The organism is Mycobacterium pinniadriaticum (genome assembly GCF_026242045.1).
Taxonomy (GTDB): domain Bacteria; phylum Actinomycetota; class Actinomycetes; order Mycobacteriales; family Mycobacteriaceae; genus Mycobacterium; species Mycobacterium pinniadriaticum.
The window spans coordinates 343,423-399,244 of record NZ_JAPJDO010000002.1 but is presented as its reverse complement, the minus strand read 5'-3'; the positions used below and the strand labels follow the sequence as shown (position 1 = coordinate 399,244).

The 55,822-nt window shown below is 67.5% G+C and carries 58 protein-coding genes and 2 pseudogenes (2 of these 60 running past the window's edge); 22 read left to right on the top strand and 38 right to left on the bottom strand.

Going from position 1 to position 55,822, the window contains the following annotated elements:
* The 3 genes from ORI27_RS04100 to ORI27_RS04090 form a co-directional block, all read right to left on the bottom strand.
* A protein-coding gene (locus ORI27_RS04100) for a PEP/pyruvate-binding domain-containing protein (RefSeq protein WP_265995225.1) crosses the window boundary here: on the bottom strand, window positions 1–2,139 show its 5' portion. 420 nt of this gene lie to the left of the window's left edge; 2,139 of the gene's 2,559 nt are visible here — the first part of the coding sequence; it begins with the start codon at window positions 2,137–2,139; its stop codon lies off the left edge, out of view.
* A gap of 123 nt (window positions 2,140–2,262) precedes the next feature.
* Window positions 2,263–3,420 carry a hypothetical protein gene (locus tag ORI27_RS04095; RefSeq protein ID WP_265995224.1) on the bottom strand — a complete coding sequence of 386 codons (1,158 nt, stop codon included), beginning with the start codon at window positions 3,418–3,420 and terminating at the stop codon, window positions 2,263–2,265.
* Window positions 3,417–4,631, bottom strand: coding sequence for a sulfotransferase family protein (locus ORI27_RS04090; protein ID WP_265995223.1), 1,215 nt, complete (start codon window positions 4,629–4,631; stop codon window positions 3,417–3,419). Before ORI27_RS04090 ends, ORI27_RS04095 begins: the two co-directional genes overlap by 4 nt.
* Before the next feature lie 110 nt (window positions 4,632–4,741).
* On the opposite strand from ORI27_RS04090, the gene ORI27_RS04085 reads away from it, so the two are divergent.
* Both ORI27_RS04085 and ORI27_RS04080 read left to right on the top strand, forming a co-directional pair.
* A complete protein-coding gene (locus ORI27_RS04085) occupies window positions 4,742–5,341 on the top strand; it encodes a TetR/AcrR family transcriptional regulator (protein WP_265995222.1) in 600 nt (199 codons plus the stop codon).
* Window positions 5,342–5,349: 8 nt separating this feature from the next.
* Window positions 5,350–6,396 (top strand): TIGR03617 family F420-dependent LLM class oxidoreductase, encoded by a 1,047-nt coding sequence (locus tag ORI27_RS04080; RefSeq protein ID WP_265995262.1) that lies wholly within the window; start codon window positions 5,350–5,352, stop codon window positions 6,394–6,396.
* On the opposite strand, the gene ORI27_RS04075 is transcribed toward ORI27_RS04080, so the two are convergent.
* The 3 genes from ORI27_RS04075 to ORI27_RS04065 all read right to left on the bottom strand — a co-directional run bounded on the left by ORI27_RS04075 (window position 6,363) and on the right by ORI27_RS04065 (window position 8,984).
* Window positions 6,363–7,649: a wax ester/triacylglycerol synthase domain-containing protein gene (locus ORI27_RS04075; RefSeq protein WP_265995221.1), complete on the bottom strand. Its 1,287-nt coding sequence runs from the start codon at window positions 7,647–7,649 to the stop codon at window positions 6,363–6,365. The two genes, ORI27_RS04080 and ORI27_RS04075, sit on opposite strands and share 34 nt — an antisense overlap.
* A gap of 19 nt (window positions 7,650–7,668) precedes the next feature.
* Window positions 7,669–8,676: a patatin-like phospholipase family protein gene (locus ORI27_RS04070; RefSeq protein ID WP_265995220.1), complete on the bottom strand. Its 1,008-nt coding sequence runs from the start codon at window positions 8,674–8,676 to the stop codon at window positions 7,669–7,671.
* 95 nt (window positions 8,677–8,771) lie between these two features.
* Complete coding sequence (locus ORI27_RS04065) at window positions 8,772–8,984, bottom strand: hypothetical protein (RefSeq protein WP_265995219.1); 213 nt, start codon at window positions 8,982–8,984, stop codon at window positions 8,772–8,774.
* A 291-nt stretch (window positions 8,985–9,275) separates the two neighbouring features.
* Between ORI27_RS04065 and ORI27_RS04060 the strand changes: the two genes are divergently transcribed.
* The 4 genes from ORI27_RS04060 (at window position 9,276) to ORI27_RS04045 (ending at window position 13,914) form a co-directional block, all read left to right on the top strand.
* Window positions 9,276–9,443: a hypothetical protein gene (locus ORI27_RS04060; RefSeq protein ID WP_265995218.1), complete on the top strand. Its 168-nt coding sequence runs from the start codon at window positions 9,276–9,278 to the stop codon at window positions 9,441–9,443.
* A gap of 78 nt (window positions 9,444–9,521) precedes the next feature.
* On the top strand, window positions 9,522–12,275 hold the full coding sequence (locus ORI27_RS04055; protein ID WP_265995217.1) for a helix-turn-helix transcriptional regulator: 2,754 nt from the start codon (window positions 9,522–9,524) through the stop codon (window positions 12,273–12,275).
* 53 nt (window positions 12,276–12,328) lie between these two features.
* Window positions 12,329–13,246: an SDR family NAD(P)-dependent oxidoreductase gene (locus ORI27_RS04050; RefSeq protein ID WP_265995216.1), complete on the top strand. Its 918-nt coding sequence runs from the start codon at window positions 12,329–12,331 to the stop codon at window positions 13,244–13,246.
* The gene (locus ORI27_RS04045) at window positions 13,243–13,914 is read left to right on the top strand and encodes a carboxymuconolactone decarboxylase family protein (protein WP_265995215.1); all 672 of its coding nucleotides are present in this window, start codon (window positions 13,243–13,245) and stop codon (window positions 13,912–13,914) included. Before ORI27_RS04050 ends, ORI27_RS04045 begins: the two co-directional genes overlap by 4 nt.
* Here the strand turns inward: ORI27_RS04045 and hrpA are convergent.
* Window positions 13,904–17,860 (bottom strand): ATP-dependent RNA helicase HrpA, encoded by a 3,957-nt coding sequence (gene hrpA / locus ORI27_RS04040; protein WP_265995261.1) that lies wholly within the window; start codon window positions 17,858–17,860, stop codon window positions 13,904–13,906. The genes ORI27_RS04045 and hrpA overlap by 11 nt on opposite strands.
* A 77-nt stretch (window positions 17,861–17,937) precedes the next feature.
* Here hrpA and ORI27_RS04035 point away from each other — a divergent pair, with 77 nt between their 5' ends.
* Both ORI27_RS04035 and ORI27_RS04030 read left to right on the top strand, forming a co-directional pair.
* Complete coding sequence (locus ORI27_RS04035; RefSeq protein ID WP_265995214.1) at window positions 17,938–18,066, top strand: hypothetical protein; 129 nt, start codon at window positions 17,938–17,940, stop codon at window positions 18,064–18,066.
* The gene (locus ORI27_RS04030; protein ID WP_265995213.1) at window positions 18,063–18,956 is read left to right on the top strand and encodes an aminoglycoside phosphotransferase family protein; all 894 of its coding nucleotides are present in this window, start codon (window positions 18,063–18,065) and stop codon (window positions 18,954–18,956) included. The genes ORI27_RS04035 and ORI27_RS04030 overlap by 4 nt, the downstream gene beginning before the upstream one ends.
* A 9-nt stretch (window positions 18,957–18,965) precedes the next feature.
* On the opposite strand, the gene ORI27_RS04025 is transcribed toward ORI27_RS04030, so the two are convergent.
* The 4 genes from ORI27_RS04025 to ORI27_RS04010 all read right to left on the bottom strand — a co-directional run bounded on the left by ORI27_RS04025 (window position 18,966) and on the right by ORI27_RS04010 (window position 23,674).
* A complete protein-coding gene (locus ORI27_RS04025; protein ID WP_265995212.1) occupies window positions 18,966–19,712 on the bottom strand; it encodes a hypothetical protein in 747 nt (248 codons plus the stop codon).
* Window positions 19,709–21,322, bottom strand: a complete 1,614-nt coding sequence (locus tag ORI27_RS04020) for a S53 family peptidase (RefSeq protein WP_265995210.1) — start codon at window positions 21,320–21,322, stop codon at window positions 19,709–19,711. Before ORI27_RS04020 ends, ORI27_RS04025 begins: the two co-directional genes overlap by 4 nt.
* A 239-nt stretch (window positions 21,323–21,561) precedes the next feature.
* On the bottom strand, window positions 21,562–22,272 hold the full coding sequence (locus ORI27_RS04015) for an Rv0518 family GDSL lipase (protein WP_323055542.1): 711 nt from the start codon (window positions 22,270–22,272) through the stop codon (window positions 21,562–21,564).
* A gap of 124 nt (window positions 22,273–22,396) precedes the next feature.
* Window positions 22,397–23,674 carry an acyltransferase family protein gene (locus ORI27_RS04010; protein ID WP_265995208.1) on the bottom strand — a complete coding sequence of 426 codons (1,278 nt, stop codon included), beginning with the start codon at window positions 23,672–23,674 and terminating at the stop codon, window positions 22,397–22,399.
* Window positions 23,675–23,912: 238 nt separating this feature from the next.
* Between ORI27_RS04010 and ORI27_RS04005 the strand changes: the two genes are divergently transcribed.
* Window positions 23,913–25,298 (top strand): WS/DGAT/MGAT family O-acyltransferase, encoded by a 1,386-nt coding sequence (locus tag ORI27_RS04005; RefSeq protein WP_265995207.1) that lies wholly within the window; start codon window positions 23,913–23,915, stop codon window positions 25,296–25,298.
* 165 nt (window positions 25,299–25,463) lie between these two features.
* Here the strand turns inward: ORI27_RS04005 and ORI27_RS04000 are convergent, their stop codons facing one another.
* From ORI27_RS04000 to ORI27_RS03990, 3 genes are all read right to left on the bottom strand, one after another.
* Window positions 25,464–25,745 carry a hypothetical protein gene (locus ORI27_RS04000; protein WP_265995206.1) on the bottom strand — a complete coding sequence of 94 codons (282 nt, stop codon included), beginning with the start codon at window positions 25,743–25,745 and terminating at the stop codon, window positions 25,464–25,466.
* Window positions 25,746–25,845: 100 nt separating this feature from the next.
* Window positions 25,846–26,319 (bottom strand): hypothetical protein, encoded by a 474-nt coding sequence (locus tag ORI27_RS03995; protein ID WP_265995205.1) that lies wholly within the window; start codon window positions 26,317–26,319, stop codon window positions 25,846–25,848.
* Between the two features lie 193 nt (window positions 26,320–26,512).
* Entirely contained in the window at window positions 26,513–28,081 is a 1,569-nt protein-coding gene (locus ORI27_RS03990) for a PTS transporter subunit EIIC (protein WP_265995204.1), read from the bottom strand.
* A 133-nt stretch (window positions 28,082–28,214) separates the two neighbouring features.
* Here ORI27_RS03990 and ORI27_RS03985 point away from each other — a divergent pair, with 133 nt between their 5' ends.
* From ORI27_RS03985 to ORI27_RS03965, 5 genes are all read left to right on the top strand, one after another.
* Window positions 28,215–28,685 (top strand): PTS sugar transporter subunit IIA, encoded by a 471-nt coding sequence (locus tag ORI27_RS03985; protein WP_265995203.1) that lies wholly within the window; start codon window positions 28,215–28,217, stop codon window positions 28,683–28,685.
* Between the two features lie 14 nt (window positions 28,686–28,699).
* The gene (gene nagB, locus ORI27_RS03980; RefSeq protein WP_265995202.1) at window positions 28,700–29,485 is read left to right on the top strand and encodes a glucosamine-6-phosphate deaminase; all 786 of its coding nucleotides are present in this window, start codon (window positions 28,700–28,702) and stop codon (window positions 29,483–29,485) included.
* Entirely contained in the window at window positions 29,486–30,616 is a 1,131-nt protein-coding gene (gene nagA, locus ORI27_RS03975; RefSeq protein ID WP_265995201.1) for an N-acetylglucosamine-6-phosphate deacetylase, read from the top strand.
* A gap of 87 nt (window positions 30,617–30,703) precedes the next feature.
* Window positions 30,704–31,189, top strand: a complete 486-nt coding sequence (locus ORI27_RS03970; protein ID WP_265995200.1) for a DUF4262 domain-containing protein — start codon at window positions 30,704–30,706, stop codon at window positions 31,187–31,189.
* Between the two features lie 70 nt (window positions 31,190–31,259).
* The gene (locus tag ORI27_RS03965) at window positions 31,260–32,258 is read left to right on the top strand and encodes an esterase family protein (protein WP_265995260.1); all 999 of its coding nucleotides are present in this window, start codon (window positions 31,260–31,262) and stop codon (window positions 32,256–32,258) included.
* Window positions 32,259–32,288: 30 nt separating this feature from the next.
* Here ORI27_RS03965 and ORI27_RS03960 read toward each other — a convergent pair whose 3' ends face one another.
* Genes ORI27_RS03960 through ORI27_RS03950 form a run of 3 tightly spaced genes read right to left on the bottom strand, consistent with a single transcriptional unit; the run spans window position 32,289 to window position 35,166 of the window.
* The gene (locus ORI27_RS03960) at window positions 32,289–32,786 is read right to left on the bottom strand and encodes a DUF3830 family protein (protein ID WP_265995199.1); all 498 of its coding nucleotides are present in this window, start codon (window positions 32,784–32,786) and stop codon (window positions 32,289–32,291) included.
* Window positions 32,783–34,192: an amidase gene (locus ORI27_RS03955; protein ID WP_265995198.1), complete on the bottom strand. Its 1,410-nt coding sequence runs from the start codon at window positions 34,190–34,192 to the stop codon at window positions 32,783–32,785. Before ORI27_RS03955 ends, ORI27_RS03960 begins: the two co-directional genes overlap by 4 nt.
* Complete coding sequence (locus ORI27_RS03950) at window positions 34,189–35,166, bottom strand: D-2-hydroxyacid dehydrogenase (protein ID WP_265995197.1); 978 nt, start codon at window positions 35,164–35,166, stop codon at window positions 34,189–34,191. Before ORI27_RS03950 ends, ORI27_RS03955 begins: the two co-directional genes overlap by 4 nt.
* 74 nt (window positions 35,167–35,240) lie before the next feature.
* Here ORI27_RS03950 and ORI27_RS03945 point away from each other — a divergent pair, with 74 nt between their 5' ends.
* The 4 genes from ORI27_RS03945 (at window position 35,241) to ORI27_RS03930 (ending at window position 37,917) form a co-directional block, all read left to right on the top strand.
* Window positions 35,241–35,969: a maleate cis-trans isomerase family protein gene (locus tag ORI27_RS03945; protein WP_407666207.1), complete on the top strand. Its 729-nt coding sequence runs from the start codon at window positions 35,241–35,243 to the stop codon at window positions 35,967–35,969.
* Window positions 35,966–36,688 carry a maleate cis-trans isomerase family protein gene (locus ORI27_RS03940; RefSeq protein ID WP_265995195.1) on the top strand — a complete coding sequence of 241 codons (723 nt, stop codon included), beginning with the start codon at window positions 35,966–35,968 and terminating at the stop codon, window positions 36,686–36,688. The genes ORI27_RS03945 and ORI27_RS03940 overlap by 4 nt, the downstream gene beginning before the upstream one ends.
* A gap of 95 nt (window positions 36,689–36,783) precedes the next feature.
* Window positions 36,784–37,167, top strand: coding sequence for a hypothetical protein (locus tag ORI27_RS03935; RefSeq protein ID WP_265995194.1), 384 nt, complete (start codon window positions 36,784–36,786; stop codon window positions 37,165–37,167).
* A 105-nt stretch (window positions 37,168–37,272) separates the two neighbouring features.
* Entirely contained in the window at window positions 37,273–37,917 is a 645-nt protein-coding gene (locus ORI27_RS03930; protein WP_265995193.1) for a hypothetical protein, read from the top strand.
* A 70-nt stretch (window positions 37,918–37,987) separates the two neighbouring features.
* Here the strand turns inward: ORI27_RS03930 and ORI27_RS03925 are convergent, their stop codons facing one another.
* From ORI27_RS03925 to ORI27_RS03915, 3 genes are read right to left on the bottom strand one after another with little or no spacing between them, the layout of a single operon-like run.
* Window positions 37,988–38,680, bottom strand: a complete 693-nt coding sequence (locus ORI27_RS03925) for a mycothiol-dependent nitroreductase Rv2466c family protein (protein WP_265995192.1) — start codon at window positions 38,678–38,680, stop codon at window positions 37,988–37,990.
* Window positions 38,677–39,459: a maleylpyruvate isomerase family mycothiol-dependent enzyme gene (locus ORI27_RS03920; RefSeq protein ID WP_265995191.1), complete on the bottom strand. Its 783-nt coding sequence runs from the start codon at window positions 39,457–39,459 to the stop codon at window positions 38,677–38,679. The genes ORI27_RS03925 and ORI27_RS03920 overlap by 4 nt, the downstream gene beginning before the upstream one ends.
* A gap of 40 nt (window positions 39,460–39,499) precedes the next feature.
* The gene (locus tag ORI27_RS03915; protein WP_265995190.1) at window positions 39,500–40,084 is read right to left on the bottom strand and encodes a M15 family metallopeptidase; all 585 of its coding nucleotides are present in this window, start codon (window positions 40,082–40,084) and stop codon (window positions 39,500–39,502) included.
* An 88-nt stretch (window positions 40,085–40,172) separates the two neighbouring features.
* Between ORI27_RS03915 and ORI27_RS03910 the strand changes: the two genes are divergently transcribed.
* Window positions 40,173–41,084, top strand: a complete 912-nt coding sequence (locus ORI27_RS03910; RefSeq protein WP_265995259.1) for a lytic transglycosylase domain-containing protein — start codon at window positions 40,173–40,175, stop codon at window positions 41,082–41,084.
* A 46-nt stretch (window positions 41,085–41,130) separates the two neighbouring features.
* A pseudogene (locus tag ORI27_RS03905) lies at window positions 41,131–42,282 on the top strand (cysteine desulfurase-like protein); the annotation flags it as partial.
* 47 nt (window positions 42,283–42,329) lie between these two features.
* Here the strand turns inward: ORI27_RS03905 and ORI27_RS03900 are convergent.
* From ORI27_RS03900 to ORI27_RS03890, 3 genes are read right to left on the bottom strand one after another with little or no spacing between them, the layout of a single operon-like run.
* Window positions 42,330–43,088, bottom strand: a complete 759-nt coding sequence (locus ORI27_RS03900; protein ID WP_265995189.1) for a 5'-methylthioadenosine/adenosylhomocysteine nucleosidase — start codon at window positions 43,086–43,088, stop codon at window positions 42,330–42,332.
* Between the two features lie 39 nt (window positions 43,089–43,127).
* Window positions 43,128–43,301, bottom strand: coding sequence for a CsbD family protein (locus ORI27_RS03895; RefSeq protein ID WP_265995188.1), 174 nt, complete (start codon window positions 43,299–43,301; stop codon window positions 43,128–43,130).
* Window positions 43,302–43,341: 40 nt separating this feature from the next.
* Entirely contained in the window at window positions 43,342–43,617 is a 276-nt protein-coding gene (locus ORI27_RS03890) for a S26 family signal peptidase (protein ID WP_265995258.1), read from the bottom strand.
* A gap of 85 nt (window positions 43,618–43,702) precedes the next feature.
* Here ORI27_RS03890 and sodN point away from each other — a divergent pair, with 85 nt between their 5' ends.
* Entirely contained in the window at window positions 43,703–44,125 is a 423-nt protein-coding gene (sodN, locus tag ORI27_RS03885) for a superoxide dismutase, Ni (RefSeq protein ID WP_265995187.1), read from the top strand.
* 59 nt (window positions 44,126–44,184) lie between these two features.
* Here sodN and ORI27_RS03880 read toward each other — a convergent pair whose 3' ends face one another.
* The 6 genes and pseudogenes from ORI27_RS03880 to ORI27_RS03855 form a co-directional block, all read right to left on the bottom strand.
* Window positions 44,185–44,901 carry an NUDIX hydrolase gene (locus ORI27_RS03880; protein WP_265995186.1) on the bottom strand — a complete coding sequence of 239 codons (717 nt, stop codon included), beginning with the start codon at window positions 44,899–44,901 and terminating at the stop codon, window positions 44,185–44,187.
* 93 nt (window positions 44,902–44,994) lie between these two features.
* A pseudogene (locus ORI27_RS03875) lies at window positions 44,995–45,480 on the bottom strand (helix-turn-helix domain-containing protein); the annotation flags it as partial.
* Entirely contained in the window at window positions 45,480–46,064 is a 585-nt protein-coding gene (locus ORI27_RS03870) for an IS607 family transposase (protein WP_265995184.1), read from the bottom strand. The gene ORI27_RS03870 and the pseudogene ORI27_RS03875, both read right to left, overlap by 1 nt.
* 156 nt (window positions 46,065–46,220) lie before the next feature.
* Complete coding sequence (locus ORI27_RS03865; protein ID WP_265995183.1) at window positions 46,221–47,042, bottom strand: SDR family NAD(P)-dependent oxidoreductase; 822 nt, start codon at window positions 47,040–47,042, stop codon at window positions 46,221–46,223.
* On the bottom strand, window positions 47,042–47,443 hold the full coding sequence (locus ORI27_RS03860) for a nuclear transport factor 2 family protein (protein ID WP_265995182.1): 402 nt from the start codon (window positions 47,441–47,443) through the stop codon (window positions 47,042–47,044). Before ORI27_RS03860 ends, ORI27_RS03865 begins: the two co-directional genes overlap by 1 nt.
* On the bottom strand, window positions 47,440–47,640 hold the full coding sequence (locus tag ORI27_RS03855) for a hypothetical protein (protein WP_265995181.1): 201 nt from the start codon (window positions 47,638–47,640) through the stop codon (window positions 47,440–47,442). Before ORI27_RS03855 ends, ORI27_RS03860 begins: the two co-directional genes overlap by 4 nt.
* 109 nt (window positions 47,641–47,749) lie before the next feature.
* Here ORI27_RS03855 and ORI27_RS03850 point away from each other — a divergent pair, with 109 nt between their 5' ends.
* Complete coding sequence (locus tag ORI27_RS03850) at window positions 47,750–47,980, top strand: hypothetical protein (protein WP_265995180.1); 231 nt, start codon at window positions 47,750–47,752, stop codon at window positions 47,978–47,980.
* On the opposite strand, the gene ORI27_RS03845 is transcribed toward ORI27_RS03850, so the two are convergent.
* The 9 genes from ORI27_RS03845 to ORI27_RS03805 form a co-directional block, all read right to left on the bottom strand.
* Window positions 47,956–48,312 (bottom strand): VOC family protein, encoded by a 357-nt coding sequence (locus tag ORI27_RS03845; protein ID WP_265995179.1) that lies wholly within the window; start codon window positions 48,310–48,312, stop codon window positions 47,956–47,958. The two genes, ORI27_RS03850 and ORI27_RS03845, sit on opposite strands and share 25 nt — an antisense overlap.
* 37 nt (window positions 48,313–48,349) lie before the next feature.
* Window positions 48,350–49,240, bottom strand: coding sequence for a hypothetical protein (locus tag ORI27_RS03840; protein WP_265995178.1), 891 nt, complete (start codon window positions 49,238–49,240; stop codon window positions 48,350–48,352).
* Between the two features lie 6 nt (window positions 49,241–49,246).
* On the bottom strand, window positions 49,247–49,675 hold the full coding sequence (locus tag ORI27_RS03835) for a cupin domain-containing protein (RefSeq protein WP_265995177.1): 429 nt from the start codon (window positions 49,673–49,675) through the stop codon (window positions 49,247–49,249).
* A gap of 18 nt (window positions 49,676–49,693) precedes the next feature.
* Complete coding sequence (locus ORI27_RS03830; RefSeq protein WP_265995176.1) at window positions 49,694–50,425, bottom strand: SDR family NAD(P)-dependent oxidoreductase; 732 nt, start codon at window positions 50,423–50,425, stop codon at window positions 49,694–49,696.
* Window positions 50,422–51,012, bottom strand: coding sequence for a sigma-70 family RNA polymerase sigma factor (locus tag ORI27_RS03825; RefSeq protein ID WP_265995175.1), 591 nt, complete (start codon window positions 51,010–51,012; stop codon window positions 50,422–50,424). The genes ORI27_RS03830 and ORI27_RS03825 overlap by 4 nt, the downstream gene beginning before the upstream one ends.
* A gap of 112 nt (window positions 51,013–51,124) precedes the next feature.
* Window positions 51,125–53,926: a helix-turn-helix transcriptional regulator gene (locus tag ORI27_RS03820; RefSeq protein WP_265995174.1), complete on the bottom strand. Its 2,802-nt coding sequence runs from the start codon at window positions 53,924–53,926 to the stop codon at window positions 51,125–51,127.
* 78 nt (window positions 53,927–54,004) lie between these two features.
* A complete protein-coding gene (locus tag ORI27_RS03815; RefSeq protein WP_265995257.1) occupies window positions 54,005–54,670 on the bottom strand; it encodes a nitroreductase in 666 nt (221 codons plus the stop codon).
* A gap of 11 nt (window positions 54,671–54,681) precedes the next feature.
* Complete coding sequence (locus tag ORI27_RS03810; RefSeq protein WP_265995173.1) at window positions 54,682–55,437, bottom strand: SDR family oxidoreductase; 756 nt, start codon at window positions 55,435–55,437, stop codon at window positions 54,682–54,684.
* An 85-nt stretch (window positions 55,438–55,522) separates the two neighbouring features.
* Window positions 55,523–55,822: the 3' end of a cutinase family protein gene (locus ORI27_RS03805; RefSeq protein WP_265995172.1), read on the bottom strand. Its footprint extends 549 nt past the window's final position; 300 of the gene's 849 nt are visible here — the last part of the coding sequence; its start codon lies off the right edge, out of view — the gene reads right to left on this strand; the stop codon is at window positions 55,523–55,525.

The following is a 55,822-nucleotide window of genomic DNA, read 5'->3' as shown; positions in this document are numbered from 1 at the left end:
CTCGCGGCGAAAGTCCCTGCGATTCAACGCAGCAACGGCGCGCAGGTCGACCGGCGGTCCGTGCACCGCCGCGCGCAGCTGCGCCGGGGTGAGGAAGTACACATCGTCGGCCGCGGTGAGCGATCCCTGGGTCACCAGCGTCGCACCGACCCGCGCCAGCACGCCGCGTCCCAGCGCAACCGCCCGCACCATGTCGAACTTGGGTCGTTCCCGCAGACCGCCGAGTTCCCGATGTCGGTTGAGAACGCTGCGCAACACCCGTGCCCGCCACGCTCCGCGGCGGCGTCGTACCTGCGCCACCAGGTCGTCGGCCGCACGCGCGGACTGGGCAGCACCCGTCTCGAGCCGGCTGGTCAGCTCGCCGCCGGCACGCTGATACTGCCGGATCAGGTCGAGGACGAACGACGGGTCGTCCGCAAACCGGGCCAGCCCCATGTCGATCTCCCGATCGGGCGCACGGTGACCATAGGTCTTCAGGAAGCTGGTGATCCGGACGTCGGTAGGCCCGCAGCCCGAGCCGGCGGTTTCGCGGGCGATACGCGCCAGTTCAGCCCCCATCGCCACCGTCGGGTCGTGCGGCAACCAGCGCCGCACCGGGTCGAAATCGGCGTCGGGGCCCAGCCAACGCCGCACCAGACCCTCGGCCAGGACTCTGGCGAACTGCTCGCCGTAAGCGACCGGCAACTGCTTGACGACCAACTCACACGTCCGGGCGGGCAGCACGTTCTCGACGAAATCCAGCTGTGCCGCTGGTGAATTCAGCCCGGCGGCCTCCCGCTGCAACCCCATCAAGTCGAGGTCGGCCGCGGCCAGGACCCGGCGCCGGGCGCGGCCCGGGGCCGCCAACACGGCGGCCATCCGGGCCAGGTTCGACAATCCCGACAGGGTCATCCCCTTCAGCGGGAGCCCCCCGGATGGACGGAGCAGCCGTGCACCGTTCTCGGCAAGCCATTGGTCGACAACAGCGCTGGCGGTCGGCTCCTTCTGCGTGAGCCGAGAGGTCAGGCGGGCCGCCAACCGCCGCCGTTGCAGGACGGGTGTGGCATCGATGAACAGCCGCCCGGCCACGGTGGGAAGCCACGCAGGCGGGGTATCGCCGACGACCACCCGCCCGGTGACCAGATATCGGATCCATCCAGCGGTCAATGCACCGAAGAATGCATTGCCAGCCGGGGTGAAAGGCTCGGCGATGCCCTGCGCGAGGAGCATCGCCGGCAGGTAGACCCGCAGCCCGGGTTCCGGAGAAGCCGGCGGCAGCGGGAACAGCGAGGTGATCGGGCGAGACTGCAGCAGCCAGCAGTTTCCCGAATCGAAGGCCCACTCGAGGTCTTGCGGACCATCCAGCAGGTCCGCGGCCCGGCGGCCGAGACCGGCCAGCGTCCGCAGTTGGTCCTCGACGAGCACCGGAGTCCCTTCCGGTTCGGACACGACCGACCCGTCGTTGTGGTCCAGAACCCACCGCTGTGGAGTGACGTGTCCGCTGACCACCACGTCGCCGAGTCCGCCTGCTGCCTCGATCATCAGTCGGTCGCGCCGCCCGGACACCGGGTCGGCGGTGAACATCACTCCCGCGGTGTCCGCCGGCACCATCCGCTGGACGACGACGGCCACCGCGACGCCCGTGTGCCCGATCTCGTTGCGCTGCCGGTAGGAGATCGCCCGCGCCGTCCACAACGACGACCAGCACCGGCGCAATGCGCAGCAGAGGTCCTCGATCCCGGTGACGTCGAGCACGGTGTCCTGCTGGCCGGCGAAACTTGCCTCCGGCAAGTCCTCGGCGGTGGCGGAGGAACGCACAGCCACCGGCGGTTCGTTGAGGTCGAGGTAGGCGGTCTCGAGCTGGCCTCGCACGCCTGCGGGTACATCGCATGCTTCGAACGCCCCGCGCAGCCGCTGCGACACCGCATCGATTGCGTCTGGCTGCTCGGCAAGACCACGCAATTCGCGTTCGATCACCGACTCCAGCCCGTGATCGTGGATGAATGTTCGGTAGGCGTCGGTGGTGACGACGAAACCGTCAGGCACTGGCAGGCCCGCCAACGTCATGGCAGCCAGGTTGGCGCCCTTACCGCCCGACCGGCTCGGTTCGCGGGTCTGCGGATCGTCCAATGCGGTGATGACCGCACCCACCCTGTCCATGTCGCCTCCGCCGGGAATGCTCGGCCTCCGACTCTAGGCAGTGCAGCGAAGGTGCCCACAGGGCCGAAGCTCACTGAGGATGGTGCCGGTGGTCCTGAACGCCGCCACAGCCCAACGTCCGGATCAGGGTGTGTTGCGCTCGGCGAAATGCGTGTGCCGTTTCGCCAGTGCCTCGGCCCGCTCGGCGGGAGTGATGCGTTCGGACGGGTCGAAGTACTCATCGATCTCGCCGGTGCCGATGACGGTGACGACGGGGGTGGCCGGCTGGCTCGACGCACTGGCCCGCCAGGTCACCACGCCGCTCCGGTAGCCGCGGGCGTCGAGCCAGTTCGGTACACCGAAGTCGCTGGTGGACAGCAGCATCCGCACCCGCCCGTCGACAATCTGGGACTGGCCTAGATTGAGGCTGGTCTGCCTGGTCTCGATGTCAATCATCGCGCTCCACCGGTCGGTGAGACAGATTCCGGCATAGGGGCTGCCGTCGGGAATCTCGTAGTCGATCACCAACGCCTGGTCGTCGCCGAGCTCCCAGGCGATCGGCACGAACCAGGCGCCGGCCATCGCCGACGGAGGTTGCATGGGCGGGATGGCGAAATTCTTGGGAAGCGCGCCAAACACCCGGGACGGGATGTCCTTGACCCACATGGTGAACAGCTCCCGCGATTCGGTCAGGTGCGCGTCGAATGCGGCGATCGCAGCACCCAGTGGCCGGGGCTGCGCGGCAGCGACATCGCCGAGGCATTCGATGCGGATGACGCCCTTTCGTTCGCGGTCCCAGTCGCCGTAGGTCTGGTAGCAGCAGAACGATTCGGCCCCACGGGGTAGTTCGAACCAGTTGCGGCCCTGTTGTTCTCGGCTGAAGACCAGTTCAAAGGTGCCATCGGAGTCGACGTCGAGATCCTCGGCGAGGACCTTGACCGCGGTGCCCTGATCGTCCTTGCCGGTGTAGACGCCGAACGTGGTTTGCGACACCGATCCCAGGGTGCCGGATATCCGGTAGTCGTGGTTGTCGTCGATGCGCGCCGAAAGGTAGAGGGTGTCCGGATTGGAGTGGCCCCAATTCCACGGCGAGTACTGGGCATTGATCAGCGTGGGCCGGGCCGGGTCGCTGCTCAACACCAGTCCCATGTACTGGATGTGGCCGATCAGGCGGGCCAGTAGGGATCCCGCCGATCCGGCGTCCAGCTCGTCGTCGGCCAGCGCGAGTTCCAGTAGTTCGGTGTTGAGGTTGTTGAAGGCCCGCCAGGCCCTCCGGAGCTGATCACGGTCGTCGGTCGTCACGATCGGGTGTCCTCGATTCCGTAGAAATCTCGATAGAACTGCAGTCGCGGCCACAGGTCGTCGATGTCGAGCCCGTAGTCCTCCGCGCGATAGACATGCGGCTTGCGGGTGGCCAGCCCCCGTTCGTCGACGAAACGGCGCATCTTGACGCGGTTGCGCTCGGTCAGTTCGATCCCGAAGCGGGCGTAGATCTCCGAGACACACGACAGTGGATCGGTCACCATGCGCCGCATCGGGAAGTCGACGAACCGGTCGGCGAGATCGGCATACTGGCGGCGCAGTTCGACGTTGCGTTCGAGCATCCTGGTGGTCCGCCAGCGCATGAATCGACCGTGGTCATGCCAATCGGGGTGATCTTCGGCCATGTGGAAGACGGTGCCGGCCAGGCTGCACCCGGAGGCGACGATCTCGGTGGGTTCGCGGTAGGTGGTGACGAAGCGGGCATCGGGGAACACGGCCAGGATGTTGTGGATGTTCTCCATGTGTGGGGGCGTCTTGAGCAGCCAGCTCGTACTCGGACGCAGACCGCCGCTCTGCATGTACTGCAGCAGCAGTTTCTGTTCCTCGTACACCCACCGCAGGTCCTGTTCGGTGAGCCAGCGGGCGTAGCCCTGGCAGTTGAACATCACGTGGAAGGTGTCGCTGTGGAAGGCGTAGGCGTGCAACAGTGCGCATTCCTGCGCCTCCCACGCGCCGACCGGGTGGGCGGCGTCGAGGTTGGGCGCAAGCGCCATGGCGCGCCGAATCTGCGTCTCGCTGCGCTTGATCCGCGGGTCGCGGTCCATGGTGGCCGGGTCCAGCGGTGGGTGCAGTTCGTCGCATTCCCAGGTCAGCGGATACCGAAATCCGTTGTCCTGGCTGAGCAGGTGGTGGGTGACGGTGGTACCGGTACGGGGTGCCCCGATGATGAAGATCGGGCGCTCGATCTTCTCGTCGCGGATCTCCGGATGGGTGCGGACGTGCTCGGTGAACAGCAGCCGCTGACGAAGGAGGTTCGACAGGTGCGCGCCGGCCAGCACCCGGCCGAACCCGTTGAGGCGGTCCTCGTCTTCCAGCGAGGCGATCAGCCGGTCCAGCCCCGCCTCGAAGCGCGAATCGCCGAAGTCGGTCAGTCCGCCCGCGCCGCGGCTGGCACGGTCCATCAGCGCCGACTTCCGCAGCGGAAGCGGATGCCCGCCGATGCGCCGCGCGGCGCGAAAGGCGAGATTCATGGCCCGGATCGGAACGGGCCGAGGCGGTGTTTCGATGGCGATGTCGGCCACCTCCCGGCGCAGTAGGGCAGGTAGCCCCGAACGACGGATTACATTACGATCTTAACGTAATGGAGTCAACGAAGAAGCCGCGTACGAACCCGCGGCCGCTGGGACGGCCCAGGGACAGCCGCATCGACGACGCGATCCTGCGCGCCACCGTCGAGCTGCTCGACGAGATCGGCTATGCGCGGCTGACCATTCCGCTGGTCGCCGCCCGCGCCGGCGCCACCCCACCCGCGGTGTACCGGCGGTTTCCCACCAAAGTGGAACTCGTCTACGAAGCGGTGTTCCCGACTCCCCCCGGTGCCGAGCTGCCGTTGACCGGTGACGTCGAGTCGGGGATCCGCGGCCTGCTGCTGGCCAGCATCGATCTGTTCAGCAGTCCGGCCGTCCACACGGCGATGTCCGGGCTGATGGCCGAACTACCCGCCGAGCCGGGACTGTCGGCACGCCTGCTCGGGCGGCTACAGGGCAGCACCTACGTTCGGCTGCAGCAGTTCCTCGACGAGGCCGCCGCCGCGGGTCGCGCGGCCGCCGGAATCGATGCCCGCATCCTTCTGGACACGATCGGTGGCACGGTCATGATGGCATTGGCCAACGAGCGCAAACTCGACCAGCAATGGGTCGAGCAGACCACCGCGCTGATCGCCAACGGGCTGGCGCGATGAGCACCGCGATGCAGCTGGTCACCTCGGCACCCGCCACGATGGGCCCCGGTGAGATCGGTGTGTGGGCCGCCCGCGCCGAGCGCCTCGGCTTCGACGTCATCCACGTCTCGGAAACCATCCACGATCCCTTCACCGTCGCCGCCATGGCCCTGCAGCACACCGAGCGGGTGGTGGTGCGCACCAGCATGGCACTGGCCTTTCCGCGTAGCCCGATGATCACCGCGTACGCGGCCTGGGATCTCGCGAAGTTCTCCGGCGGCAGGTTCCAGCTTGGCATCGCCTCCCAGGTACGCGGCAACATCGTCGGAAGGTTCTCGGCGCAGTGGTCTGAACCGGTCGCCCGCCTGGCCGACTACATCCGCGCGCTGCGTGCCATCTTCACGTCCTTCCAGACCGGAGTGAAGCTGGATTACGTTGGGCCACATTACCGATTCGAGCGTCTGCAGCCGTATTTCAACCCCGGCCCGCTCGATCATCTCCCTCCGCAGATCTGGACCGGCGCGGTCAATACCCGGATGTGCGTCATGGCCGGTGAGCTCGCGGACGGTTTCGTCTGCCATCCGACCAACTCGCACCCCGTCGTCCTGACGGCCCGCACCTTGCCGGCACTCGCCGAGGGCGCGGCGCGCGCCGGCCGCGCCACGGGCCAGCCGGCGGTGGTGGCCAACCCCCATGTCATGGCGGCTGCTACCCGCGATGCCGTCGAAGCAGTGCGCGACCAGCGCCGCTCGGAGTTGGCCTTCCTCTACAGCACGCCGGCCTATCGGCGGCAGCTGGAGCACTTTGACCTGGCCGATGTCGGGGCCGCGCTCAGCGCGATGGCGCAGCGTTCCGAATGGGATGATCTGCCAAGCGTTCTCACCGACGAAGTGATGGATCGGCTGGTTCCACAGGGCACCTATGACGAGATTCCCGCGGTACTGGCGCAGTGGTACGCGGGACTGTGCAGCGGGATCAACCTCCCGGTGCCCGCCGACGACGCCGACGACGATCGGTTCGGTGCGCTCGTCGAGGCCTGCCGTCAGATTCCCGCGGCGCCCCGCAGCTCGTCGTAGGCGGCCTCCACACAGCCGGCCAGTGCGGCGATGTCGGGCAACGCGGTCGGATCGGTGCACAGCCCGATCCCGATATCGCCGGCGCACGAGATGGCCGAGATCCGCAGGGCATGGTGAGCGGCCGGCTCGGACGACGAGAACAGGTTCTGCACCCGCCGACCGGTGACCTGAACCGGATCACGGGGTCCGGGAACGTTCGAGATCGACAGGCTGAATTCGTGCGCACTGCCGGCTAGCCGTTGGGCCACCGCGCCAACCCTTTTGATGCATCCCAGGGCATGAAACAGGTCGTACATCTCGTCGGCGTCATCGAGTCGTTTACGTTCGCGCGTCTCGGCACTGATCTTGTCCAGCCGCCGCAGAGGATCGGAATCGGCCAGTGGCAGATCGATATTGAGGAATGAGTCCCGGTTGGCCAGATCACCGGCCGCCTCATCACGGTGGTGCAGACTCACCGGGATCTGCGCACGCAGGTTCCGCGCACCGGCCGCCCCCAACCAGCGGCGCAGCCCGCCGGTGATCACCGCGAGCAGAACGTCGTTGACGGTGGCGGCGGCGGGCCGGGATCCGCCGATCGCCTTGAACTCGGCCAGCGGGGCGACGGCAAATGCGAGCTCCCTGGCGATGGTGACGGGTCGGTCGAACGGCGAATAGTCATCCGGATGACCAAGCTCGCGCATCAGGGCCGCCGGCATCCGCCGGGCCTCCTCCAGCGGCGTCAACACGGTCGAATCATGTTGTCCTGGGCTCTTTTCCGATGCACTTGCCGCCTCCTGACGAGGACCAAAGAGCACCGAGTTCAGAAACCGTACTCCCGCGATACCATCGGCCATCGCATGGTGAATTCGCGCCGCAATGGCTTCCCGCCCATCGGCCAGCGGTCCGATGACATCAAAGGTCCACAACGGCCTGCTGCGGTCCAGGTGCTCCGACATCAGGGCGCTGACGATGCGCCACAGGTCGGTGGTGGAGGTGCAGCGGGCATCCACCCGTCGCCGGACGTGCTCTCGGATGTCGAAGTCGCCCGCCGGCACCCACCGCGGTTCGGGCCCCGAGGTGTCGACCCGGTGGGTGGCCCGCGGCTGGCTGGGCAGTCGCCGGACCACGGCGGAGCGCAATGCCTCGAGGTCGAGAGCTCCGGCGCCGGGCTCGAGTACCACCAGTTTCAGGGTGTGGCCGGTGATCGACGCGGATTCCAGGCCGAGGATGCGCGCATCGTCAGCAGACAGTCGGTCGGACTCGTCGGGCGCCACCCTTATGAGCCTAGGACGGTCAGCGGAACCGCTCGACGTATGCGCGTTCGTCCCAGGTCGACAGGAACGTGGTGGCCGCGTCGTAGCCTGCGGCGTAGAGGGCGTCGATCTGGCGGTGGGTGATGTCGAAATCCAGCACGCCGACGCTCGTCGAGTCCACCCGGATGGTTCTGGCGCTCACCCACGGCAGGTTCAGGTAGGCCTGGTCGCGGCCGACCAGGATGGTGATGATGACGTCTTCGAGCAGGCTGGGACCACCGAACAGGCGCAGCGGCGCCAGCGCCGGGATCACCTTGTCGTCGTTCTCGGGCAGGTCGGGCAACAGCGTCACCCCGAAGGTGGGCCACCGCGGTTGCTTGCCGTCGGGGCGGTCCAGCGAGTCGATCGGATAGTTCGACAGCAGCCCACCGTCGACGAGGGTCGACTCGCGTCCCGTCGCGCTGGTGAGGGTGACCGGCCGGAAGAAGAACGGGATCGACATCGAGGCGCGCACCGCGTCGGCGACGGGCTGTTCGTCGGGGTCCAGGCCGTAGAGGCGGCGGTAATCCCACGGCAACCGGACCAACTGGCCCGTGGTGACGTCGGCGGCGGTCACCACCAGGCGGTACCGCTGTTCCTCGGGCAGCTGGTCGTCGTCGAGCCGCAGGTCGCCGAAGGTGCTGACACCGAGGTCGAGCAGCTGGTCGGCGATGAACCGGTGCGCATAGTCGCCCTGGTAGATACCGGTGCCCTGCAGAATCGCCCAGGATGGACCCAACAGCGGGACACGTTCGAGCGGGCCGGGGTCCAGAAACTTGCGGTAGTCGATGCCGAGGGTGAGATCCCGGACCTCCTGCGGGGTCAGCTGGTCGTTCTTGGCGGCCGCGGCGACAATCGAGCCGACGATCGAGCCGGCCGAGGAGCCGGCGACCCGGTAGGCGCGGTAGCCGGCCTCCATCAGCTTGACCACGGCGCCGGCCAGCCCGATTCCCTTCACCCCTCCGCCGGCCAGCACCAGGTCGATGGGTTTGGTCACCGGTGTCGGCATGGCCTCATGCTAGGAGCCGAAACTGACACACATGGCACTCCGGGGAGAAGCGATGCTTCTCCCCGGAGTGCTTCTTGGGGGGTCTCTGTGGGGGTCTATCCAGCGTGGTTCCACTGGTGATGGTGGTGCTCGATCGAGCCCGGTACGGGCTGGTTGTACTGGCCGGGGAAGGTCTGGTGGTGGGTGGGCTGGCTCAGGTTCGAACCGTTGTCGAACGAGCCGCTCTCGGCCCAGGCATCGGTGGCGGAACCAAAGGCGAACAGTGCGGAGCCGGCGGCCAGTGCGCTGCCTGCGGCCAGTCTCTTCATCCAGGTCATGGTGGTCATGAGAGATCGCGTCCTCTTCGTTGTGGCCGACTTGCTTTGGTGTCGGCCCTCGTGTTTCGCCAGTGCCTCAACGCTCTCGCGTTCCGGCGGCGTTGTCTGTCGGGCGGCCGGTGGATCGTCGGGTGGAACCCGATGTCCCCGATCGGTGGATATGACTCAATTCCTGCCAACCGGCGATCATCTGCTGCCAGCGGAATTACGGCGCCCCCTGGCGGCGTTGGGTCAGTCAGCGGCACGGAAATCCATTCCGGCCGTTGAGGAAGAGGGATAGACATGAAGAAGTACGCACTCAGCACCGCGATCGCGGGCGCCTTGACCGCCGCCGTTCTCGGCCTCGCCGCGCCCGCGCAGGCCGACCTCGGTCACAACGACTGGGTCAACAACATCGGCCCGTCGGCGACCGCGCCGCACGTGGACACGACTGTGCACGGAAGCCGTTGATCGTCAACGGACTACCCAAGCGGGGCACCCTCAAGGGGTGCCCCGCTTGCGTTTCAGCTTTGGCGCGCACCTGCCCCGATGAACTACGTTCGACACGTGCTGCACGGGCGAGCAGACGAAGTGGCCGTCATACACCGGCTGCTCACCGAGGCTCGCGCCGGTCACAGCGCGCTGCTGGTGGTGCAGGGCGAGGCCGGCAGCGGCAAGACCGCACTGCTGGATCACATTGCCGCCGACGCCGCGGACTTCACGGTGTTGCGGTGCGCCGGAGTCGAATCGGAGGCCAACCTTCCGTTCGCGGCCCTGCACTCACTCCTGCATGACTTCTCCGATCGCCTCGACATATTGCCGAGCCCGCAGAAAGCCGCCTTGCACGCTGCCTTCGGGTTGGCCGACGCACCCGGGGTGGACCGCTTTCTGGCCGGTCTGGCGACGCTGACGTTGCTGTCCGAAGTAGCGAGCCACCGCCCGCTGTTGTGCTTGATCGACGACGCCCAGTGGCTGGACCGCGAGTCGTTGGACGCCCTGCTGTTCGCCGGCCGGCGCCTCGGCGCCGAAGGCCTGGTGCTGCTGGTCGCGGCTCGCGACGACCTGGCGGTCGACCTCACCGGCGCACACCTGCTCCCGCTGGCGGGTCTGGATGCCTCGGCGGCCGGTGCACTGCTGGCCGAATCCGCCCCCGGGCTGGCACCCGCCGTTCGGGACCGTCTCATCGAGGAAACCGGCGGCAACCCGCTGGCGCTGATCGAACTCGCTGCGGTGGTCTCCGACACCGCAGCCCGGGACGCCGCGACACCGACGGTGGCCGCCGGCATGTCACCAGCCGGCCGGCGGGTACTCGACGCATTCGGCGCACAACTCGACCGGCTGACGTCCGCGAATCGCCAGGCGCTGCTGATCGCGGCTGCCGAGGACACCGGCGATCTCGGCGTGATCTCCGCCGCGATGCATCAGATGGGCCTGGAGTTGGCCGACTTCGAATCGGCGGAGCGGGCGGCGCTGGTCCGGGTGTCCACCGACACAGTTGTGTTCCGCCACCCGCTGATTCGCTCCGCGGTCTATCGGAGCGCGACGATCGCCGAACGCAACGCCGTCCACCGCGCACTCGCGGCCTCCTCGTCATCACCGGAAAACACCGACCGCAGGGCCTGGCATCTCGCCGCGGCAGCCGTCGGCCATGACGAAGTGGCGGCGGCCGAGTTGGAGGCCGCGGCGTTGCGGGCCGATCGCCGCGGCGGGTACGCCGCGAGCGCGGCCGCCCACGAGCGGGCCGCCTACCTCACCGCCGACCCGGTGGCCCGCGGTCAACGATTCGCCGCCGCCGCGCACAGTGCCCGCGAGTCCGGCCAGCTCGACCGGGCTGAGGAGTTGGCCCAGCGCGCCGCCGAGCTGGTGACCGATGCGGCGACCTTGGCCCGACTGGCCCGGGTCCGCGCCCGCGTTCAGTTCGAACGGGGCACCCCCCGGCACGCGTCGGAGATGCTCATCGACGGGGCGGCATCGATCTGGCAGAGCAGTCCGGAGGACGCCTGCGGGATGCTCATCGAGGCGGTGCGGATGGCTTACTTCGCCGACGAGGCGCCCGACCTGGCGCGGGCCGTGGCGATGATCGACGCGATGCCACTGCCGGCCGACCATTGGCTGCGCCCGATGCTGGCGGCGACCGTCACACTGGCCAAAATGCAGTCCCGATCGGCGGAACAGATCCCGCCGTTGGGACCGGTGGTGCGGGCGATTCGTCCCGGACTTCCGGGTGCCACGGTGGGCAACCTACCCGGCCACAGTGTCTTTCTCCGGATGGTGATCGGCGACGCCTACGAGGCGCTGGCACAGAGCGACCGGATGCTCGGCGAGGCGCGCGAGCGCGGCATGATCGGCGGTCTGCCCCACATTCTGCTCACCCAGGCTCAGGCCGCGCTGGCGACCGGACGCCTGAACGACGCGTTGCAGGCCGCCGAAGAGGGCATCCGCATCGCCCAGGACACCGAGCAGGAGCACTCAGCGGCCAACCTGTGCGGTGTGCTGGCACTCATCACCGCGACGACCGGAGATGAGCGGCGCTGTGCCGCACTAGCCGAGCAGGCGATGTCTATTGGTGCTCAACGACATTCCGCCAACGTCGGGACGGCGGCGCTGGCCCTGACCGTGCTGGATCTCGGCTATGGCCGGTATCAGGCCGCGTTGGCACGGTTGGAGGCGCTGCCCACCCGGCTGCGGCAACATCCGGCCTTCGCGGGGCAGGCCGCACCGGAATGGGTGGAGGCGGCCGCACGCAGCGGGCAACCGCAGCGGGCCGCGGTAGCCCTGGCGGTCGCCGAGGCCGCGGCAACCGACCCGGACAACCCGGTGGCGCGGGCCAACCTGCTGCGCTGCCGCGCGTTGCTGGCGTCCGACGACGATGCCGAATCCCACTTCCAGGCCGCACTGCGGCTGCACCGCGAGATCAATCAGCCGCTATCCAGGGCACGAACCGAACTCCTCTACGGCGAGTGGCTGCGCAGGATCCGGCGTCGCTCCGAGGCTCGCCCACCGCTGCGCTCCGCGCTTCGCGAGTTCGAACTGATCGGCGCGCGGTCATGGGCCGAGCGCGCACGCACCGAGTTACGGGCGGCCGGCGAACGTGTCGCCGCCGGGCTGCCCGACGGTGACGACGCCGGCCTGACACCCCAGGAGCTCCAGGTGGTTCGGCTGGCCGCCGCCGGCCTGAGCAATCGAGACATCGGTGCCCGGCTGTTCTTGAGTCCCCGGACCGTCGGATATCACCTGTACAAGGCCTTTCCCAAACTGGGCGTGGCCGGACGACACGAACTGACCGGCCTGAAACTGCCCTGAATCCAGTCATGTGACAGATGCGCCCGGTGCGGGGCGACCGCCATCGTGGAGCCATGAGCTGTGAATACAAACATGTCGTCGTGACCGGGGCGTCATCGGGTATCGGCCGCGCCACCGCCCTGCAGCTGGCCGCTGACGGATGGCACGTGTACGCCGGCGTCCGCCGGACCGAGGACGGCGAGTCGTTGCGCGCTGACGCCGGGCCGGCCTCGAGCACCGCGATCACGCCGCTGATGCTGGACATCACCAAGGGTGATCAGATCACCGCCGCGGTCGATACCGTCGCCGAGCATGTCGGAGCCGCCGGACTCGACGGGCTGGTCGACAACGCCGGGATCGGCGTGGCCTGGCCCATGGAACTCCTGCCGCTCGACGACCTTCGCCGGCAGTTCGAAGTCAATGTGATCGGGCAGGTCGCCGTCACGCAGGGCTTCCTCCCGCTGCTGCGCCGGGCCGTCGGTCGCATCGTGGTGATCAGCTCCATCGGCGACCTGGTCACCCCGCCGTTCGGCGGCCCGCTCGCCGCGTCGAAGTCCGCGGTCAGGTCGCTCGCCGATGGATTCCGGCAAGAGCTCGCGCCGTGGGGAATCCGGGTGGTGATCATCAAACCGGCGAGCATCCACACCGACGGTGTCGACAAACTGGAAAGCGATGCGGCCAAGGTGACCTCGCAGTTCTCCGCCGAGGGCGCCGCACTCTATCGGGACGCGTACACGTCGATGATCTCCGCGGCACTGGCCAACGAACGGCGGGGCAGCGCGCCGTCGGTGGTGGCAGCGGTGGTGGCCAAGGCGCTGACCAAGCGGCGACCGCGCGGCACCTACCTGGTCGGCAAGGACGCCCTCGTGCTGGCCGGTCTGGCCCGGCTGCTGCCGACCCCCGCCTTCGACGCGGTGCGGCGCAAGGTGTTTCAGCTGCCGCCGCCCCGCTCCCAGATGTCGGAAACCGCACACACGAAGGTGGGACGATGAAGCTGGTCAATCAAAGCCAAGTAGAAGCTCTGGACCCGGCCTTCGGCCGGATGGCCGCACAGATGGGCCAGCACGCATGGTCGTTACCGCAGTTGACCATGCGCGAGAAGACCTTCGTGTTCCTGGCCGCCGATCTGTGCACCGCCAACATCGGCTTCCCACTCCTCACCCATGCCCAAACCGCCGTTGCGAACGGTGTTTCGATCGCCGAGTGCATCGCCGCCGTTCGCCATCTCGCCGCCTACGCGGGATACCCGACGGCCGCGGTGGCGCTGCAACAACTGCAGCAGTTGCAGCCCGGCCCCCCGCCCGATCCGCAAAAAACCGAAGCCCAGCCGCTGCCCGACGATGTCCGTGCCGAACTGGCCGAACTGGATCCCGACTTCGCCGCCTTCTATGCCGAGCAGTTCGACCAACGGTGGAGCAACGGCGATCTTTCGCCGCGCGAACGGGCACTGGCCTGCATCGCCGTCGATGTGCTCAATCAGACACTCGATGAATCCTTGTCATTGCACGTCGATTTGGCGACCACATCCGGTGCGGGCACCGAACAGATCCACGCGGTGCTGCTGCTGGCGGCCGAATACGGAGCGGACAAGGTCTGGCGAGCCCTGCGGGTGTTGCGCGGCCGCGGCAGCCCGGCAGACCGCAATACCGTCAGTCCATGACGGCGTCGATCGCCCGGTAGATCCGCTGCTCGCTGACCGGCCGCGGGGTACCCAGCTGTTGAGCCCACAGGCTCACCCTCAATTCCTGGATCTGCCAGGCGATATCGCGAACATCGGCCGCTGCGGCACGCGTCGGCGACAGGGCTTGCAGAAGCTCGGAGTACGCCGCCTCGACGACATGCACCCGCTGCATCCGGTCACGGTCGGCCTGCGGGGCCTGCGGCAGCCGGTCGAGTCGACGGACGATCGCGGTCAGGTAGCGGGTCAGGTCGGCCAGGCGGGCCGCACCGGCAGCGGTGACGAACCGGTCGGCGACCAATCCTTCCAGCTGCGTACGGATATCGGCGACGGCGTCGGCCTGTGCCGGCGACGGCGTGTCCGGTAGGGCCAGCTGTACGCTCTGCCAGGCCGAGAGCACTTTCTGTACCCGTCCGACGATGTCGGTGGTGGTTGACGGCAGCGCCGCCGCCACCCGGTCACGCAGCGCAGTGAATTCGGCTCTGGTCCATACCGGCTGGGCGGCCAAGACGTCGACGGCAGCGTCGGCGCAGTCGTCGAGCAGCGCGGCCAGCGAGCCGTCGGGGTTGGACCCCAGGACCAGGCGGGTGCGCGGATCGAGGGCCTTCTCCAGCGATTTGACCGGCGAGGGCACCGCCAACCGCAACAGCCGCCGGATTCCGGCTTTCATCGCCGCGTCGCGTTCGGCAGCGGTGGCGAACACCCGGACGTCCACGCCCGGGCCGGCGTCCACCAGAGCCGGGTAGCCGCGCACGATGTGGCCCCCTACCGTGCGCTCGACGCTGACCGGCAGCCGGTCGAGATCATCGGGCCACCCGCGAAGTCCGGTTCGTTCCAGGTCACTGGCAACCGCGTCGGCCACCGCCTTGCGGGCCGACCCGGCGAGGCGACGCTGCAGCACCTCGAGATCCTTGCCCCGAGCGACCTCGCTGCCATCGGCGGCTTCGACGGCGAAGGTCACCCGCAGATGGGCCGGCAGCTTGTCCAAGTCGAACGCGGTGATCGGCACCAGAATGCCGGTTCGCCGGTGCAGTTCACGCTGTAGTGCCTCCAGGAGCGGCTCGCGGCCCGCCTCGCTGCCCATTCCCGGGTCGCTTCGCTCCTGCCCTCCGATACCGGCGAGCACCGCCCGTGCGGTGTCTGGTGCCGGAACGAAGTTGCGCCGCAGGTCTTTCGGCAGGGACCGGATCAGTGCCGTCACCAATTCCTCGCGCAACGCCGGTACCTGCCAGCCGAACTCGTCGCCGCCCAGCCTGGCCAGCACTTCCACCGGGATGTGCACCGTCACCCCGTCGTCGGATGCACCGGGTTCGAACCGGTAGGTCAGCGGCAGAGACAGGTCCCCGGCCTGCCAGCTGTCGGGCCGTTCGGCGGAGGCGTCATCAACGCGCAGCAGATCGTCGCGGGTGAACGTCAGCAGTTCCGGGGTTCGATGGCGCTGCTTTTTCCACCACCCGTCGAAGTGCCGACCGGAGACGACCTGCGGTGGAATCCGGCCGTCGTACCACGCATAGATCTCGTCGTCACCCACCAGCAGGTCGCGGCGGCGGGCCCGCTCCTCCAGTTCGGCCAGCTCCGTTCGCAATCTCGCGTTGTCGGCGAAGAAGTGATGGCGGGTGTGCCACTCCCCCTGCACCAACGCGTGGCGGATGAACAGCTCCCGGGAGACCACCGGGTCGATGGCGGCGTAGCCCACCCGCCGGCGCGCCACCAGAGCGAGCCCGTAAAGCGTCACCCGCTCGAACGCCATCACCGCGCCGCGTCTGGCATCCCAGTGTGGCTCACTGTAACTGCGCTGCACCAGATGTCCGGCCACCCGCTCGACCACCTCGGGTTCGATCCGGGCGGCGATGCGCCCGTACAGCCGGCTGGTCTCCACCAGGTCGGCCACCACGACCCAGCGCGGCGGCCGTTTGGTCAGCACCGATCCCGGAGCGATGACGAATCTGGAGTTGCGCGCACCGGTGTACTCCCGCGAATCCCCCTCGCGCAGACCGATATGCGACAGCAGGCCGGCGATCAACGCAGCATGCACCCGAGCCGGGTCGGCCGGTTCGGGATCGTCGGATTCCCGTATCCCGATGTCGCGGGCAATGCTGCGCAGTTGACCGGTGAGGTCCTGCCATTCCCGGATCCGCAGGTAGTGCAGGAAATCCTCGCGACACATTCTGCGGAATGCATTGCCGGATCGTACTTTCCGTTCCTCACGCAGATAGCGCCACAGGTTGAGGAACGACACGAAGTCCGAATGCTCGTCGGCGAACCGGGCGTGTTTCTGCCGGGCCGCCTCCTCGCGGTCGCGGGGCCGCTCCCGGGGGTCGGGAATCGACAACGCGGCCGCCAGCACCAGCACCTCACGGACACAACCCTCGGTGTCGGCCTGCAGGATCATCCGGCCCAGCCGGGGATCGAGTGGCAACTGCGCAAGCCGGCGACCGAGATCGGTGATGACACCGGCAGAGTCGAACGCGCCGAGTTCCTGCAGCAGCGCGACGCCGTCGCGGATGCTGCGGCGTTCGGGTGGATCGAGGAACGGAAAGCTCTCGATGTCGCCGAGGTGAAGCGCCGCCATCTGCAGGATCACCGCGGCCAGATTGGTGCGCAGGATCTCCGGATCGGTATAGCGCGGGCGCGCCGAGAAGTCCTCCTCGGAGTACAGCCGGATACAGACTCCGGGAGCGGTACGCCCGGACCTGCCGGCCCGCTGCGCGGCCGAGGCCTGCGAGATGGGTTCGATCGGCAGTCGCTGGACCTTGGTGCGCCGGCTGTAGCGGGAGATGCGGGCCGTTCCCGGGTCGACGACATAGCGGATACCCGGCACGGTCAGCGACGTCTCGGCCACATTGGTGGCCAACACAACTCGCCTGCCGGCACGCGAGGGCGCAAACACCCGTTGCTGCTCGGCGGTGGGCAGTCGGGCGTACAGCGGGAGCACCTCGGTGTTCTTCAAATCCCGCAAAGCCTCTGCCGTGTCCCGGATCTCACGCTCCCCGGACAGGAACACCAGCACGTCGCCGGGCGGTTCGGCCTCCAGTTCGCGGACCGCGTCGACGATGGCCTCGGTCTGATCCCGGATCTCGGTGCGCACGATCTCGTGGTCGGGATCGTCCGGGTCGTCGAGATCGTCGGCGACCACCGGCACCTCCAGGGGCCGGTACCGGATCTCCACCGGGTAGGTGCGTCCCGACACCTCCACGATCGGCGCACCGCCGAAGTGCGCGGCGAACCGCTGCGGTTCGATCGTCGCAGAGGTCACGATGACCTTGAGATCCGGCCGCCGAGGCAGCAATTCGCGAAGATAGCCCAGCAGGAAGTCGATGTTGAGGCTGCGTTCGTGGGCTTCGTCGAGGATCAGCGTGTCGTAGCGCAGCAGCCGCCGGTCGCGCTGGATCTCGGCGAGCAGGATGCCGTCGGTCATCAGCTTGACCAGTGTGCGGTCGCTGGCCTGGTCGGTGAATCGCACCGTGTAGCCGATCGTTTCACCCAACGGGCTGCCCAGTTCGTCGGCGATGCGCTGGGCCACCGTTCGTGCCGCCAGTCGTCGCGGCTGGGTGTGGCCGATGGTCCCGCGCACCCCGCGGCCGAGTTCGAGGCAGATCTTGGGCAGCTGGGTGGTCTTGCCCGAGCCGGTCTCGCCGGCGACAACGACCACCTGGTTCTCGGTGACGGCTTTGGCGATCTCGGCGCGACGGTCGCTGACCGGTAGGTCGGGGTAGGTGATCGCCGGTACCGCGCTGACTCGGGTGGCGATCAGGGCCTCGGCGGCGGTGAACTGATCGGCGATCTGGTTCAGCGTCTGCGCCGAGACGTCACCGCGCAGCGATTTCAGCCGCCGACCGAGCCGCGCGGCGTCACGGATCGTCAGTCCGTCGAGGCGGGCACGCAACTGGCGCACCTGGTCGGCGGACGCTTCGGACACCGGGGTCAGAGTAGCGGCAACGCCGCGGCGGCCAGCCTAGGCGGCTTGGCTACTTAACAGCGACACGGTGCGTAGGCTCGATGGCGATGACCATCTGGATCGTCGTCGGTCTGCTGCTGGTCGGCCTCGGAATCGTGGCCAGCCAGCTGTTTCGGCTGAAGGATTGGCTGAACAAGCCGCCGCCCAGCGAGCACCCCGACGAACCCGACACGTGACCGACCTGCCCGCCGGGGTGCGGGCGATGGCCGGCCGTGGGCTCGGGTGGGCGGCGTGGGTCGAGTCGCTGCCCGCAATGGCCCGCGACATCCTCGCCGAGTGGCAGCTTCGGCCCGACGGCCCGGCCACTGGAGGTTACTGCTCGCTGGTGTTGCCGGTCCGCACGTCGGACCGCGCCGCGGCGGTGCTCAAACTCACCTTTCCCGACGAGGAGTCCGAACACGAACACCTGGCGCTGCGGCGTTGGGGCGGCGACGGTGCGGTCCGCTTGTTGCGCGCCGACCCCCGCCGCCGGGCACTGCTCCTGGAGCGGCTCGGCGCCGATGACCTGACCCGGCTCACCGACGTCGAGGCCTGTCATGTCGTCGCCGGCCTGTACCGGCACCTTCACGTCCCGGCGTTGCCGCAACTGTGGACGCTGGCGTCCCTGATCGGCGGGTGGACCACCGACCTGGCCGCGCTGCCGCGCAGCGCCCCGATCCCGCACCGGCTGGTGGAACAGGCGCTGAGCCTGTGCACGCAGCTCGCGACCGATACCGCGAGCTCCGCGCGGGTCATCCACGGCGATCTGCACTACCAGAACGTGCTGGCCGGTCGACGGCAGCCCTGGCTGGTGATCGACCCCAAACCGATCAACGGTGACCCGCACTACGAGATTGCCCCGATGTTGTGGAACCGCATCGACGAGATGTCCGGCGATATCCGGGTCGGGGTGCGCCGGCGGTTTTACACGCTGGTCGACGCCGCCGGGTTCGACGAGGACCGGGCGCGAGCCTGGGTGGTGGTGCGGATGGTGCTCAATGCGATGTGGGCGGTGCGAGACGCCGGCCAGGCGAGCCCCGGTTGGCTGACCACCTGTATCGCGGTCGCCAAAGCCGTTCAGGATTGACCGTTTTCATCAACGGGGCGGGTCGCCGCGCCACATGAAGCTGTTGACGTACTTACCCATGTCCTTGGCGATGTCGAGGTTCGCCGGCGACGGCGGCCCCGGTCCGTCGTCGGGGCCGAACTGATGGAACGGCCCGACCGCACCGGCGACGAGCGCCAGGTCGTTCTTCACCGCGACGACGATGACGATCCGCAGATGCTCGGCGCCGGTCGCGGTCCCCTTCGGCCAGTCGTCGGCGACCTCGCCGTAGCCGGGTTGGTACCCCAGGATCGCGTTGGGTAACTCGTAGGACTTCACGGCGTCGGGGTACACCTGGTTCAGCAGGTCGTCGGCCACCTGGCGGGCTTGGCGTCCCTGGGCCGGCTCACTGAACAATCGCAACGTCCCACCGTCACCAACGGTCAACTCGGCGCGCACCCCGTTGGGTTCGATGGTGACGTCGTAGGCGGTTCCGGGTGCCGGGTAGGACACCGAGAACGCTCCATCGGGCGCGAAGAAACGCGGATTGGTCGCCACCGGCAGTCCCGTCGGCGGACGGCCACAGTCGGGCGGGCAGTGATAGGTGGTGCCCGGCGGGGTGATCTGCGTTGCGAGGACGCTCACGCCCATCATGGCGGCCACCAGAACGACCACCCAGATCCCGATGGTGACGAAGTATCCAGGGCCGCGCTCTTTACGCGCACGGTACCTGCGGCCGGGTACCGCGTAGCCCTCGAACGAGTTTGGACTGTCCGGCCCGGCAACGGTCTCGGTCATCGGCGCAACGACTTCAGCACGAGGACGGCCTTCATCAGGTTGTCGACGTTGGGGGTTCCCAGTCCGGTGATCATGTCGTAGCCGGGCACGACGGGCGTCACCGCGTTGGCGCCGAGGTAGATGTCACGGAAGGCCGGCACCTGGGACCCGTTGGCGATCTCGTACAACAGCGGGTTGAGATCACCGAGCTGCGCCAGCCCGCGCGCGGTGAGGAACTGGTTCATCACCGCGGCCAGCCCGGCCCAGATCGGCGCCGCCTGCGAGGTGCCGCCGCCGATCCGGATCTGGCCGTCGAACACGAACTTGACTCCGGTGAACGGGTCGGCCACCGCGGCGATATCGGGGACCAGCCGCTTGTCCCGTGGGCCGGAACGCTGGCCGGCCTCCTGCCACGACGGGCGGGCGAACAGGACGGAGGCGCCGCCGCCGCTGCCCTGGGTGAGGGGAACGTCGTACCAGCCTTGTTCAGCCAGCCACCGCCCGTGGGCGTCGGTGGAGAGCGTGGTCCCGCCGACGCCGGTCACCTCCGGGAGCGACGCCAGCACGTCGACGCCGAAGTCGTCGGGGCTCGGCGGATCCGACCAGTCGTGTCCGCCTTTGCATTCCAGTCCGGCCAGATCACCGCTGGCGACGAAGGCCGTCGTGCCGTTGCGGTGGGCCCGGGCCAGCGCCGAGCGCACCGGCGCCAGATCCGCGCGGGTGAGCAGGCGATCGCAGCCCCATCCGATCGAGAAGCTCCACACCGCCCCGGGGTAGCGGGCGTCGACGTCCTCCATCAGCTTGCCGAGCTTCACATACGGCCCATCACCTTCGGCGGTGGGCCGGGCGTTGACCAGAACGATCTTGGCCGACGGCGCGATCGCGTGAACCAACTCCACGTCCATGGTCGCTTCCCCGCGCCGCTGGGCGGGCATCGTGCCCATCACTTCCAGATTGATTTTCGGCAGCGTGAACCAATCGGAGAATTTGTCCAGGTCGCGCTGGTCCACACCGTCGAAGGTGAACACCGCGACCGTCTGCCCACTTCCGATGTACCCGGCGGAAGACAGCGGGTTGACGTTATAGGCGCTGAGCAGTTCGGTCGGAATCAGCCCCCCGTTGGGGACGTCGAGCGGCGGGCTCGGCGGCGTGCCTTCGTGATACGGCGTGTATCCGAGTATCCGGCCCAACTCAGAGACCTCGAGCTCCAGCTGCTGTGGCACGGCGGGCTGTTGCCGGGAAGCGTAGAAGACGCGTCCGTTGGTGCGGCGATAGTCGTGCACGGCGACGTCGAGGGCGCGGGCCACCGCATCAGCCGCGCCCTCCAGGACCGCCCACGCATCACCGTCACGCCATCGCACCGTCAGGCCGTGGGAGCCCGCCCATGTGCGCAGGGCCGCCGGTTCGGCAGGTTCTCGCAACTCGGCAGTCAGCTGGACACGTTCGGCACGAGCCGGCCCAAGGTCGACGGCCTGGGCCAGTAGCCGGGCAAATGGGCCAGGGATCAGGTTGTACGGCTGTGCCGGTGTCGGCCGGTCCGCGGTGAATATCGACATGGCCACGACCAGCGTCACCAGGAGCGATGTCAGCCGCAAGCCCCGGCGACGCCGTAGCTCCATGCGTCTGCCCATCAGCTAATCGGTCTATCACGACGAGGCGGCGAACGCGATGCCGAGGTCCGAAACGTTCCCATACTGATGCCCCGCCCACCGCCAGTGCCGGGTGCCAGGGACTGTGGACACCGTGGGGTGGCGGTCAGCGCTGCGAGACCGGGGGCGCGTTCGGGTTAAATACCCCGCAGCAGTGCTACCAGGTGGATTCGAACAACCTCGGCAACAGCCAGCCGTGGATCGCGCCCTGAGCTGCCCGCTCACAGCGGGATGGCCAGCTGACTGCGGATCAGCGGCGCGATTTTCTGGGCCAGGTAGGCATGGCCGGCATCGGTGGGATGAACGCCGTCCGCGCCGATGAGTTCGGGATGCCCGACGAACCACCCCTCGGCGAGTGGGTCGATGAAGATCGCGCCCGCAGCCTTGGCCTGCGCGCGCAGGTCGTCGCGGAGCGTCAGGACGACCGGCGGTGGGTCGGCTGTCGGCCAGGGCGGGCCGATCACCAGGAACTTGGCCGTCGGTGCCACCCGGCGGGCGATCTGGAATGTCTGGCCGACGAGGGCCGGATACCTGTGCAGGTCGACAGGCTGGTCGTTGCGTGACCCGAAGAACACGACGAGCACGTCGTCGTGGTTGACGGCCCTCGCGGTGAGGTCCTCGAACAGGCTGCCGTGGTTGCCTCTGATCCCGTAGCCGGCCCCGCCCTCGGCGGCCACATCGGCGTCGATCCTGGCACCCTGGCTGGCCAACAGCAGCCAGGCCTGCGATGTCCACGACTTCGCCCCGAGTCCGCCTTCGTCGGTGCCGGTCGTGTACGAGTCGCCGATCACCGCGACACGGTTGAACTGCGAGCCGCGGCCGGCCAGGTCATAGCGCAGCGGTGGTTGTGAAAAGCCGAGAATCCCGGCGAGCACCACGACAGCCGTCACCGCGACTGATGCGACGCGGGTAAGTCGTTCCCTGCGGGTCAATGACACCTCACTGAAAATCGTGCCCGACCCAGGCAGCCTACTGCCCACACGTTCGGGCTGCCCACCGACCCACCGCTGCTAGTCACGGAAGGTGTTGTCGCACAGCAAGGCTGGGCTCGACACTTTATCCGGCCCGAGCCGGGTTCTGCGGCGGACGGGCGTCGCGGGCGTGGTCGATGGAGGCCAGCCTGCCCCCCTCGGCCCCGGGCAGACCGATGTGCTTGTCGTGCTGGACGTCGCGGAAATCGATCATTCTGCGCATCCAGCGCCGGGCCGGTTCCTCGACCGTGTGGAACAGCAGCATCGCGAAGGCGATCGCGGCGGCGATCAGTCCCACGACGATCAGCTTCTGGACCGCCTTGGGCAGGTCGATGTGGTACTCCTGCACCGCCCAGTTCCACGACGTGTGCACGATCTCGTGGACCATGTACAGACTGAACGAGATCTGTCCGCCGTAGACCAACAGCCGGGTGGACAGCAGCGCCGGCAGGCTGCCCACGCCGATCGCCAACGCGACCACCAGCGGCATGAACAACAGGTCGACCACCCCGCCGGGGTCGACCATCCCGGCGACCGGGTTGGCGTCGTAGTAGTAGAGGATGCCGACGATCGCGGCGACCAGCAGTATCGAGGTGTAGCCGGCGACATGCTGCGCGCGGTGGCCGAGGTGCAGCCGCCGCACCGCCGCGCAGGCCAGCGCGCCGGCCACGAACTGGGCGACGATGCGCGGCAACCAACTCCACGGTGTGTAGAAGTGACCGCTGGCCAGCAACAGGACCGTCGGCGGCAGGGCGGCGACAAACGCCAGCAGCAACAGGGTGCGCGCCCGCGTCACCCGCGCCATCCGGAAGATCACCAGAATGATCGCGCCGAACAGCAGGTACGCCAGCCATTCCGCGCTGATCGACCAGGCGGGCCCGTCCCAGCTGGTGCCGTCGAAGAACGGTTCGAACCACAGCTGAACCATGAAGAGTTGGCGCACATAACTGATCGCGGTGAGCTCGGAGACATCCGGGGACGGCACGGTGCCGACGTGCAGCGTGAAAATGATCCACAGCGCCGCGATGTGCATCGTCACCAGGTACACCGGCCATACCCGGGACAGCCGCAGCCACAGGAAGTGCAGGGTGGCCCGGCCCGACCAATGCGATCCCATCCGGTCGAGATAATTCCAGGTCAGCACGAAGCCGCTGAGGATGAAGAACAGGTCCACACCTTGGGCTCCGGCGTTGAAGAGCGGAGCCAGATCGTCCTTCAAGCGCGGGGAGGCTTCCCAGATCAGCGGGCGGAAGTGGAAGAGCACCACCCACATGGCGGCGACGATGCGAAGACCGGTAAGAGCCTTGATCTCTCCGGTTCGCACGACACCCATTCCCAATTGTTGCTTGCTTTTCGACGTCATCTCGTCAGGCGGGCCGGACCCTGCGTCCCCGGGATTTCGGCACCGACGACCCTGGCAGCGTATCAGCGCGGTGACCGCCAACCCGGTTGCGCAATGCTGTGCGATCGCTGGACGTCGGGCCCGATGGTTTGCCTGGCCGTGATTGCGGCAACACCGGGGCGCATGGGCATCCGATGCAGCACCGCCGCCGCAACGCGAATCCGCGAAGTAGTCAACACGATCGCTCTACGCTGACGGCATGCGGCGCCTTTCCGGTCTCGACGCGGCGTTCTGGTGGGCGGATACCCATACGTGCCCGATGCATATCGGTGCGCTGGGAATCTGTGACCCCACCGGAGCTCCGGGCTTCGGCTTCGAGGCGGTACGCGAACTGATCGCCGCACGGTTGCCCGAGCTGCCGATCCTGCGTCATCGCATCGCCGGCGCCCGCCACGGCCTGGATCGCCCCTGGCTCGTCGAAGACGATCGGCTGGACATCGACTACCACATCCGGCACATCGCGGTGCCCGCGCCCGGCGGACAATCCGAGCTCGAGGAGCTGATCGGGCGGCTGATGTCCTACCCGCTCGACCGCAACCGCCCGCTGTGGGAACTGTGGTTCGTCGAAGGCCTGGCGAACGGTCGCATCGCCTACCTGACCAAGATTCACCACGCCGTCATCGACGGGGTGTCGGGGGCCGGGCTGAGTTCGATCCTGCTCGACGTCACCGAAGCACCCCGACCGCCGACCGCCGAGGCAACCGACACCGGCGCGCGCTTGCCCGGCATCGAGCGACGCGCCCTGGGTGCGTTGTTCAACATCGCGGTGATGACCCCCTACCGGGTGCTGCGGGTGGTGCAGCAGACGGTGACCCAGCAGCTGGCCGCCCGGACGGTGGCCAACAAGCCACCCAATTTCTTCGAGGCGCCGGCCACCCGGTTCAACACGCAGCTCACCATGCAGCGGCGGGTTTCCTACACCAGCTTGTCGCTCGACCGGGTCAAGGCCGTCAAACAGGCATTTGACGTCAAAGTCAATGACGTTGTGCTGGCTCTCATTTCGGGTGCTTTGCGGGAGTATCTGCAGGCCCGGGGCGAGCTGCCGGACCGGCCGCTGGTCGCCCAGGTGCCGGTGTCCACGCACACCGAGGCATCCACCGGCGCGAACCAGATGACGTCGACGACCGTGCGCCTGGCCACCGATATCGCCGACTCCGCAGAACGACTCGCGACGATCTACGAAAGCTCCAAGGGCGCCAAGGAGATGGCCAGGACACTGTCGGACCATCAGCTCGTCGGGCTGACCGAGACCACACCGCCGGGGTTGTTGGGGCTGGCGGTCCGGGCGTACTCCGCGGCCCATCTGGGTGACCGGGTCGTTCCCATCAACCTGGTGGTCTCCAATGTGCCGGGACCGGATTTTCCGCTGTACCTGGCAGGTGCCCGGGTCGAGACGCTGGTGCCCATCGGACCGCTGATGCTCGACGTCGGCTTGAACATCACCTGTCTGAGTTATTGCGGGTCACTGGATTTCGGGGTATCGACGACACCGGAGATCGCCGGCGACATCGATGACTTCACCGCCGCGCTGCAACCCGCCCTCGAACAGCTTGAGGCGGCGGCCAGGCGGCTGCCGGTGCACTGAATCCATCCCCGGGTCGCGTCGCTCCTGCCCGCCGGAACCCGATCCCCGAGTCGCTTCGCTCCTGCCCGCCGGAACCCCATCCCCGGGTCGCTTCGCTCCTGCCCGCCGGAACCCCATCCCCGGGTCGCTTCGCTCCTGCCCGCCGGAACCCGATCCCCGAGTCGCCTACCCGGCGTTCTGCGCCATGCCCCAGCACGTGACCGCGTGGTTCCAGTTGCACGGCACGCCGTTCATCGAGGGAATCTGATTGGGCTGGAAGTTCGTCGTGACATCCGACGGGCCGATGGCCTGGGGGAGCTGGCCGCCGGACTGTCCGGCGGTGCACACCCCGGGGAATCGGGTCGGCACCGTCCCGGCGGGGCAGTCGGCCGACGCGGGCGCGGCGAAAGCCACGGAGCCGAGGGCGAGCGAGACCACACCCGCTGCGATGAGAATCCGTTGTTTCACAGTCCGTGCTTTCCGCCTCGACGAATCACTCCCGACCCGCCATCACCTAACCACGTTATCGACGTGAGGGCTACCGACGTTAGCCCGATCGCCGCGCTGGTCAGGGGCTGAGCAATCCGGTCTGTGGCAGCGTGACCGATGGCAGCGACGGCACCGCCGTGCCGCTCAGGGTGTTGAGGGTGCCCGAAGCCTGATTGGCGGTGCTCAGCAATTGGACAAGCGGCGCGAAGTTGCCGTTGGCGAGTTCGGTCATCACCGCGGGGCATTGCGACTTGATGGCTTGCTCCGCCACGAAGCCGGTGACTTGGGAGGCCAGTCCGCCGTGGCCACTGGCCGTCGTCGCGTTGGACACCAGGTTGCCGCCGGGCTTGACGATCAGCGGGCAGATCTGTTGTCCGATCTGCTCGATCAACTGCGTGATGGGGCCGTTGTTTCCAATACCCACCGCGTTGAGAACACTGCTGTACGCCGGGTCGGTCGGGTCGGCGCCGGCCGAGGCGGGCCAGACGGCGGTGGCGGCGACCACCCCCGCCGACACGGCAACGAACTGGGCACTGAATCTTCGAACGGTCATCTCGTCCCTACCCCGGCTGGTTCGGCTCGACGCTGGAATGGCTCGACACCACGAGCCACAAATGTCACTTCGGTAACAATGGGCTACCTGGGTCACGGCAAGAACACGGGCCGATAAAGGTTCGACGCCTATGCGTTTCCTCTGCGCGATCTGTGCACCCCGGGTGCGACACTCCCGGGCTTCGGCGGCAGGACTAGAGGGCGTCGGTGATTTCGTTCTTGAGGGCTTCGGCCTGGGTGCCGAACACCGCCTGAACACTGGTGCCGAACTTGATGACGCCGGCCGCGCCCAGCAGGCGCAATCGGCCTTCGTCAACCTTGCCGGTGTCGACCACCTCCATGCGCAGGCGGGTGATGCACGCATCGACGCTCCGCAGATTCTCCCGGCCGCCGAACGCCGCGATGAGCTGCTCGGCCATGCTGTCGACCGCGGCGGGGGCGGTCGATACGGCACCGCCGACGTCGACGGCAGTGGCGGATTCCGCGCCCTCGCTGAGGTTGGCCCGCTCCTCGGCGTCGAATTCCGCGTCCGGCTCGCGACCGGGAGTGCGCATGTTCCACCGCGTGATGACGAACCGGAACAGCAAGTAATACACCACGAAGAAGACCAGCCCCATGACGATGAGCAGCGGGATGTTCTTGGCGGCGGGCGCGGTGCCGTACAGCAGCAGATCGATCAAGCCCGCCGAGAACGAGAACCCGAGATGGATGTCCAGCAGGTAGGCGATTGCCAGCGACAGGCCGGTCAGCAGGGCATGCACGATGTAGAGCGGGAACGCCACGAACATGAAGGCGAACTCCAGCGGCTCGGTCACGCCGGTGAGGAACGCGGTCAGCGCGGCTGCCGACAGGATGCCGATCGCGACCTTGCGTTGCTTCTTGTTCGCAACGTGGATCATCGCCAGGGCGGCGCCGGGCAGACCGAACATCAGGATCGGGTAGAAACCAGACGTGAGTAGACCCGCGCTTGGGTCACCGGCCGCGAATCGACTCAATTCTCCGGTGACGACATGGCCGTCCCCGGTCGGGTAACTGCCGTAGATGAACCACACATAGGAGTTGACGATGTGGTGCAGGCCCAGTGGTATCAGCATGCGATTGGCGAAGCCGTAGACGAACGCGCCGAGCGCGCCCGCGCCCCCGATGAAGTGGCCCAGTCCGGTGAGCCCGGCATCGAAGACCGGGTAGAAGTAGCTCATCGCGAACGCGACGACCAATGTCACCAGCGACACGATGATCGGCACGAAGCGCCGGCCGCCGAAGAATCCGAGGTAGGGCGGCAGGGTGATGGTGTGGTAGCGGTCGAACAGCCAAGCGGTCAGCAGGCCGACCACGATCCCGCCGAACACGCTGTAGTTGATCTGCGCCTGTTCGCCGGCTTTGTCGAGTTGGCCGGCGAGGACGAACGGCGACATCGTCTTGAACACCGCCTGCATCACCAGGTATCCGACGACGGCCGACAGCGCCGTCGAACCGTCGGCCTTGCGGGCGAAGCCGATCGCGACGCCGACGGCGAACAGCAGCGGCAGATTGGTGAACAGTGCCCCGCCCGCGGCGCTCATCGCCTGGAAGAACGGTCCGATCACCGGTGCCTTGATTCGGCCCAGCAGGTCGTCTTGGCCCAGGCGCAGCAGAATGCCCGCCGCGGGCAGGACGGCGATCGGCAGCATCAGGCTCTTGCCGAGTCGTTGCAGTTGCGCGAAGCCCGGAATGTGTCGCACCGACTTTTGCTGTGCCCCTGAGTCTTTGGTGGGTTCGCTCATGACCGGCCGGCCTCCCTTTGTCGCAGCACAGGCGAAGCTTAGACAAAGCCGCGCGCACGGGACGATGTTTTCCGCCACGCCCGCGTGCGCTGACTCTCTATTCTCGAAGACCATCAGTGGGAGAGGAGTCGATGTGAGCACTACGCCGGTCCACGCACCGGTGCGCGGACGCGCCGTCACCCTCGGCGACGTGCCCGATCCCGTTTTCGCTCAGGGCATGGTGGGGTACGGCGCCGCCGTCGACCCGCCTCGCGAGGTGGTCGACGCGGTGGCACCGGTCAGTGGACAGCTCTTCAAGCTGATGCCGCACGCCTTCATCGTCATGACGAGTGAGAAGGTGGGCATTCTGGTCCATCTCGGACTCGATACGGTGTCGCTGAATGGCGCCGGTTTCAGTTCCCATGTCGCCGAGGGCGACACAGTGACAGCTGGCCAGACAGTGATCACCTATGACGTACCGGCTGTGGTGGCGGCCGGCCTGAATCCCATTGTTGCGGTGGTCGTCGTGGACGAACGCGAGCCCGGTAATGTCATGGTAACCGAGGAGGTGCGCAGCGGATCTGAAATAGGCTCTGGTTCAGCACTTTTCACAGCAGTCAACTAGACTCAGGCAGGTCCATGGAAGTCGTCATCCTCGAGGACACCCGACAGATCGGCACCATCGCGGCCGATGCGATCGAGTCGCTACTAGCCCGAAAACCGAGCGCCGTACTCGGTCTGGCCACCGGTTCGTCGCCGCTGCCGATCTACGACGAACTGGCCGCGAGGTACTCCGCTGGTGTCCTCTCGTTTCGTCAGGCGCGCGGTTTCACCCTCGACGAGTACGTCGGGCTGCCCGCCGATCATCCTGAGCGCTATCGCAAAGTCATCGACACGGTTTTCGTCTCGCGCGTCGACTTCGCACCGGGTGCGGTACACGGCCCCGACGGACTGGCCGACGACATTCCGGCGGCCTGCGCCGACTACGAGGAGGCGATCGCCGCCGCGGGTGGTGTCGACCTGCAGATCCTGGGGATCGGCACCGACGGCCACATCGGCTTCAACGAGCCCGGGTCGTCACTGGCCTCACGCACCCGCATCAAAACGCTGACACGGCAGACCCGTATCGACAACGCCCGCTTTTTCGACGGCGATGTCGACCGCGTCCCGACGCATTGCCTGACGCAGGGCCTGGGCACCATCATGGCGGCCCGCCACGTCATCCTGGTGGCCACCGGCCGCAGCAAAGCCGAAGCGGTGCACCACCTCGTCGAGGGCCCGGTGAGCGCGATGTGGCCCGCGACCATCCTGCAGCACCATCGACACGTCACCGTGCTGCTCGACGGTAATGCGGCTCGCCGGCTGCAGTTGGCCGACTACTACCGGGAGACGTACCTGTCCAAACCGGAGTGGCAGGGCATCTGAGTGCTGCTCACCGCCCAAACCCTGATCACCGGCCGGGAATTGTTCCGGCCGGGCTGGATTGAGGTTGCGGGCGCCACGATTCGGGCCAGGGGATCGGGTCCGCCGCCCGGGCCGGCCGAGCGTGACCTGATCACCGTGGTTCCCGGTTTCGTCGACACCCACGTGCACGGTGGTGGCGGCTGGGATTTCTCCACGGCAACCCGGGCCGCCACGCTGGCCGCGGTGGACCTCCATCGGCGACACGGCACCACCAGGCTGGTCACCTCGTTGGTCTCGGCCGGTCCGGCCGACTTGCTGCACCAGGTCCGGGAACTGGCCGACCATGTACATGACGGGCTGATCGCCGGTATCCACCTGGAGGGACCCTGGCTGGCCGTGTCACGCTGCGGGGCACACGATCCCGTCCTGCTGCGCGACCCCGATCCCGCTGAACTCGACACTGTGCTCCGGACCGGCGACGGCACGATCCGAATGGTCACCCTGGCACCGGAACGGGCGGGCGCGCTGCTGGCGATCGAGCAGATCATCGACGCCGGCGCAGTGGCCGCGGTCGGACACACCGAGGCGACCTACGAGCAGACGCGGGCGGCGATCGCCGCGGGCGCGACGGTGGGAACCCATCTGTTCAACGCGATGCGCCCGATCCATCACCGCGAGCCCGGCCCGGTGATCGCACTGCTGGAGGACTCGCGGGTGACCGTGGAGTTGATCGCCGACGGTGTGCACGTCGATGCCGCGCTCTACCGGCACGCGAGCCGGTCCGCCGGCCCCGATCGGTTGTCGTTGATCACCGATGCGATGGCCGCGGCCGGCATGGGTGACGGGCGCTATCGGATCGGGCCGATGGACGTCGAGGTCGCCGACGGCGTGGCCCGCCTGGCCGGTACCGCCACCATCGCAGGCAGCACCGCCACGATGGACCGGGTGTTCGGGTTCGCGGTCGCGCACAGCGGACTACCCCGCGACGAGGCACTGCAGCTCGCGGTGCGGCAATCGTCGCTGAATCCCGCTCGTGCTCTCGGACTTCCGTCCCCCGAGTTGACCGCCGGGGCCCGAGCCGACCTGGTCGCGCTCGACGACGATCTGGCGGTGACCGACGTTCTGCAGGGCGGGAGTTGGGTTACGCGCTGAATCGGCCGAACGTGTGTTCGGATTTTTGTCGGTACCTCGGTGCATCGTTTCCATGAACCCTCGAAGACCGCCGAAAGGAGCGCCGCCATGTGCTGGATGTGCGACCACCCGGGCAGCACCGTCGCCGACTACCTCGACGAGGTACGCGCCAAGATCCTGCGGAAGGGCTGGGCGGTGCAGTACGTCGAATCCCCGCGGATGCCGTTCGCCTACACCGTCGGGCTCAGCGACTACGACGTGCCCGAACTGCTGATCACCAACGTGTCACCGCAACGGGCACTGCGCGTGCTCAACGGGTCGGCCGAACACGTTCTCCGCGGTGCGCACCTCACCGCCGGCCGGCAATTCACCCTCTGCGGCTGTCCCATGCTGGAGGTCGTCGAGGTCGACCATCCCGACGCACACTTGGGTTGCGCCGTCGCCCTCTACGGCCCCATCCGGGCTCTGCAACTGGTCTGGGCCGACGGCCGTGGTCGGTGGCCCTGGGCGGCGGATTTCTGCGATCGCGAAAGTCGCCAACCCGTACTGGGGTACGCGCCAGGGCGGCCTGACCGGGAGTGCGAATTCCTCTGATCACAAAGCCATTACGGGAGGTGTGCCAGGGAGATCTTGGTCCGCTTACGTTGCTACCTTGCTGGGCGTGATGACCTCCGTGCGCGCTGCGGTCCGCTGGGTGCGGCGGGCTGCGGTCGTCACAACGACAGTCCTGCTGGCTCCCGGGGCGGTGGGTCTGGTCGGTCAGACGGCGCCCGCGGCAGGCTATTCACGCGAGGGGTTGCCGGTCGAACAGATCGATGTGCCATCCCCGTCCATGGGCCGCGACATCCGCGTTCAGTTCCAGGGTGGCGGCCCGCACGCGGTCTACCTGTTGGACGGACTGCGAGCTCAGGACGACGCCAACGGCTGGGACATCAACACAGCCGCCTTCGAGTGGTACTACCAGTCCGGCTTGTCGATCGTGATGCCGGTTGGCGGCCAATCGAGCTTCTACAGCGACTGGTATCGGCCCGCGGCCGGGTCCAATGGGACCTTGACCTACAAGTGGGAAACCTTCCTGACCCAGGAGCTGCCCACCTGGCTGGCCACCAACCGAGCGATCACGCCCATCAACAACGCAGTCGTCGGGTTATCGATGTCGGGCAGCGCGGCCCTGACGCTGGCCATCTGGCATCCACTGCAGTTCATCTTCGCCGCGTCGCTGTCCGGTTTCCTCAACCCCTCGCTGGGCCTGTGGCCGACGTTGATCGGGCTGGCGATGAAGGACGGGGGCGGCTACCGGGCCACCGACATGTGGGGTCCGAGCGGCGACCCGGCCTGGCAGCGCAACGACCCGATGGTCAACATTCCCCGGCTGGTGGCCAACGGCACCGCCGTGTGGATCTACTGCGGGACCGGAGCCCCGTCCGATCTGGACTACGGCGACGACGTCAACGTGGGCGGGTTGTTCTCCGCGGGGTACCTCGAGAACATCACCCTGGACACCAACAAGGAATTCCAGCGCAAGTACCTGGCCGCGGGCGGCCGCAACGCGGTGTTCAACTTCCCGCCCAGCGGCACCCACAGCTGGGGGTACTGGGGCGCCCAACTGCAGGCGATGAAGGGCGATCTGCAGCGGGTCCTCGGCGCAACCCCGACCGGCTGAGCGGACGTCACAGGTCCGGCGAGGATGCGTTCAGACGCGTCGAAAGGACAGCGTCTCGCCCCGCACGCCGCCCATCCACAGGCCCTGACACGCCGCCGCCATCTGATCGAGACCGTCGATCACGGCGCCGAACACATTCCCGGGGACCCAACCCTGATCCCCGTTGATCAGCAGATTGTTGCGTCCGTAGAACAGGGCGAGATCGACGATGGCGCCGCTGGTGCCGGTGCCGGTGGAGTTCTCGTAGCCGTACGCCGGGTTGCCGAGGTCATCGGAGTCGAACGAGAACCAGCACAGATCACCCGGGATCGGGGTGACCGTCGTGTTCTCCTTGCCGGGCTCGGTCGCGGTGAACGCGGGCAGCAGCGTATAGATCTCGTTGCGGGCGTACTTGCCGTGGAACACCGGCGCCGACAGCGGTAGCGCGTTCCACACCGCCGCACAGGTGCGCGGCGCCTGCTCGTCGAGCAACCGAGCGGTGCAGCTCACGCCGCGCTTGTCTAGTGAGACGGTGATCAGTCTGCTCATCGATCCTCCTGCGCAATCAGTTTCGGGGTGCACCGGTGCCAGTCGGTGGCCGACTGGTAGGCCTGACCCACCCGGAGCACCAGTTCATCCGCGTACCGGGCACCGACGATCTGCAGACCGATGGGAAGACCACCGGACGTGAATCCGCACGGCACACTCAGCGCGGGCTGCTGGGTCAGATTGAACGGGTACGTGTAGGGCGTCCAACTCGTCCAATCCGGCGATGTCGATCCGTCGGGGACATCCTGTCCGGCGCGAAACGCGGGCAGCGGCAGAGTCGGCGTGATCAGCACGTCGTAAGTTCGGTGGAACTGTCCCATCAACTGCCCCAACCGCATTCGCTCGGCGACCGCATCCAGATAATCAGATGCCGAAAGTGTCGCGCCGATCGCCGCGGTGCGCAGCAGCCCGGGATCGGCCCGGCCGATCAAGTCGTCCCGCGCGCCATGGCCTTCGAGCACCTTGTGTTCACCGGAGAACCACAGCACATGAAAGGCCTGCACGGGATCGGAGAACCCCGGGTCGACCTCCTCGACGTTGGCCCCGGCCTCGGCCAGCAGCTCCGCGGCGGCCCGCACTGCCTCGTCTATCTCCGGATCATTGTGCACGAAACCAAGATTCGGCGAGTAGGCGATACGCATGCCGGCCACGCCGTCGTCGAGTCCGTCGAGAAACGAGGCCGTCGGGGTCGGCATGGCCGACCAGTCTCGAGCGTCGAAACCGGTGATCACGTCGAGCAGAACCGCGGCGTCGCGCACGGTCCGGGTCATCGGCCCGGCATGCGACAGTGTCCCGAACGGGCTCGGCGGATAGAGGGGGATCAGTCCGTAAGTCGGCTTCAGCGCGACGGTCCCGGTGAATCCGGCCGGTATCCGCACCGAGCCGCCGCCATCGGTGCCCACCGACCACGGACCCATGCCCAGCGCCACCGCCGACGCGCTGCCGCCGCTGGATCCGCCCGATGTGGTGGTGGGATCCCACGGATTGCCGGTCACACCGTGGCGAATCGAGTCGGTGACGCCCTTCCACGAGTACTCGGGAGTGGTGGTCTTGCCGAGCAAGACGGCGCCCGACTCGCGCAGTCGCGCAACACACGGCGCATCCTCATCCCACGGACCCGCCGCGTCGATGAGGTTGCTGCCCCGAAGGGTTGGCCATCCGCGGGTCCACAGCGCGTCCTTGATCGACGTCGGGATACCGTCACCCGGGCCGAGTGGTTCACCGGCCCACCATCTGGCTTCGGACGCTCTGGCCGCGGCGAGTGCTCCTTCCGCATCCACCAGTACAAAGGCATTGACCACGGGATCGTAGGTGTCGATGGCCGCCAGCGCGGCGCGGGTGGCCTCGACCGGTGAGATGGTTCGATTGCGATATCCCGTAAGGAGTTCGGTCGCCTCGGTGATCATCGCACGCCACCTGGAACGTAGCCCAGCCGCTTATCGACGACGTTGTGCAGCGGGTCACCGGACATCCACCGACGGAGGTTCTCGACGAACTGCGCGGCCAGAGTGTCGCGCCAGCCGACGACATCGGCCGACATGTGCGCGGTGATGGTCACGTTCGGCGCGTCCCACAAGGGATGGTCGGGTGGCAGCGGCTCGGTGTCGAACACGTCCAGGGTCGCCCCGCCGATGCGCCGCTGCGACAGCGCCTCGAGCAATGCCCCCTCGTCGACGATCGGTCCGCGCGCGATATTCACCAGATGCGCATCGGATTTCATGGCGGCCAGCACCTGTGCGTCGACCAGACCCCGCGTCGCCGCGGTCAGCGGCGCGGCCAGAATCAGGTGATCGCACCACCCGACCTCGGCCGCCAGGTCGGAACTGTCGATGACCGTACCGAAATCCGGATCGTCGGAGACCGGCCTGCGCCCGGCACCGCGCACCACGAGGCCCGCCGCACGCAGCAGCCTGGCGATCTCGCGCCCGATCCCCCCAGTACCGACCACCAGGGCGGTGGCCCCGGTGACGCTGCGCGTCTCACGGTGCCGCCATTCACGGCGGCGCTGCAAGTCGAAGCTCGTGCGGCTGTCCTTGGCGTGGGCGATCACGGCACCCAGCACGTATTCGGCCAGCGGGCGGTCGAACACACCACGGGCGTTGGTCACCACGATGTCGGATTCTCGCAGCTCGTCGAACAGCAGGGTGTCTACACCCGCGGCGGCAATGTGGATCCACTCCAGATCGATTGTGTCAGACCAGATATCGCGAACCACCGTCGAGAAGAAGTCCCACAGCAGCAAGGCCCGGGCCCCACGGACCGCCTCAGCGAGCCCGTCGGCGGTGCAGAAACGGAAGTCGACATCGGGCGCCGAGAGCCCCGGTGGCCGATCGTTCGACTGGGCGCACACCACAGCGACAACCGGTCGGACAGGGGGCACGGGTCCGAGGCTAGGAATCCCGGCGTCGGATTGTCAACAATCGAGTTGCGACACGCCCGAACCGCCCCCACACTATGAAAATGAACCACCCGCCACCTCTGGAGCAGGTCGGAGTTGGTGTTGTGGTGCCCTACGATTTCGCCCTTGACCGGGAGTTGTGGCGCTGGCTGCCCGACGACGTCAGCCTCCACCTGACCCGCATGCCGTACGCACCGATGCGGGCCACGGTCGAAATGGCCGTGCACGTCTCCGATCCGGAGTTGGTGGCGCGCGGCGTCGCCGACGTGTCCGCGGTCTCACCGCTCGTCACCGCATACGCGTGCACATCGGGCAGCTTCATCGGCGGGCTGGCCGGGCAAGAGGCACTGATGGCCGCCATGATGCATGCCGGGGCGCCGGCGGCACTTACCACCAGCGGCGCCCTGCTGGTCGCGCTGCGCCACCTCGGCATCACCCGAATCGCCACGGCCACACCGTACGTCGCGGAATTGACCGTCGGCCTGACCAGCTATCTCGCCGAGGGTGCGATATCGGTCACCGCCGCCGCCGGGTTGGGCCTGATCTCGGACATCTGGACGGTGCCCTACGAGGCCACCGCGCGGCTGGTCCGCGAGATCGACACCACCGACGCCGAAGCGGTGTTCATCAGCTGCACCAACCTGCCGACCTATGACGTGATCTCAACGCTGGAAGCCGAATTGGGAAAGCCCGTACTGTCGGCCAACCAGGTCACCATGTGGCTGGCGCTGAGTCTCATCGGCCGCAAGCCCGTCGGTCCCGGCCAGCAGTTGCTGGAGCGATGAGCCACGTGCCGACGGTCGGCCTCCTCTACCCGGGCCACAGCGCCGAGGACGACTTCCCCGCGCTCGAGAATCGGCTTGACGGCGGGTTGCGGCTGCCGGTGGTGATCACCTCGGTCGGCGAGGACGCCCATCGGGTCGACGCCTTGCTCGACCTTGGCAGCGCCGAACGGCTCGCCGACGGCGCCACCGAACTGGCGGCCGCACAACCGGACGCGGTGATGTGGGCGTGCACGTCGGGCAGCTTCGTGTTCGGCCCCGCCGGTGCGCTGGACCAGGTGTCCGCGGTCGCCGCGGCAGCCGGGGTTCCCGCCTCCTCCACATCGATCGCATTCGTCGATGCGCTCGGGCGCTTGGGAATCCGGCGAGTCGCGGTCGCGGCGTCCTATCCCGACGAGGTTGCGCAGCATTTCGTCCGGTTTCTTTCTGCCGGCGGCGCTGAGGTCGTCGCGATGGGCAGCCACGGCATCTACTCGGCGGCCGAGGTCGGCACGCTGACCGCCGAGCGGGTGGTCGCGATGGTCACCGCGGCCGACCATCGCGACGCCGACGCGGTGCTGGTGCCCGACACCGCGATGCACACGCTGGCGATCATCGGCCGGCTCGAAGACGCCGTCGGCAAGCCGGTGCTCACCGCGAACCAGGTGACCATCTGGAAGGGTCTGGACCTCCTCGGAACTGTGCCGTCGCTGCCCGGGCTCGGCACACTGTTCGGAGGGTAGCTCGGTCTCGAACGACACCCCGGTCAACACCAGGAGTGGCTCGAAGTAGTCTGAAAGACGGATGGCACAATGCTTTTGACCGATACTTCGACGCAGTGACCGGCGGGGGTATGCACACGGAGCACAGCATCGTCCTGGTCGACAGCGATACCGCGAGCACGCTGGCCCAGGTGCTACCGCTGCTTCTGCTGACCCTCGCGGTGGAACTGCGCCGTACACAACGGCATCGGGGACTGTCCCACTTTCGTATCGGCATGTTCCTCGCCCTGTTCGGATTGGCCGAGACAGTCCTGGTGCTCTCGATCGACGGCTCCTTCTTCCCGTTCCAGTGGTTCGACATCTGCTCGGCGGTGATCATCTTCGGGCTGATGTCGTTGATCTTCGCTTTGTCGCTGTCCGAGCCGTCCAATGACAACGGCGACACGCACACCAAGACCTCGCCGCCTTCGTCGTCATCAGGGAGGAAGCGCTCGGTGTGATGGCAGCGAGCACGCAGAGTCCCGCTGGTGGGGATCTCGGGAGAACGAGCACGCGGGCCGTTTCGTCGAATTATCCTCAATAGTTCGAGGGTTCACCCCGGCAACGTGGCGGCCACGCCGTACTCCGTGCCGAAATTTCCGGCGCCTGCACGCCGGCAATGGAGAACCCCCGGGGGGGAGGTCGTTGTGGTGAGGTTCCTGATTGCCGTTCTCTTGTCGAACTTGGTCGCTGTCGTCGGTTGCCAGACAAGCCCGTCACCAGCCCAGCCCGCCCCCGCGCTGACGACCTCTGTGCAACCACCGGCCACGGTGCTGTACACCAATCCGGTCTATCACTGGTCGATTACCTACCCCAGCAGCTACGACATCGACACCGCCGAGCCGGAATGGATCCAGCTCAGGGCTTCCAACCCGCCCCGGCAGGTGGGCGTTCATTCGTTTCAGACCGACAAGTTCGACTCCGTCGATGAGATGGTCGACGCGATGTTGGACCATGACGAGCGCTACCTCGAAACGCAGGGCCTGACGATGGTGGTGGTGTCTCGCCGCCCGATCACCCTGCCCAACGATGTGTCCGCGATCGACGTCGTCAAAGAAATGCGGCCGGGGGGCAAGTCGCGCGACATCTATGTGCTCATCGGACGGCAAGGCTATTCGCTCAGCGCCGAAACCTATATCCAATCCTGGGATCAAGCGGACATGGATTTCGACCGGATTATCAACTCCTTCACCGTGGAATCACCGCACTGACGGCTCGACCGCGAGTTCGGTGTCAGTCGTGGCAACGACGCGAACGCGAAAGCGCTGCATCCCTGCGGAATCAGTCCCCGAAGCTGATGACTTCGCCGCGGTTGATCGACACCCAGTCGCGCGCCTCCAGATACGGGCGGAACGTCTCGGTGATCGCCCGTTCGTCGGCCGATGTCTTGGGCCGCTGAAGCTCGTACAGGTGCGGGAATTCGAGCCATCCGGCGACGGCGTCCCACAACCGGACCGCCGCCTCCCCGGTCGGCGGGTCGATGAGTACCGGTCCGAACAGGCATTGCCCATCGGGAAAGAACAGCGTCGGCACACCGTAGCCGTCGGCATCCACCACCCGGCGGTGGTCGGCCAGCACCTCGTCACCGGTGGTGGGATCGGCGATGGCCTGGTCGACAAGTCCCGGATCGAACCCGAGCTCGGTGAGCAGATGCCGCGCCACCGCCGGGTCATGTGGCTTGTGGCCGTCGACGTGCAGCGCCCGGCCCGCACGTTGATACCAGGCCTCCACATCAGCCATCGATCGGCGGCGCAACAGGGCGCCGATCCGCATCATCGACCAGCCGTAGGACCAGTCCCGCTCCCACGGGTGCTTCTTGCCGTCCTGGCGGTTGATCTCCTCAAGGCTGAAGAACCGCCAGTTCACCACCAGCCCGGTCAGGTCGCGCACCTCGCGGATCCAGCGCGACGTCTGATACGCGTACGGGCACATGACGTCGAAGTGGAAATCGACGAACTCCGGCCGTCTGGTCACATCGTGAACCTCAGGTTGCGGGCGGCGCGATCACCGAGGTCGGCGTCACCGGTCCAGCTGACCGCACCCGAGTCGATCTGAGCCTGCGGGTCGATGCGCCCGCAGGCGAGCATGATGAAGGTGGTGGAGTCGGTGGTCAGGGTGGCATCCGGATTATCCAGGTGCTCAACCTGTTTGGCACGTCCGTCAACGGCGACGTTGATCTGCCGAGCGAGCGGACCGGTCAGCGAGAAGCTGATGCTCTTGCCCTCGGGCACACCGACCTTCTTGCCGGCGATGTACCCGATGGAGCCCTCGACCTGGGCCAGCGCCAGCTCCGCCGCAAGGCCTGCGTCGTCGGTCCGGCGCCCCAGCGGAATCGTGATGTCACGGATGTGCACCCAGAAGTCGAAGACCCGGATCTCCAGGAACCGCCCATAGGTGCCGGGGCCGACGGGCATCCATGACGGCCGGTCGAGGTCGGCGGCGGTCAGCGCACTCAGATCGCGACGCCGCTCGTCGAAGACCGCCCGCACTTTCTCGGCCAGCACTGCCGGATCGTCGGTCCCGGCCAGGAACTCCGCCGCCCGCTCGAAGGGCGGCGGTGTCTTGTCGTCCTGCGGCAGCCACCCCACCATCACCGCTTCAATGCTGGCCACATGCTGGACCACACCGCGCATGTCCCAGTCCGGGCACAGTGACTGTGCCTTCCACTCGGTGTCGCTCAGGTCGGTGCACAGGCCCTCGATCGCGGCGTAGCACGCCTCGAGTGCGGCGCGGATTTCGTCCAGACTCCTCATAAGCCGATCAAACTACGCTCGGCCGACGACGGGGCCGGAATCAGCCCGCGGCGTTGGGCAAAAGCGGCGGGCAGTTCCCCGCCGCGTCGGTGGCCAGTTCGAAATGCCACAGCTCATTCGCATAGATGCGGCACAGCCCGAACCGTGCGCCGTTGGCGATCAGCCACTGGTCAGCCCCCACTCCGCCGACATCGACCGCCTCGCCGATGACGTGTTTGGACGCCTGCGGGGTCTCCACGTACTCGCGGGCGGCGGCCAAACTGCCATAGGTGGCCACGGCGTTGTCGAGGAGGCGTTGCTGGAACTCCGGCGAACGCCAGCTCGAGTTGATGGTCATGGTGATGCCATCCGCCGATGCCGCGGTGGCCGCCTGCTGGATCGCGGTCAGCAACCGCGGATCCAGGCGCCCGACGGCGGGATTCTCCACGTCGAACGGGGTCAGGACCTGACCGTCGGCCAGCGATCCGTCGCCGGACGCAACAGCCGGGGGTTCGACGCTGACGGTGTTGTCGGTCAACATGATTCGCGGGGCCGAGTCCTGTGCGACAGTGGCGCCGAGTACCATGACCGCGGTCGCGACAACGCCCAGCACGCCGGCGGTGACGAAGGTGAGATCCAACCGCATGATCTCCCCATCATCGCAGACCGAATTCGTTGTCCTCGTCGTCGCGGTGCGACAGACTGCAGCGGTCCGCACCCGACTCCGGGCACTCATGTCCGCCACGGTCCTGTTCGCGGTCGCTGCCTGCACACCGTCGCCAACACCTCCGTCGGTCTCAACCGCGGCTCGCGTGCCCATCTCATCGGTTCCCGCGGTCGCGCTCGACGCGCCGACCGACGCCGTGGCCGCGGGCGCCCAACCGCGGCTGGCGCCCGATCCGGTTCAGCTGGCCGACGACCTGGTCTCCGACGAGCTGGCGATCCGTGATCCGTCCACACCCGAGCCCGCGCTGGTGGCCGCCGCGCGCCGCCAGCAGGCCGCCTATCGCGCGATAGGGCGTCACCCCGAATGGGATGGCGTGGTCCGCCCGCGGATCCCGGAAACCCTGGTCGAGGCCTACGACCGCCACATCGACGCCCGACGCCAGCTCGCCGCGATGGCTCATGTGCGGGACACGCTGCCGGCATGGCACATCGTGGCACCGGCCCCGGCCGAGGAGCTCCTCGGCTACTACCGCGACGCCGAATCGGCGACCGGCGTCGGCTGGAACTACCTGGCCGCGATCAACCTGATCGAAACCCGCCTCGGCAGCATCGCTGGGTTGAGCACCGCCGGCGCGGACGGCCCCATGCAGTTCCTGCCGTCGACGTTCGCCGGCTACGGCGAGGGCGGGGACATCCACTCGCCGCGCGACAGCATCCTGGCGGCCGGTCGCTACCTGGCCGCCAACGGCTTCAGCGCCGACCCCGATCACGCGATCTACCGCTATAACCATGCCGATCAGTACGTGGCGGCCGTGAAGGACTACGCCGCGGTGCTGGCCGCCGATCCTGCCTCGTTCGCCGGCTTCTACCGCTGGGACGTGTACTGCGTGACCGTCGACGGGGACGTCGTCCTGCCCATCGGCTACGTCGCCGACGCGCCCATCGGAGTCGGCGAGTATCTGGCGGCCCACCCCCAGTAAGCCCGCTGGCCACGCGCGCCGCCGCCCCCGATGGGAAGCTTCGGTGATGAGCCCGTCGGACAGCCAGTTGGACGTGGCGGCGTTGCGCGCCCACTTCCCGGCGCTCGACGGCGGCACCGCGTACTTCGACGGGCCGGGCGGAACGCAGACTCCCATCGCCGTCGCGGACGCGATTCGAGACGCCTTGATCCACCCCCTGGCGAACCGTGGAGTTACCACCGCCGCGGCGCGCAACGCCGAGCAGATCGTCGGGCGCTGCCGGGAAGCGCTCGCCGACCTGCTCAACGCCGACCCTGACGAGGTGATCTTCGGCCGGAGCATGACCGCGCTGACCTTCGACATCGCACGGACGCTGGCGACACGATGGCGCCCGGGCGACGAGATCGTCGTGACCCGCCTCGACCACGACGCCAACGTCCGGCCCTGGGTCATCGCGGCCACCCGCGCCGGCGCGACCGTTCGGTGGGTGGATTTCGATCCCGCGACGGCCGAGCTACCGGTCGAGAACGTCGAGGCTCACCTCAGCGAACGGACCCGCCTCGTCGCCGTCACCGCCGGCTCCAACCTGATCGGCACGATGCCCGACGTGCGGGCCATCGCGGCGCGCGCCCACGCTACCGGGGCCCTGCTCTACGTCGACGGCGTCCACTACACCGCCCACAGCGCGGTCGACGTCCGCGACCTGGGTGCCGACTTCTTCGCGTGCTCGCCCTATAAGTTTCTGGGTCCGCACTGCGGCGTCGTCGTGGGCAGCGGAGACCTACTGGCCGAGCTACATCCCGACAAGCTGCTCCCGGCGCCGGACCGGGTACCGGAGCGCTTCGAGCACGGCACCCTGCCCTACGAGCTGATGGCCGGCACCACCGCGGCCGTCGATTTCCTGGCCGCCATGACCCCTTCCACCGGCACCCGCCGTGATCGGCTGGTCGCCGCCATGTCGGCAACACAACGGCACGAAGATGCGCTTCGGCTGCGCATCGAGACCGCCCTGCAGACGCTGCCCACGGTGACGGTCTATTCACGGGCTGCGCGGCGAACCCCGACCCTGCTCATCACCGTCGACGGGCTGGACGGTAACCAGATCAGCGACGTGCTGGCTCGCCACGACATCAACGCCCCATCGGGTTCGTTCTACGCCTACGAGACCGCTCGACATCTTGGCTTGGGTGAGGCCGGCGGAACACGAATTGGCCTGGCTCCCTACAACACACCGCCGATGTCGACCGGCTCATCGAGGTGCTGCGGTCAGTCTGCGAGCACAGGTAGCAACCGAAGCAGGATCGCGGCAGATGAGGCGGCGACCTCTTCGACGAACGCGAGGAATTCGAACCCCGAGTCATGGCCGGCGAGATCCGACAGCGCCCTGATGACCAGCCAGGACACCCCGAACGCCTCGGCGACCTGGGCGACAGCGCCGCCCTCCATCTCCACCGCGACCCCGCCGAAGTCGCCGTGCAGCCGCTGCCTGGTCGCCTCGCAGTGCACATACTGATCGCCGGACAGCACGGTGCCGAACCTGATGCGGGCCGGCCGGTCGGTGCCGCCCGCGGCGCCGGACAGCGCGGGCAGGGTGAAGTCGTCGAGCCGGTCGACGACACAGGCCAGCAGATCGGGATCGACCCGATAGCCGAACCGATCGGTCGGGTTGATGAACGGCACATGACCGGCCTGGTACGTCTGCAACCGATCGCCTTCGATGAGGCCCGCGTCATGCTGAACAACGTGGTCGGCGATCACCACATCGCCCACCGCCAACTCTGGGTCAAGCCCGCCGGCCACTCCGGAGAAAACGATTGTGCCGCAACCGAACCTACCGACCAGCAAGGTCGCGACCAGCGCGCTGTTCACCTTCCCCATGCCGGAGCCGGCCAGAACGACGTCGTAGCCGTCCAGCGTCCCGGTGACGAATTCGGTGTGGGCCGCATTCACCGGCGCGGCATCGTGCAGCAGCGTGCGCAGGTGGCCGAGCTCTTGGGGAATGGCGCAGATCAGTCCGATGGGCACAGTGCAGTCTTGCGTCAGCAGGACCGCTGTGCAACGGACTCAGTTCTTGAAGGCGTCCTTGACCTTCTCACCGGCGTCCTTCAGGCTCGACTTGGCCTGGTCGATCTTGCCTTCGTTCTCGGTGCTCTTGTCGTCGGCGGCTTTGCCGACTCCCTCCTTGGCCTTACCGGCGAGGTCGTCGACTTTGTTGCTGATCTTGTCCGAAATACTCATGGGACTCGGATACCTCGCCAGTACGCCGGTCAAACTCCGGTCAGCGTTTCCGGCGGCGCACCGTCCACACCACCCGGTAGGAGCCGGAGACCGGCACCCAGCCGAAGTGGCGGGAGTCGACGACGCCGGGCGCGCCGGGATTGTCCGAGCGCGCGAGGAAGCTCGTCTCCGGTCCGCGCCCCTGAACTTCTCCGACCCGCTTGACGAGCCACCGCGACGACAACGTCGGATCGGGGAACACCCGAATCTGGCCCACCCGGGGGTTGCCGCCGCGAACCGTCAACAGCCCGTCACCAGGGCGAAGCGTGGGGCTCATGGAGTCCTCGACCACCAGAAACCGGCGCAACGGCCAGTAACCGAGCCCATGGTTATCGCCCATCGTGAAAGGGTAAGTTAAGCCCATGCTGCAAAGACTTTTCGCCAACGCCACCCCTGCCCATGCCCATTGCGACCTGTACTGCGGCGTCTACGACCCCGCTCAGGCCAAGATCGAGGCACTGTCCTGCCTCAAGACGATCCAGAAGTACAACGATTCCGACGACGACCATTTCCGGACCCGCGCCATCCTCATCAAGGAGCAGCGTGCCGAGGAGGTCAAGCATCACTTGATGGTGCTGTGGGCCGACTTCTTCACCAAGGAGCACTTCGAGCAGTTCCCCAACCTGCACCAGCTGTTCTGGGACGGCGTGCACGGTGCGGGCGACGTCAAGAAGTCGACCGATGCCGCGGTGGCCGAGAAGCTGCTCGAGACCATCGAGAAGATCTCCGACATCTTCTGGCAGACCGAGAAGGCCAAGGGCATGGGGGTCTACCCGCCCGCCTGATCACGTCCCGCCCGAATACCGCGCGACCACTGCGGCCGCGCGGTATTCGCGTTTCGGGCTCACTTCCAGGCGAACAGCGGTTGCTCGAGTTCGTCGACCGGGTCGTGGCGGCCCTCCAGGCCCAGCCAGCGCAACTGCAGTAACACAGCACCCGTCGGCGCATGGATGAGATCGTTGCCCAACGGCATCTGGACGACGGGGCGAGGGCTCTCCGGAATCGTGACGAACCGCGGCGAGTCCGGTCGTTGCAGCTGGTGTAGCCCCACCCGGTAGACCGCGACGACCTCGTCGGGCGCCGGGCGCGGCTCCAGCCGCCCGCCGCCCCACATCACCACCGGGGTGATGATGTAGCCCGAACGGGTCGGATAGTCGTCGAGCAGACCCAGCACCGATTCCCCGGGCAGCCTGACGCCGACCTCCTCATCGAGTTCGCGCAGCGCGGCGTCCACCGCGGTTTCTCCCGGATCCAGCCGCCCGCCGGGCAGTGCCCATTGCGCCGCATGCGCACTGAGGCGAGATGCCCTGCGGCACAGCAGGAATGCGGCGCCGCCTGAGACCCCCACCATCCGTCCGTCCAAGCCCGGCTCCATGGGCCGGCCAGCGATCCAGTCATCGACGGGAGCGGGGTCCACCCGGTCCTCGCCCGCCGCCGAATCGACGAGCACGACCGCGACGGCGGCATGCCGTTTGGTGGGATCGCTCACCGCGCGGCGGTTGTGACCGGCCAAGCGATCGCTGATCTGCTCCCGCAGTGCTTCGTCATAGGTGATCGTCACCGTTCGACCATAAGCAAGGCACGCGCGGCGACGCCGCGGGGTGCGACCGTCCAGGCGTTCGGATCGCGACCCCGCGGCGTCACGGCCAGATCAGATCACCGGCAGCGTGAGGTGGCGGCGATCGGGTTCGACGCGCATCGCTCCGGTGGTGAACGTCACGCGGTCGGGGTCGCGTCCCTTCTTCTTAAACCGTGGGAAGCCGACACGTTTGCCTGCGCGCTTGCCCGCACGGGAGGTCTGCCAGTTCCAGTACGCATCCACCGCGGCGTCGATGCCGTCCGCGTATGCCTCTTTCGAGCATTCGGGCCACCACAGCGCGCCGGTCTCACTGTTGACGCACACCTCATCCTTGACCTGGTTCCAGCGTTTCCGCAGGACCCGCAGTGACGGCTTTGCGGTCTCAACACCGGTGGCGTGCCACGCTTGGATATCAGCCTTCAAAGTGGCGACGGCCCAGTTGTAGGCTTTACGCCGGGCACCGAAATGCCTCGCCAGCGACCTGGCTTGATCGTTGGTTGGGTCCAACGTGAACCGGAACGCCTGCACACACCAGCCGTCGGGAACCTCGAACTTCGCCATCACGCGGCCGCCGCATCATCGGATGCCGCTGCCGCCAGCGCGCGCGTAGCGCGGTTCTGCGCAGCGCGTTTGCCATACAGCCGAGCGCACATCCTGGTGAGGATCTCGGTCATATCCCGCACTAGATCGTCGTCAACCTCGCCGGCATCCACGACAACAAGTTCTCGGCCCTGCGCGGCCAGCGCGGCCTGGACGTATTCAGAGCCGAACCGGCAAAACCGATCCCGGTGCTCAACCACGATCCGGTGCACCGTCGGGTCGCGCAGTAATGCGAGGAACTTGCGGCGGTGCCCGTTCAAGGCGGAACCGACTTCGGTGACGACTTTGTCGACCGGGATCTGTTGGGCGGTGGCCCACGCAGTCACCCGCGCCACCTGCCGATCCAGATCGGATTTCTGATCTGCCGACGACACCCGCGCGTACACCGCCGTCTGCCCGGGCCGGCCGGTCTCCGGTACCGACCCGCCAACCAGCATCAGCCGACCCACTCGCCGAGCCGGCACCGCCAACAGCCCCGCCCGAAACCAGCGATACACAGTAACCCGCGCAACACCGTTGCGCTCAGCCCACGCCGCAAGATTCATGCTCCTGTTCCTACAGCACACCACCGACAACTACCGACCACTCAGAACGCAACAGCTGACAGCCCCGTTGACCCAGACGCCCCAGTGCTGCCACCCGTCGTCCCAAACCTGCGGGTTGCCGTTCGCCCAGGCGGGCGGCAGGTGCTCGGCTCTGGCTCAGTCCGGTCCCATTGCCGCGGCGACGGACTGCGCCATCAGCCGGGCGGCGTCGTTACGGTTCATCGAGGCCAAGAGTTGCCCCACGCCGCGCATCTGCTCACCGACGAGCACCGTCGGCCCGTTGGTCAGGTTGGCGAACGCCTCGTCGACCACCTCGCCGACCGGCACCGCATCGGGCGGTGACTCGTCTTCGGACCCGAGCGTGCCGCGTTGGTGTTCGAGCTTGCGCAGCGCGGGCGTATCGGTCTTGCCCAGGATCAGCCCGATCACGTCAATACCCTTGTCGTGCAGTTCACTCCACAGTGCCTCGGCGAACACCATGTCGAACGCCTTGGATGCACCGTAGGCCACCATGTTGGGCCCGCCGACGAACCCCGCCCCGGAGCCGAACACCACGATCCCGCCCCTGCCCCGCTGCACCATCGCGGCGGCGAAATGGTGGCACAGCTGCATGGGTACCATGCAGTTGCGTTGCACCATCGCTTCTGCTGCTTCGATCGAGTTGGACAGGAAGGGCCGGAAATCCGGATCTGCCCCGGCGCAATACACCAGGAACCCGACCTCGAGATCGGTGGTGGCGTCTGCGACGGTGGCGGCCGCGCCTGGACTGGCGAGATCGACTGCCAGCGTTTTGGTTTGGACGCCGTAGCGATCGCGTATACCCGTCGCCACTTCGTCGAGAACCGGAAGACGGCGAGCGAGTAACACCACGTTCAGTCCGCGCGCGGCGAGAGCTTCGGCGAAGGCCGCACCCACGCCATCGGAGGCTCCGGCGACCAGGGCCCACGGCCCGTACCGCCGGGAGAAGTCGTCACTCATCAGTACACCACCTGTACCGTGGTGAACGTCCGTCGCGCGATCCGCCAGCCGGCGTCGGTGCGAACGATCTCGTCATCGTAGAAGCCCCTGGCATTCACGCCAGAATTGTTGTCGGCAGCCATGATCCACGCGTCTATGTAACAGCGGGTCACGGCTCGATCGCCCTGCAGATCAATCGCGATGTTGCTGATCCGATGCATGAGGTAGCCGGCAGCGGCGTGCGCGACATCCATGAACTCGGTGACCGCCTCGACGCCGTCCCATACGCCGATCTCGCCGTAATCGAGATGGCAATCGGGGGTGAACACGGTTCGGAACAGATCCCAGTCCCGACGGTCGATACCGGTGGCGTAGCGGATCAGAAGGTCCGAGATATCTTGGCGATCTTGAAGATCACTCACGTGGTGTCTCCGTTCGGGTGCACGATGATGCGCGGCGGTCCCTCGGGTCGCCGGGCCATGTCGATGGCTTCGGGTACCTGCTCGAGGGTCACGATCCTACCCACGCCGGGCAACGGGTCGAGGCGCTTGACGGCGATCGCATCGAGGGTGCCATACCAGTCCTGCGGCATGGGTCCGCCACCGAATTGGATGGTCACCCCCTGCCGGGTCGCGGTAGTGATGTCGAGAGTGTCGCCGGTGCACCAAGCGCCGACGCAGTCGAAGACGACGGCCGGACCCCACAGGTTTCGCTCCGCGCGAGCGATGTTGGATCAGCTGCTGGTCGAATGCGCCACCATCGGCCTGCTGCCCGAAAACGATTCGGCGCCTCGGCCACAGCCCATCGCGTCGATCTGTGCACCTGTGTTCGACGACGGCGGACGGGTGGCACTGATCATTGCGCCGCACCCGTTCGTCGCCCTACCCATGCGCCGTGTCACCGCGCTCGGCAAGCGCCTTGTCGAGAAGGCCGCCTACTTGGGTGCGAGCGGGCTGTAGAACACCAAGCCGTTGCCCTTGCTGTCGTAGACCACGGCACGGCGCTCGTGCGCGTCGTCGTACGGACCTTTGACGATGCCGCCGCCGGCGGCCTCGACGGCCTTCGCCGCGGCGTCGACATCGGCCGTCTTGATCCCGACGACGACCTGTCCGGGGATCGGGTGGTCGATCTCCGTCGCCAGCGCGAGGGTGATCGGACCACCGTCGAGCGCCGCGAAGTGGGTGCCGTCGCGGAATTTCAGTCCCATGCCCAGGGTGTCGCTGTAGAACTTGATCGACTCATCCAGGTCGTCGGTCGACAGGATGACCATCTTGACTTCGTGTTCGCTCACTGTTGCCTCCTGTGTCTGAAGCACCCGAGACGTCAGACTACGACAGCGATGCGTGGGTCACGCTGAGCCCCCCCGAGCCGGCGCGGACCCTGGGATGCAGCCAGTCCGCGATGTTGCGGATGTAGTCCTTGAAGGCGACCAGTGGCCGCGGGTCGGCCTGGATCTGCGTACCGGGCGGCTCGCTGACGAACGACGGTGCGCCACAGTTCACGTCCCAGTTGTAGTCGGCAAAATGATGGAAGGTCGATTCGGCCAGCCCCCGCCCCATCACAGTGCCGTCGGGCGCTGTCTCACCGTCGAGCGCGACGGCAAGGTTGAAGCTGCGGCCACTCGCGCTGCTTCTGCCGCGGGCCACGACGGTGGCGCAGGGCGCGTTCGGTACGACAGCGCCCTCGTGCGGATGAGCCGGGAACCATTCGACCCGCCCGGTGGCGGTGCGCGGGGTCTTCAGTAGCGGGTGGACCGTCGCCGAGGCGAAGACCGGCTGGTAGTCGCCATTGGCCCCGGAGTGGTAGTTCGGCCACGAAATCGTCGGGGTGTCCCGATCGTCGCAGAGGTGGCTCTGACCGACGCCAGCGTCGGCGAACTCATTGACCCGTCCCAAGGATCCCAGGCGGGTCAGGCAGCAACCCAGGTCCTGGTGGTCGCGGGCGGTGAGGACCCCGCCGCCTGCCAGGCGAAACCTGGTGATGGCGTCGACCTCGGTGTCGGTCAGGCCGGCACCGGTGTCGACCGCCATCACCCACAGCTGGTCGAAGCCCAGTTCGTCAAGACGGCTGAGTACCGGATCGTCGTCATGGCCCGCGCGGTTGCGGGCGACTACGTCGTGGCCGGCGGCCCGCAGTTCCGCGGCGAGCAGGGAAAATCGGGTGATGTCCCAGTCGTCAGGGTACTTGGTGATTGTCGTCTGAAGCAGGATGCGTGACATGGGATTTCAGTTCCCTTCCGGCGCTTGCCGTGCGGCTACCCGAAGGTGACGACGCTCTGCCAGTTCCGTCTCATCGACCAGTTCGAGCATCGGTTGCCCCGGCACGCACACCATGGTGACGACAAAGCGGCTTGCGACGTCATCGCGGTTGTTGGCGTCCGAGTAGTGAATAACGTCGCCACCCGGCTCCCAGAACGCTTCGCCCGCGCGGATGACACGGGGCGGCTGCCCTTCGAGTTCAAAGAGCATCTCGCCGTCCAGCATGTAGCCGAACGCCGGTCCGCTCGGGTGGCGGTGCGGTGGAGCGCCAGCGCTACCTGGCGGATATTCGATGACGACGGTCATCACGTCGGCTCCGTCCGGGATGACCGGCTGTTGTACTTCCTGCACAACGGTCAGGGCGTTCTCCCACTGGGCGTCATAGCTTTTGGACATGTCGTTCTCCTCTTTGAGTCAGACGGCGGTTCCGCCGCCGTCTGCGTGCAGGGTCGAGCCGGTGATGAAGCTTGCCCGCGGCGAAGCCAGGAACAGCACCGCGTACGCGATCTCCTCGGGGTGGGCGGTCCGGCCGAGCGGCAATGCTCGGCCGAGCTCGTCGTTGGTGTCACCCCATTGCGCCTCGACCCCTTCGGTTTTGGTCGGCCCGGGCGCAACACTGTTGACGCGGACTCCGTACGGGCCGAATTCAGCTGCCCACGAACGGGTCAACGATTCGACGGCGGCCTTGGACGCTCCGTAGGTCGACGCCCCACCGACACCCTTGGATGCGACCATCGAGGTGACGTTGATGATGCTGCCCCGCCGTCGCTGCAACATCCCCCCGACCAGCCCTGCGGTCAGGAAGTACGTGCCCCGTACGTTGGTGTCGAACGTCGTCTGAAAGGTTGCGATGTCCTGGTCGACGGTCAGCGCCCCAGGAAAGCTTGCGGCGTTGTTGACCAGGATGTCGATATCCCGCGTCTGTTCCACCAGCGCCGTCACCGATGCGGCCTTCGAAAGATCCGCCGGGACGAACCGGGCGTCACCGGCGATGTTCTCGATCGCGGCCCGACCGCGCCGGTGATCTCTGCCGGTGACGGTCACCGCGGCACCAGCGGCCGTCAGCAGCCGGGCGCATGCCAACCCGATGCCGGCGGTCCCGCCAGTGATCAGGGCCGTCTGGCCGGCCAGTTCGCCGGCACTCATGCGATCTGCGCGATCGATGCGTGCCCGGACTCGGCGAGCGCGGCGCGCAGCCGCTGTCTGCCCCGCGACACCCGCGACATGACGGTGCCCCGCGGCACATTCAGGATCGTGGCGGTCTCGGCGAGGGTGTGGCCCCGCACCTCGGCGTAGAAAAGTGCGGTACGAAAATCCGCGGGCAAGGTGGCCATCGCCGACCTGATGGCATGGTCGGGCAGCCTGGTCAGTGCCTCGGCCTCAGCCGAGCGCGACGCGGTGGACAAGCCGACCGGGCTGCCGGCCACGTCACCCTCGATAACGTCGTCGATCAGCACCTCCGACGGCCGGCGCTGTTTGGCCCGGTAGGTGCTGACCCAGCGGTTGTACAGGATGCGGAACAGCCAGGCCTTGAAGTCGGTGCCGTCGGAGAATGTGTGGTACCCGACGAACGCGTTCAACAGGGTGTCCTGGACCAGATCCTCGGCGTCCACCGCGGTCGTGGTCAGCCCGCGGGCCCGGCGCAGCAGCGCGTCGAACAGGGGTTGCGCGTCGCGGGCGAATCGCGCGGCGGCGTCCGGATCGGTTCGCCGAGGAAGGGACGTGGGGGTCATGTTTCAATCTCCTGGGTGCGATTGCTGGTGAAATCAGCCTCGCTGCCGCGCCCAGAGAGCGAACCCTTGAAAACCCGTAGTCCGTAGTTCCGGGTCCGTGGTCGCTCGAGCTCTAACCGGCCCAGGACATCGCGCGCAGTTGCCTGCGCGAGGTGATGCCCAGCTTGGCGAACACTTTGCGCAGATGCCATTCGACGGTATGGGTGCTGATGAACAGTTGCGCGCCGATCTCCTGATTCGTCAGACCCTCGCCGGCCAGCCGCGCGATCTGCGCCTCCTGGGCGGTCAGCCCACCACCCGAACTCGGCTGCTGCACACGTACCCGCTCCCCGGTGGCCGCCAGTTCTCGGCGCGCACGCTCGGCGAAGGCCTGCGCACCGATTCGGACGAATGTCTCGTAGGCTTCGGTCAGGTGGTGTCGAGCATCCGCGCGGCGGAGTACCCGCCGCAGCCACTCGCCATAGACCAGTTGGGCCCGCGCGTGGTGTACGGCGATCGTGGTGCGCCCCAACCGTTCGATGGCTTCGGTGAACAGCGCGTCGGCGGCGTCATCGTCGGCCAGCATCGCCTGGGCGCTGGCCAGCGCGCCCAGGCCCCAATCGGTCCCGCTGGCACCGGCCCGTTCGGCGAGCTTCGGTATCGCTTCGGCGGCCGTCTCCCGGTCACCACTGCGCGCGGCCGCTTCCACCAATTCGTACAGGCACCAACTGTAGAAGCCGAGGTCCTCGTATTCACACACGGTTCGCGCGGCGGCCAGGGCATCGTCGTAGCGGCCCAGCCCGTTGTAGAGCACAGCCGCGGCATACCCGGTCAGGCCGAGCACTCGACCTTCGCCCCTTCTGAGGCCATCCGCCTTGGTCACCTCGATCACCCGGCCGGCCTCGATCGCATCGCCCTGCCAAGCGGTGAGCATCAGCGCATGGTATTTGACGGCCGCAGAGTGATCCGTCGCCGCGGTGATCGCGTTGGCTTCTTCGACAAGGGCTGTGGCCGTATGGAATTCACCGGCCACCAGGTGAACGCCCGCCTGATAGACGAGCGCCTTGGGCAGCGTCGCGAGCGCGCCGGCATTCCTGGCGGCTCGCACCGCGGCGGTGGCCAGCTGCTGGACGATTGTCTCGTCCCACAGTTCGTGGGCGGCCGATTCCTGCAGGATCGGGAAGGCCGGAACCATCCACCGCAGCACGTTGCGATCGTCGGTCGCCGCCAGGGCGCACATGTGGTGCAACCCGATTCGTAACGAATCGGTGCCTGCGCGGACTCCTTGGGTGATCCGTTCGGCGATCCCCTTGAGCAGGAAGTCCACCGCACGCGACAGTTCGGTTTCCCGGCCCAGCGAGGCCAGAGCCGCCTCGGCGGCACCGACCAGCGCATCCGGTTCGCCGAGTCGGCCGGCATACATCAACGCCGCGAGTGCTTCCAGGTAGCTCTCTCGTGATGCGTGGTCGTCCAGGTTCTCCAGGCGGCGGGCCGCATCAAGCAGTGCTTGCGCGGTGTCACGCACAGCCGGGGCACCGGCCTCACCGGCCCGGCTGCGCACGAAGTCCATCTGGGCTCGTAGCCGCGCCACCCGCGCCCGCTGCACTTCCGACAACGGCCCCCGCTCGGCGAGGTCGAGCAGCTCGCGAGCGGCTGCCGGTGCCGCGGCGTCCCGCTTGGCTTGGGCCGCGGCCAACGCCCGCGCTCCCCGCAGATCCGGATCAGCGGTCAGGATGGCCGCCCGCTCGAGGAAGGCCGCTGCAGCCGCCATCCCGCCCCGGCCCTCGGCGCGGGCCGCCGACCCCGCAAGCTCCGCCGCCACCGCATCGTCAGGACCTGTCGCGGCGTTGGCGGCATGCCAGGCCCGACGGTCGGGGTCGGCCTGCGCATCGGTGGAATCGGCCAGCGCCCGGTGGATAACCCGGCGTTCAGCCAGGTCGGCGGCGCGATAGGCGGCCGACCGGAGTAGCGGATGCCGGAACCGCATTCGTGGGCCGAACTCGATCACCCCGGCGGCTTCGGCCGGGGCCAGCGCATCGATTGGAACTCCCAGTGCCGCGGCCGCACGAAGAAACAGCGCTGCATCACCCACGGGTTCGGCCGCCGCCACGAGCAGCAGCCGCCGGGTCGGCTCGGGCAGTCCTTGGATTAGTCGCACGTAACCGGTCTCGATCGCGCCCGGTGACGACGCCGAACCCGAGAGCCAGAAGCCACCGGCCAGCTCCGTGCTCGACATTGTCCGTGGAACCTCAAGCAGGGCAAGGGGATTACCGCGCGTCTCGGCGACGACGCGGTCGCGCACCGAAGGGTCGATGCCGCCGAGCAACGCCGATTCCAGCAGTTCACGGGCATCGCCGTCAGACAGCCCGCGAACGGTGAGCTCGGGCAGCCCCGTCAGCACCTCGGCACCATCGTCACGGGCGGCGAACACCATCGCGATCGGCTCGGCCAGCAGTCGACGCGCGACGAAGCCCAGGGTCTGCACCGACACCTGATCGAGCCATTGCGCGTCATCGATCACACACAGCAGGGGTTGGTGTTGCGCTGCGGCGGCCATCAGGCTCAAGACCGCCAGACCGACCAGGAAGCGATCCGGCGCCTCCCCGACCCCACGGCCAAACGCGACGTCCAACGCATCGCGCTGAGGGGCGGGCAGTTCAACCAGATGTTCCATGAGCGGCGCACACAGTTGCTGCAGTGCGGCGAAGGCCAACTCCATATCGGACTGGACACCGGCGACCTGCAGAATCCGGAAAGACGCTGCCTGCTGCGAAAGGTGGCCGACCAACGCCGTCTTGCCGACACCGGCCTCGCCGCGCAGCACCAGCACTTGTGAGTCGCCCGAGCGGACCGCGTCGACCACATCTTGGAGCGTGCGGCACTCCGCGGCCCGCCCACGCAGTTGCGCGGCCGAGTCGTCGCTCGTGCTAGGCACCACCGTCTGCCCCCAGCGATCCGTTTTCGGCTCCGATGGTAATGGGGACCGGTGAAAAATGCGGTCTGCAGGGTGGGACTAGCCGCTGAAGAAGGTGACGGTCTCCTCAAGGGGCGCGCGGCCAGTTCGCTGATAGTCGACGTTGACGTCCTCGTATCCGATCGACATCCCGCAGAACAGGATCAGGTCGTCGGGCGGTGACACGACGTCAGCGACGGTGTGCCGAACCTGCGACCACGCCATCTGCGGGCAGCTGTGCAGACCTTCTGCCCGCAGCGCCAACATGACGGTCTGCAGATACATGCCCAGATCTGCCCACTGCGGCAGGCCAAGGTGACGGTCGATGTAGCAGAACAGCGCTGCGGGCGCGCCGAAACAGTCCCAATTTGCGACGGCCGCCCGTTGCCGCGCCTCCCAATCGTCGCGGTCAATACCGAGTGGCGCGTATCGGTCCCGACCGAACGCCGATCGGCGCTCTCGGTAGGGGGACGCCAGGTCGGCCGGATACATCTCGTACTCCCGCTCGTCCCAGGGATAACCCGCGGTGACGCGTTCGACGGCAACCTTCTTCAATTCGGCCAGTGGCGCTCCGGTCACCACGTAAATCCGCCAAGGCTGGATATTGGATCCCGACGGGGCCCAGGACGCGGCCGCCAGCACCCGGTGCAGAACCTCGGGTGCGACGGGCCGGTCGATAAACCCGCGCACCGCCCGTCTGCTCCGCACGGCTTCGTAGACGTCCACGACCGCCCGGCTCACGGTCGCGCGGCCGATGCCAGAAGCCAATCCGCGAACCGGGTGTCGAAGAGCGTCGCTCCCGCGCCGGGAACCAACGTGCGCTCGCCGATGTCGATCCCCCAATACTGGGCGGTGGGATCGGCGATGACGGTGCGGCTGTCACCGCGGGCGGTCAAAGCGGTCCGGATGAGGTCGGGGAGCAAAACCATGTCGGGGCCCCCGATTTCGGCGACGCCGTTCACCGCCTGGCCGACCGCGGCGATCGCAACCCCTTCGGCGACGTCGGCAGCGGCCATCGGCTGGAAGTACGCCGGCGGGAACACGACGGTATTGCCGACGGTCGCGGAATCGGCCAGGGTATTGACGAACTCGAAGAACTGCGTGGCGTGGACGATCGAGAATGGAAGAGGGCCTTCGCTGATCAGCTTCTCCTGGGCGAGCTTGGCCTGGAAGTAGCCGCTCTGGCGGGCCAGTTCGGCGGTACCCACCACGGACAGGGCGACATGGTGGCCCACGCCGGCGTTCTCCTCGGCGGCGAGGAGATTTGTGGTGGCGGTGTGGAAGAACTCCTTCGCCGAATCGTCCAGCGCCGGGGCGTTGGAGACGTCGACGACGACGTCGGCACCGGCCATCACCTCGGCCAGCCCTTCGCCGGTCAGGGTGTTCACCCCTGTCGAGGGCGCCGCGGCGACGGCGAAATGGCCGCGATCGGACAAGGCCTGCACCAGTTTCGACCCGATCAGACCGGTGCCACCGATGACGACGATTTTCATGATGAACCCTTTCTGGCGTGCGGGGGCTGGACAGCTCCCTGATGGCCAGAACGGATGGGTGCCGAGAAACTCATCCCGACACGGCTCACGCGGTGTGTGCGGTCAACTCCACCGGCGGCGCCGTCTTGGTGGCTGTCACCAGGCTGTAGAGCGGTGCGCCCCAAGCGTGCGGACCGCCCGGTGCGGGTGCATAGGACGTGTGGATGGCGATGGCCGCATCCGAGACCTTGGCGTCCGGGTCGTAGTCGCACACCGGGTCGCCGACATCGCAGACGCTGATGGTGCGCACCCCGATCGACGGTGGCAGCGTCGCGGTGTTGGTCGACGCCAGGAAGGAATGCTCCTGGGCGACACCCTCCCCGCGGCCCGCCGTGACGGCCGTCGA

Excerpts from the sequence above, each read along its gene's own strand:
- ORI27_RS04055 (WP_265995217.1), top strand. The coding sequence starts at position 9,522 with ATGAACTACGTTCGACACGTGCTGCACGGGCGAGCAGACGAAGTGGCC.
- sodN (WP_265995187.1), top strand. The coding sequence starts at position 43,703 with ATGCTGCAAAGACTTTTCGCCAACGCCACCCCTGCCCATGCCCATTGC.
- ORI27_RS03895 (WP_265995188.1), bottom strand. The coding sequence starts at position 43,301 with ATGAGTATTTCGGACAAGATCAGCAACAAAGTCGACGACCTCGCCGGT.
- ORI27_RS03945 (WP_407666207.1), top strand. The coding sequence starts at position 35,241 with ATGAAAATGAACCACCCGCCACCTCTGGAGCAGGTCGGAGTTGGTGTT.
- ORI27_RS04080 (WP_265995262.1), top strand. The coding sequence starts at position 5,350 with ATGCAGCTGGTCACCTCGGCACCCGCCACGATGGGCCCCGGTGAGATC.
- ORI27_RS03990 (WP_265995204.1), bottom strand. The coding sequence starts at position 28,081 with ATGAGCGAACCCACCAAAGACTCAGGGGCACAGCAAAAGTCGGTGCGA.
- ORI27_RS03955 (WP_265995198.1), bottom strand. The coding sequence starts at position 34,192 with ATGATCACCGAGGCGACCGAACTCCTTACGGGATATCGCAATCGAACC.
- ORI27_RS03995 (WP_265995205.1), bottom strand. The coding sequence starts at position 26,319 with ATGACCGTTCGAAGATTCAGTGCCCAGTTCGTTGCCGTGTCGGCGGGG.
- ORI27_RS04020 (WP_265995210.1), bottom strand. The coding sequence starts at position 21,322 with ATGGGCAGACGCATGGAGCTACGGCGTCGCCGGGGCTTGCGGCTGACA.
- ORI27_RS04085 (WP_265995222.1), top strand. The coding sequence starts at position 4,742 with ATGGAGTCAACGAAGAAGCCGCGTACGAACCCGCGGCCGCTGGGACGG.
- ORI27_RS04025 (WP_265995212.1), bottom strand. The coding sequence starts at position 19,712 with ATGACCGAGACCGTTGCCGGGCCGGACAGTCCAAACTCGTTCGAGGGC.
- ORI27_RS03915 (WP_265995190.1), bottom strand. The coding sequence starts at position 40,084 with ATGCGGTTGGATCTCACCTTCGTCACCGCCGGCGTGCTGGGCGTTGTC.
- ORI27_RS04070 (WP_265995220.1), bottom strand. The coding sequence starts at position 8,676 with ATGCCGACACCGGTGACCAAACCCATCGACCTGGTGCTGGCCGGCGGA.
- ORI27_RS04065 (WP_265995219.1), bottom strand. The coding sequence starts at position 8,984 with ATGAAGAGACTGGCCGCAGGCAGCGCACTGGCCGCCGGCTCCGCACTG.
- ORI27_RS03970 (WP_265995200.1), top strand. The coding sequence starts at position 30,704 with ATGTGCTGGATGTGCGACCACCCGGGCAGCACCGTCGCCGACTACCTC.
- ORI27_RS03940 (WP_265995195.1), top strand. The coding sequence starts at position 35,966 with ATGAGCCACGTGCCGACGGTCGGCCTCCTCTACCCGGGCCACAGCGCC.
- ORI27_RS03920 (WP_265995191.1), bottom strand. The coding sequence starts at position 39,459 with ATGAGGAGTCTGGACGAAATCCGCGCCGCACTCGAGGCGTGCTACGCC.
- ORI27_RS04050 (WP_265995216.1), top strand. The coding sequence starts at position 12,329 with ATGAGCTGTGAATACAAACATGTCGTCGTGACCGGGGCGTCATCGGGT.
- ORI27_RS03965 (WP_265995260.1), top strand. The coding sequence starts at position 31,260 with ATGACCTCCGTGCGCGCTGCGGTCCGCTGGGTGCGGCGGGCTGCGGTC.
- nagB (WP_265995202.1), top strand. The coding sequence starts at position 28,700 with ATGGAAGTCGTCATCCTCGAGGACACCCGACAGATCGGCACCATCGCG.
- ORI27_RS03835 (WP_265995177.1), bottom strand. The coding sequence starts at position 49,675 with ATGTCCAAAAGCTATGACGCCCAGTGGGAGAACGCCCTGACCGTTGTG.
- ORI27_RS04045 (WP_265995215.1), top strand. The coding sequence starts at position 13,243 with ATGAAGCTGGTCAATCAAAGCCAAGTAGAAGCTCTGGACCCGGCCTTC.
- ORI27_RS03840 (WP_265995178.1), bottom strand. The coding sequence starts at position 49,240 with ATGTCACGCATCCTGCTTCAGACGACAATCACCAAGTACCCTGACGAC.
- ORI27_RS04005 (WP_265995207.1), top strand. The coding sequence starts at position 23,913 with ATGCGGCGCCTTTCCGGTCTCGACGCGGCGTTCTGGTGGGCGGATACC.
- ORI27_RS03810 (WP_265995173.1), bottom strand. The coding sequence starts at position 55,437 with ATGAAAATCGTCGTCATCGGTGGCACCGGTCTGATCGGGTCGAAACTG.
- ORI27_RS03870 (WP_265995184.1), bottom strand. The coding sequence starts at position 46,064 with ATGAATCTTGCGGCGTGGGCTGAGCGCAACGGTGTTGCGCGGGTTACT.
- ORI27_RS04035 (WP_265995214.1), top strand. The coding sequence starts at position 17,938 with ATGACCATCTGGATCGTCGTCGGTCTGCTGCTGGTCGGCCTCGGAATC.
- ORI27_RS04090 (WP_265995223.1), bottom strand. The coding sequence starts at position 4,631 with ATGAATCTCGCCTTTCGCGCCGCGCGGCGCATCGGCGGGCATCCGCTT.
- ORI27_RS04060 (WP_265995218.1), top strand. The coding sequence starts at position 9,276 with ATGAAGAAGTACGCACTCAGCACCGCGATCGCGGGCGCCTTGACCGCC.
- ORI27_RS04010 (WP_265995208.1), bottom strand. The coding sequence starts at position 23,674 with ATGACGTCGAAAAGCAAGCAACAATTGGGAATGGGTGTCGTGCGAACC.
- ORI27_RS03825 (WP_265995175.1), bottom strand. The coding sequence starts at position 51,012 with ATGACCCCCACGTCCCTTCCTCGGCGAACCGATCCGGACGCCGCCGCG.
- ORI27_RS03960 (WP_265995199.1), bottom strand. The coding sequence starts at position 32,786 with ATGAGCAGACTGATCACCGTCTCACTAGACAAGCGCGGCGTGAGCTGC.
- ORI27_RS03830 (WP_265995176.1), bottom strand. The coding sequence starts at position 50,425 with ATGAGTGCCGGCGAACTGGCCGGCCAGACGGCCCTGATCACTGGCGGG.
- ORI27_RS03890 (WP_265995258.1), bottom strand. The coding sequence starts at position 43,617 with ATGAGCCCCACGCTTCGCCCTGGTGACGGGCTGTTGACGGTTCGCGGC.
- ORI27_RS03865 (WP_265995183.1), bottom strand. The coding sequence starts at position 47,042 with ATGAGTGACGACTTCTCCCGGCGGTACGGGCCGTGGGCCCTGGTCGCC.
- ORI27_RS03910 (WP_265995259.1), top strand. The coding sequence starts at position 40,173 with ATGTCCGCCACGGTCCTGTTCGCGGTCGCTGCCTGCACACCGTCGCCA.